Annotated in this window: 44 protein-coding genes; 7 read left to right on the forward strand and 37 right to left on the reverse strand. The window is 60.5% G+C overall.

Features of this window, described 5'->3' with window-relative positions; all coding sequences use genetic code 11:
- Positions 1 to 382 precede the first annotated feature (382 nt).
- Complete coding sequence (locus HMPREF1546_RS17705) at positions 383 to 958, reverse strand: dipicolinate synthase subunit B (protein WP_025544002.1); 576 nt, start codon at positions 956 to 958, stop codon at positions 383 to 385.
- Positions 955 to 1,794: a dipicolinate synthase subunit DpsA gene (locus HMPREF1546_RS17710; RefSeq protein WP_021751211.1), complete on the reverse strand. Its 840-nt coding sequence runs from the start codon at positions 1,792 to 1,794 to the stop codon at positions 955 to 957. Before HMPREF1546_RS17710 ends, HMPREF1546_RS17705 begins: the two co-directional genes overlap by 4 nt.
- Before the next feature lie 113 nt (positions 1,795 to 1,907).
- Between HMPREF1546_RS17710 and HMPREF1546_RS17715 the strand changes: the two genes are divergently transcribed.
- Positions 1,908 to 2,591 (forward strand): YjjG family noncanonical pyrimidine nucleotidase, encoded by a 684-nt coding sequence (locus tag HMPREF1546_RS17715; protein WP_021751212.1) that lies wholly within the window; start codon positions 1,908 to 1,910, stop codon positions 2,589 to 2,591.
- A 176-nt stretch (positions 2,592 to 2,767) separates the two neighbouring features.
- On the opposite strand, the gene HMPREF1546_RS17720 is transcribed toward HMPREF1546_RS17715, so the two are convergent.
- From HMPREF1546_RS17720 to HMPREF1546_RS17750, 7 genes are all read right to left on the reverse strand, one after another.
- A complete protein-coding gene (locus tag HMPREF1546_RS17720) occupies positions 2,768 to 3,772 on the reverse strand; it encodes an NAD(P)H-dependent glycerol-3-phosphate dehydrogenase (protein WP_021751213.1) in 1,005 nt (334 codons plus the stop codon).
- A 112-nt stretch (positions 3,773 to 3,884) separates the two neighbouring features.
- A complete protein-coding gene (gene plsY, locus HMPREF1546_RS17725; RefSeq protein WP_021751214.1) occupies positions 3,885 to 4,589 on the reverse strand; it encodes a glycerol-3-phosphate 1-O-acyltransferase PlsY in 705 nt (234 codons plus the stop codon).
- Between the two features lie 4 nt (positions 4,590 to 4,593).
- Complete coding sequence (gene der / locus HMPREF1546_RS17730; RefSeq protein ID WP_021751215.1) at positions 4,594 to 5,919, reverse strand: ribosome biogenesis GTPase Der; 1,326 nt, start codon at positions 5,917 to 5,919, stop codon at positions 4,594 to 4,596.
- A 156-nt stretch (positions 5,920 to 6,075) separates the two neighbouring features.
- A complete protein-coding gene (gene rpmF / locus HMPREF1546_RS17735) occupies positions 6,076 to 6,270 on the reverse strand; it encodes a 50S ribosomal protein L32 (RefSeq protein WP_025543998.1) in 195 nt (64 codons plus the stop codon).
- 51 nt (positions 6,271 to 6,321) lie between these two features.
- Entirely contained in the window at positions 6,322 to 6,828 is a 507-nt protein-coding gene (locus HMPREF1546_RS17740) for a DUF177 domain-containing protein (protein WP_021751217.1), read from the reverse strand.
- Positions 6,829 to 6,947: 119 nt separating this feature from the next.
- Positions 6,948 to 7,418, reverse strand: coding sequence for a hypothetical protein (locus HMPREF1546_RS17745; protein ID WP_021751218.1), 471 nt, complete (start codon positions 7,416 to 7,418; stop codon positions 6,948 to 6,950).
- Complete coding sequence (locus HMPREF1546_RS17750; RefSeq protein ID WP_021751219.1) at positions 7,415 to 7,753, reverse strand: hypothetical protein; 339 nt, start codon at positions 7,751 to 7,753, stop codon at positions 7,415 to 7,417. The genes HMPREF1546_RS17745 and HMPREF1546_RS17750 overlap by 4 nt, the downstream gene beginning before the upstream one ends.
- Positions 7,754 to 7,859: 106 nt before the next feature.
- On the opposite strand from HMPREF1546_RS17750, the gene HMPREF1546_RS17755 reads away from it, so the two are divergent.
- The 6 genes from HMPREF1546_RS17755 to HMPREF1546_RS17780 all read left to right on the forward strand — a co-directional run bounded on the left by HMPREF1546_RS17755 (position 7,860) and on the right by HMPREF1546_RS17780 (position 13,623).
- A complete protein-coding gene (locus HMPREF1546_RS17755) occupies positions 7,860 to 8,831 on the forward strand; it encodes an RluA family pseudouridine synthase (protein WP_021751220.1) in 972 nt (323 codons plus the stop codon).
- A 164-nt stretch (positions 8,832 to 8,995) separates the two neighbouring features.
- The gene (locus HMPREF1546_RS17760; RefSeq protein WP_021751221.1) at positions 8,996 to 10,180 is read left to right on the forward strand and encodes an ABC transporter ATP-binding protein; all 1,185 of its coding nucleotides are present in this window, start codon (positions 8,996 to 8,998) and stop codon (positions 10,178 to 10,180) included.
- Positions 10,170 to 11,051 (forward strand): ABC transporter permease, encoded by an 882-nt coding sequence (locus HMPREF1546_RS17765; protein ID WP_021751222.1) that lies wholly within the window; start codon positions 10,170 to 10,172, stop codon positions 11,049 to 11,051. Before HMPREF1546_RS17760 ends, HMPREF1546_RS17765 begins: the two co-directional genes overlap by 11 nt.
- Positions 11,048 to 11,914 (forward strand): ABC transporter permease, encoded by an 867-nt coding sequence (locus HMPREF1546_RS17770; protein ID WP_021751223.1) that lies wholly within the window; start codon positions 11,048 to 11,050, stop codon positions 11,912 to 11,914. The genes HMPREF1546_RS17765 and HMPREF1546_RS17770 overlap by 4 nt, the downstream gene beginning before the upstream one ends.
- Before the next feature lie 74 nt (positions 11,915 to 11,988).
- A complete protein-coding gene (locus tag HMPREF1546_RS17775; RefSeq protein ID WP_021751224.1) occupies positions 11,989 to 13,107 on the forward strand; it encodes a PotD/PotF family extracellular solute-binding protein in 1,119 nt (372 codons plus the stop codon).
- Between the two features lie 117 nt (positions 13,108 to 13,224).
- On the forward strand, positions 13,225 to 13,623 hold the full coding sequence (locus tag HMPREF1546_RS17780) for a thioesterase family protein (protein ID WP_021751225.1): 399 nt from the start codon (positions 13,225 to 13,227) through the stop codon (positions 13,621 to 13,623).
- A 95-nt stretch (positions 13,624 to 13,718) separates the two neighbouring features.
- Here the strand turns inward: HMPREF1546_RS17780 and HMPREF1546_RS17785 are convergent, their stop codons facing one another.
- From HMPREF1546_RS17785 to rplS, 28 genes are all read right to left on the reverse strand, one after another.
- Positions 13,719 to 17,729, reverse strand: a complete 4,011-nt coding sequence (locus HMPREF1546_RS17785) for a PolC-type DNA polymerase III (protein ID WP_021751226.1) — start codon at positions 17,727 to 17,729, stop codon at positions 13,719 to 13,721.
- A 146-nt stretch (positions 17,730 to 17,875) separates the two neighbouring features.
- On the reverse strand, positions 17,876 to 18,916 hold the full coding sequence (gene ispG, locus HMPREF1546_RS17790; RefSeq protein WP_021751227.1) for a flavodoxin-dependent (E)-4-hydroxy-3-methylbut-2-enyl-diphosphate synthase: 1,041 nt from the start codon (positions 18,914 to 18,916) through the stop codon (positions 17,876 to 17,878).
- Positions 18,913 to 19,431 carry a GNAT family N-acetyltransferase gene (locus HMPREF1546_RS17795; RefSeq protein WP_021751228.1) on the reverse strand — a complete coding sequence of 173 codons (519 nt, stop codon included), beginning with the start codon at positions 19,429 to 19,431 and terminating at the stop codon, positions 18,913 to 18,915. Before HMPREF1546_RS17795 ends, ispG begins: the two co-directional genes overlap by 4 nt.
- Positions 19,432 to 19,440: 9 nt before the next feature.
- Complete coding sequence (locus HMPREF1546_RS17800; RefSeq protein WP_021751229.1) at positions 19,441 to 20,511, reverse strand: RIP metalloprotease; 1,071 nt, start codon at positions 20,509 to 20,511, stop codon at positions 19,441 to 19,443.
- Positions 20,512 to 20,538: 27 nt separating this feature from the next.
- Positions 20,539 to 21,684 carry a 1-deoxy-D-xylulose-5-phosphate reductoisomerase gene (locus tag HMPREF1546_RS17805; protein ID WP_021751230.1) on the reverse strand — a complete coding sequence of 382 codons (1,146 nt, stop codon included), beginning with the start codon at positions 21,682 to 21,684 and terminating at the stop codon, positions 20,539 to 20,541.
- 57 nt (positions 21,685 to 21,741) lie between these two features.
- Positions 21,742 to 22,626, reverse strand: a complete 885-nt coding sequence (locus HMPREF1546_RS17810; RefSeq protein WP_021751231.1) for a phosphatidate cytidylyltransferase — start codon at positions 22,624 to 22,626, stop codon at positions 21,742 to 21,744.
- A 33-nt stretch (positions 22,627 to 22,659) separates the two neighbouring features.
- Entirely contained in the window at positions 22,660 to 23,406 is a 747-nt protein-coding gene (gene uppS, locus HMPREF1546_RS17815; RefSeq protein ID WP_036631289.1) for a polyprenyl diphosphate synthase, read from the reverse strand.
- Between the two features lie 415 nt (positions 23,407 to 23,821).
- On the reverse strand, positions 23,822 to 24,136 hold the full coding sequence (locus HMPREF1546_RS17820; RefSeq protein ID WP_021751234.1) for a hypothetical protein: 315 nt from the start codon (positions 24,134 to 24,136) through the stop codon (positions 23,822 to 23,824).
- Between the two features lie 43 nt (positions 24,137 to 24,179).
- Complete coding sequence (locus tag HMPREF1546_RS17825; RefSeq protein ID WP_021751235.1) at positions 24,180 to 24,467, reverse strand: 50S ribosomal protein L37; 288 nt, start codon at positions 24,465 to 24,467, stop codon at positions 24,180 to 24,182.
- A gap of 433 nt (positions 24,468 to 24,900) precedes the next feature.
- A complete protein-coding gene (gene frr, locus HMPREF1546_RS17830) occupies positions 24,901 to 25,458 on the reverse strand; it encodes a ribosome recycling factor (protein WP_021751237.1) in 558 nt (185 codons plus the stop codon).
- Positions 25,459 to 25,518: 60 nt separating this feature from the next.
- Positions 25,519 to 26,235 carry a UMP kinase gene (gene pyrH / locus HMPREF1546_RS17835; RefSeq protein WP_021751238.1) on the reverse strand — a complete coding sequence of 239 codons (717 nt, stop codon included), beginning with the start codon at positions 26,233 to 26,235 and terminating at the stop codon, positions 25,519 to 25,521.
- Between the two features lie 149 nt (positions 26,236 to 26,384).
- Entirely contained in the window at positions 26,385 to 26,981 is a 597-nt protein-coding gene (gene yihA, locus HMPREF1546_RS17840) for a ribosome biogenesis GTP-binding protein YihA/YsxC (RefSeq protein ID WP_021751239.1), read from the reverse strand.
- Positions 26,982 to 26,993: 12 nt separating this feature from the next.
- Positions 26,994 to 29,417, reverse strand: a complete 2,424-nt coding sequence (gene lon, locus HMPREF1546_RS17845; RefSeq protein ID WP_021751240.1) for an endopeptidase La — start codon at positions 29,415 to 29,417, stop codon at positions 26,994 to 26,996.
- A 70-nt stretch (positions 29,418 to 29,487) separates the two neighbouring features.
- Complete coding sequence (gene clpX / locus HMPREF1546_RS17850; RefSeq protein ID WP_021751241.1) at positions 29,488 to 30,810, reverse strand: ATP-dependent Clp protease ATP-binding subunit ClpX; 1,323 nt, start codon at positions 30,808 to 30,810, stop codon at positions 29,488 to 29,490.
- A gap of 29 nt (positions 30,811 to 30,839) precedes the next feature.
- Positions 30,840 to 31,424 (reverse strand): ATP-dependent Clp protease proteolytic subunit, encoded by a 585-nt coding sequence (locus HMPREF1546_RS17855; RefSeq protein WP_021751242.1) that lies wholly within the window; start codon positions 31,422 to 31,424, stop codon positions 30,840 to 30,842.
- 266 nt (positions 31,425 to 31,690) lie between these two features.
- Complete coding sequence (gene tig / locus HMPREF1546_RS17860; RefSeq protein WP_036631291.1) at positions 31,691 to 33,151, reverse strand: trigger factor; 1,461 nt, start codon at positions 33,149 to 33,151, stop codon at positions 31,691 to 31,693.
- A 90-nt stretch (positions 33,152 to 33,241) separates the two neighbouring features.
- Entirely contained in the window at positions 33,242 to 33,928 is a 687-nt protein-coding gene (locus tag HMPREF1546_RS17865; RefSeq protein ID WP_021751245.1) for a metallophosphoesterase, read from the reverse strand.
- A gap of 38 nt (positions 33,929 to 33,966) precedes the next feature.
- Positions 33,967 to 34,194, reverse strand: coding sequence for a hypothetical protein (locus HMPREF1546_RS17870; RefSeq protein WP_021751246.1), 228 nt, complete (start codon positions 34,192 to 34,194; stop codon positions 33,967 to 33,969).
- 32 nt (positions 34,195 to 34,226) lie between these two features.
- Positions 34,227 to 34,571: a hypothetical protein gene (locus tag HMPREF1546_RS17875; protein WP_021751247.1), complete on the reverse strand. Its 345-nt coding sequence runs from the start codon at positions 34,569 to 34,571 to the stop codon at positions 34,227 to 34,229.
- 104 nt (positions 34,572 to 34,675) lie between these two features.
- Positions 34,676 to 36,163 carry a threonine synthase gene (thrC, locus tag HMPREF1546_RS17880; protein WP_036631293.1) on the reverse strand — a complete coding sequence of 496 codons (1,488 nt, stop codon included), beginning with the start codon at positions 36,161 to 36,163 and terminating at the stop codon, positions 34,676 to 34,678.
- 25 nt (positions 36,164 to 36,188) lie between these two features.
- Entirely contained in the window at positions 36,189 to 36,548 is a 360-nt protein-coding gene (locus HMPREF1546_RS17885) for a YraN family protein (protein ID WP_021751249.1), read from the reverse strand.
- Positions 36,545 to 37,168 carry a ribonuclease HII gene (locus HMPREF1546_RS17890; RefSeq protein WP_083491062.1) on the reverse strand — a complete coding sequence of 208 codons (624 nt, stop codon included), beginning with the start codon at positions 37,166 to 37,168 and terminating at the stop codon, positions 36,545 to 36,547. The genes HMPREF1546_RS17885 and HMPREF1546_RS17890 overlap by 4 nt, the downstream gene beginning before the upstream one ends.
- A 7-nt stretch (positions 37,169 to 37,175) precedes the next feature.
- Complete coding sequence (locus tag HMPREF1546_RS17895) at positions 37,176 to 37,412, reverse strand: PF20097 family protein (protein ID WP_036631295.1); 237 nt, start codon at positions 37,410 to 37,412, stop codon at positions 37,176 to 37,178.
- Positions 37,413 to 37,474: 62 nt separating this feature from the next.
- A complete protein-coding gene (locus HMPREF1546_RS20025; RefSeq protein WP_036631296.1) occupies positions 37,475 to 37,711 on the reverse strand; it encodes a PF20097 family protein in 237 nt (78 codons plus the stop codon).
- A 13-nt stretch (positions 37,712 to 37,724) separates the two neighbouring features.
- A complete protein-coding gene (ylqF, locus tag HMPREF1546_RS17905; protein WP_021751253.1) occupies positions 37,725 to 38,621 on the reverse strand; it encodes a ribosome biogenesis GTPase YlqF in 897 nt (298 codons plus the stop codon).
- Positions 38,622 to 38,689: 68 nt separating this feature from the next.
- Entirely contained in the window at positions 38,690 to 39,307 is a 618-nt protein-coding gene (gene lepB / locus HMPREF1546_RS17910) for a signal peptidase I (protein WP_021751254.1), read from the reverse strand.
- 70 nt (positions 39,308 to 39,377) lie between these two features.
- Complete coding sequence (gene lepB, locus HMPREF1546_RS17915; protein WP_021751255.1) at positions 39,378 to 39,971, reverse strand: signal peptidase I; 594 nt, start codon at positions 39,969 to 39,971, stop codon at positions 39,378 to 39,380.
- 138 nt (positions 39,972 to 40,109) lie between these two features.
- On the reverse strand, positions 40,110 to 40,451 hold the full coding sequence (gene rplS / locus HMPREF1546_RS17920; RefSeq protein WP_021751256.1) for a 50S ribosomal protein L19: 342 nt from the start codon (positions 40,449 to 40,451) through the stop codon (positions 40,110 to 40,112).
- Positions 40,452 to 40,708: the final 257 nt, after the last annotated feature.

Genomic DNA, 40,708 nt, shown 5'->3' on the forward strand with positions numbered 1-40,708 from the left:
GTTTAATTTACAAGGTGCACGCCGTTCCCGGCGGTGAGATTTACTTTACCACAAAGTTCTTACTTTGTCAACACATTTTTTCAAGTTTTTTCTTGAAGCTCTGCGTTTTGGTGTTTCACTCTCACGCCCGACAGCTTAGTTAGAATACCAGAGCTTGCCAGAAAAGTCAACCCTCTTCTTCTGCTTTTGTTCATTTTTTTCTCTTGTTTTCCGGATTCACCTTCTTTTTCGTGCTTAATAAGTACTCAAACTGATGAGACTCCTTCTATCATAAGTTATACTTATTGTTAATATTGATTTAACACGCTTCTTTTGTCGATTTTATCCAGTTTAAATAAAGCTGCGAAAAAGAGACGCGGGTTTGATTCCCGCGTCTCTTCCCTCATCGCAGCAGCAGCGGCTGTATCTGTTCGCCTCGCAGAGCGGCTTCCACCGTCTCCGGGATTTTGGAGAAGTCCGCCACCAGGGAACTGGGTTTCGCCCGGGCGTTGTCCTGCCCGAAGGGAACGAAATAGTAGTTCTTCCGCACCAGCAGTTCCCCGATATTCCGGGCGCCAGCCGCCAGGCCGTCGTTGCTGGCCATGGCAATCACCACCGGCCTCCCGTTCCGCAGATGGGCCTTGGCCGCCATCGTAACCGCCGTATCCGTGATGCCCGCCGCCAGCTTGGCTATGGTATTCCCCGTAGCCGGGGCGATCACCAGAACATCCAGCAGCCCCTTGGGACCGATGGGCTCCACAGACGGGATGTCACAAAGCACCTCATGCCCTGTCAAATCCTCCAACCGCTCCATCAGGTCATCAGAGGTCCCGAAGCGGGTATCCGTGAAGGCGGAGATCTCCGACGCGATAGGGATGACTGTCTCATACAGCTGCACCAGCTTCTCCAGCTCCGCCAGCACCTTTTCATGGGTGCAGAAGGAGCCGCACATCGCAAATCCGACCCGTTCTTTTCTCACACAGGGTCACCTCGTTCTTTTAAAATGTAGTCGACTGCGTCCCGGATAGCCACCGCCGCTGCGGCAGGCACCATCCGCCCCGGCAGGGAGCGGGCCCATACGTGGGGCAGTCCCAGCTCCTCTGCAGCAGCTAGGTCGATGCCCTGGACGGAGGCCAGCTCCACACACAGGCAGCCCTTCGGCAGCTGCGCCAGCAACAGGTGGCCCAGGACGGGCGAGGGGACCGTGTTGAACACGGCGCCGAAGTCACACAGCGCACCATCGAGGCGTCCGGTCTCCAGCGCCTGCCAGCCATAGGCACGGATCCAAGCCAGGTCCGCCGGTTTTCTGGCAGTGACCGTAACATGGGCGCCCAGCCCATGAAGCCGATAGGCCAGCAGCTTTCCGATCCGCCCGAAGCCCAGCACCAAACACTCCATCCCCAGGAGCGTCCGGTCCAGATGCTCCATAGCGATCTGGAGGGCCGACTCCGCCGTGGCCGCCGCGTTGGCAACGGTCAGCTCTTCCCGCTGGAAGTAGTCCACCAGCGTCAGCCCCCAGTTCTCAGCCTCTATCTGCTGGGCGGGACGAACCTGCCCTGCCAGCAACAGCTGGCCGGGACTGAAACGGCGGAACAGCGCACTGGTGGGCAGATCCTCCGTCTCACTGTTTAGTATCCCGTCCTCCCGGCAGAGCGGCAGCGGAAGGATCACCACGTCCGCCGCCGCTGCCTGCGCAGGCAGATCCGGGCATCCGGCCACTCCGCTGGTCCAGACCGTGCGCCCTTCCTCCGCCAGCAGCCGTGCAAGCTCTGCCTGCCGCCGATCTCCGCCGATCACGCCAAAGGTCTTGTTCATCCGGCATTCCCCCTCAAGCCATGGTATGCACGGCGGGGGCGGCGGTGATTGCCTTTCCTGTTTGGATGTGATACGATACATGTGGTCAAACTCTCCCGAAAGGAGTCCTCACCATGAAATTTTCCTATCTGCTCTTTGACGCGGATGACACCCTGTTCGACTTTCCAAAAGCCGCGGCCCGTGCCTTTTCCGCCATGTGCCGGAGCAACGGCGTTCCGGATACGCTGGATACCCGCGCCCTCTACCACCGGATCAACCAGGAGCTGTGGGCAGCCTTTGACCGGGGAGAGGTCTCCAAGGACTATGTGACGTTGGAGCGTTTTGTGCGCTTTTTTCAGGCGTTGAAGCTGCCGCGGGACCCAGACAAGTGCAACCGGGATTACCTCACTGCCCTGGGTGCCGGGGTCTATCCCCTGCCTCACGCGGAGGCGGTCTGCCGGGAACTGGTCCGCCGGGGGCACAAGCTGTACATCGTCACCAACGCTGTGGCCTCCGTCCAGCGCAGCCGCCTGCAGGGCAGTGTGTTCGCAGCTCTCATCACGGACGCCTTTATTTCCGAGGACGCCGGAGCCTCCAAGCCGGACCCGGCTTATTATGCCTATGTCCGCTCCCGCATACCCGGCCTGACGCCGGAGAACGGTCTCGTGATCGGAGACTCCCTCTCCACAGACATCCAGGGCGCCAACAATGCCGGACTTCCCTGCTGCTGGTACAATCCTGCTGGAAAGGCCCGGCCAGAGGACCTGCGGATCGACTATGAGATCCGGGACCTGCGGGAGCTGCTGGATATTGTCTGAGAGTACGCTTTCCTGTTTGAATCTGAAAAATCCCGGTGAGTGCCCTCCAAGATGCCTCACCGGGATTATTTCATCTTCAAAACTGAGAGTCGCGATCAGAAACAATAAGAGACCGGATCCCTCCGGTCTCTTACCCTTTCTCTCTGCGCAGGAACGCGCATGGCCGGGTGCCCCCCTCACAGCCACGCCGTCTCCAGCAGTTCATCCTTCTTGGCCCGGGTCATCAGCTCCGCTACCACGCCCCGGATCTGCTTGCCCTGATAGAGGACTTCGTAGGCACAGCGGCTGATGGGCATTTCCACGCCTACCCGCTCACTGAGCTGGTGAATGCTCTCCGCGGCGAAGTATCCCTCCACCACGGCGCCTACTTCCTCCATGGCCTCCCGGGGCGTTTTGCCTTGGCCAATGAGGATGCCCGCCCGGCGATTCCGGGAGTGCATGGAGGTGCAGGTCACGATCAGATCCCCCATACCGGCCAAGCCGCCGAAGGTCTGCCGGGAGCCCCCCAGCTTCTCCCCCAAGCGGGTAATCTCCGCCATAGCCCGGGTCATCAGCAGGGCTTTGGTATTGTCCTGATAGCCCAGACCGTCGCACACACCGCAGCTGAGGGCAATGACGTTCTTCAGCGCCGCCGCCAGCTCCACGCCCACGACGTCGCCGCTGGTGTACACCCGGAAGTAGTCGTTCATGAAGGCGTCCTGCACAAAACGCGCCGCATCCACATCCAAGCAGGCGGCCACGCAGCCGGTGGGCAGGCGGATCCCCACCTCCTCTGCATGGGAAGGGCCAGAAAGAACTGCTACTTTACAGATATTCCCCGTCTCCTCCTGGATCACTTGGCTGAGACGCAGATTTGTGTCCCGCTCAATCCCCTTGGAAACGGACACCACCACAGTCTTCTCCGTGAGATACGGGGCCATTTTTTTGGCTGTCTCCCGCACGGCGAAGGAGGGCGGTGCGCTGACCACCAGGTCGGCGCCCCTCAAGCAGCCCAAATCCCCGGTGATGTGGAGGGATTCCGGCAGATGGACGCCCTGCAAAAGCGGGTTCTCCCGGGTCCGGGCCATCTCCGCCGCCTTGGCGGGGCTGTGGGACCAGAGATAGGTCTCGTGTCCGTTGTCGCACAGGATCTGGCTGAGGGCCGTGCCCCAGCCGCCGGAGCCCAATACAACTGTTTTCATCTGTATTCCTCCCCCTCAAATTAGGAATCCGGAGTTAGAAATCGAGCTGTTCCACCTATGGCGGAACAATTCCATTTTGTCCGGCTCTGCCGGACCGCACCATGCCGCATTCCTAATTTTTTTTGCGGTGTACGCTGAATTTATTCTCGTTGCCATGGATAAGGCGGACGATGTTGCTCCGGTGCTTCCACAAAATCAAGGCTCCCAGGAGAAACGCCAGGAGCACGATGACCGGATCCGGATAGAAATACCAAGTGGCAAAAGGGAAGCTGGCCCCAGCCCAGACAGATCCCAGAGATACATACTTCGTCAGCAGGAATAAGAGTAGAAATCCCACCCAGACCACCAGGCCGATCCGCCAGTCGATCATCCAGACGATGGTGCCGCCGGAGAGGATGCCCTTGCCGCCCTTGAAGTGGAACATGCAGGGAAACATGTGACCCAGCAGACAGAACAGGGCAGCCCAGTATTCGCCGAAAAGTGCCCACATACTGCTGATCCGTTCATTGGCCGCGTAACCGTTGGCCCCGGCGACCGTACCCAGGAGCCAGCCGCCCAGCAGCACCGCCACAACGGCCTTCAGCACATCACACAGGATCACCACAAAGGTCAGCGGCCCGCCGAACGTGCGGTAGAAGTTGGTCAGGCCCGCGTTGCCGCTGCCGTGATTACGCACGTCGTCCCGCAGGATATACTTGGAGACGATGACCGCGCCGTTGAAACAGCCGCAAAAGTAGGCGATCACCGCCACCATAAGGATGCCGAGGGGGTCTGGCCCTGTGACGGCATTGGGATCCAGATAGAAGGAATCCAGCATCGTCTTACCCCTCCTTCTCGCCCCGCTGGCGGATGGAGAGGGTGATAGGCGTGCCCTCCAGGCCAAAGGTGTTCCGCAGGCAGTTCTCCAGATACCGCTGGTAGGAGAAGTGGAACAGGCGGCTGTCGTTGCAGAACACCACAAAGTGGGGTGGCCGGATGCCCACCTGGGTCATGTAGTAGATCTTCAACCGGCGGCCCTTGTCGGAGGGGGGCTGAACCCGTGTCTGGGCATCCGCCAGGACGCTGTTCAGCATACCGGTGGTGATCCGGGTGCTGGCCTGGTTGGAGACATAGTCGATCAGCTCGAACAGCCGGTCCACCCGCTGGCCGGTCTTGGCTGAGATGAACAGGATGGGGGCGTAGGTCATGAAGGCCAGGCCGTTGCGGACCTCTTCCCGCATCTTGTCCATGGTCTTGCCGTCCTTTTCGATCAGATCCCACTTGTTGACCACGATGATGCTGGCCTTCCCGGCTTCGTGGGCCAAGCCCGCCACCTTGGTGTCCTGCTCGGTGACGCCTTCGGTGGCGTCGATCAGGATCAGGCACACGTCGCTGCGCTCAATGGCCAGGGTGGCCCGGAGAACGGAGTACTTCTCGATGTCCTCCTCCACCTTGGACTTGCGGCGGATGCCGGCGGTGTCAATGAAGACGAACCTGCCCTGATCGTTTTCAAAGTAGGAGTCGATGGCGTCTCGGGTAGTGCCGGCTACGTTGGAGACGATGACCCGCTCCTCCCCCAGGATCTTGTTCACCAGGGAGGACTTGCCGGCGTTGGGCTTGCCGATAACAGCCACCTTGATGGCGTCGTCCTCCTCCTCTTCTTCCTCCTCTGGGGGGAAGTACTGGAGACAGGCGTCCAGCAGGTCGCCGGTGCCGTGGCCATGGACAGCCGAGACAGCGATGGGATCCCCCAGTCCCAGGTTGTAGAACTCATAAAAGTCCGGGTCCGGGACACCGGTGGAGTCCATTTTGTTCACTGCCAGCACGATGGGCTTGCCGCTGCGCAACAGCATGTTGGCCACCTCCTGGTCAGAGGCGGTGAGGCCCGTGCGGACATCCGTCAGAAAGATGATGACAGTGGCGTTCTCGATGGCGATCTGGGCCTGATCCCGCATGAAGGACAGGATCTGGTCGTCGGTCCGGGGCTCGATACCGCCGGTGTCGATAAGGGTGAAGGACCGGCCGTTCCAGTCCGTCTCCCCATAGATGCGGTCCCGGGTGACGCCCGGGGTGTCCTCCACAATGGAGAGGCGCTTTCCAATGAGTTTGTTGAACAGCATGGACTTGCCCACATTGGGCCGGCCCACGATGGCGACGATGGGTTTCACCGGCGCTCACTTCCCTTCTTTATCAAGCAGACATACATGGTCATATTATACCCAGTGACCGGCGAAATGGCAAGACGTCCTCCGATTTTTACACAGTATGGACGCAGAAAAAGGAGGGAAGATGTTGCTCTTCCCTCCCGATCCACAGGGCACGTCTTATTTCGCCACCACGGACTTGACAACCTTGACCTCGCGGCCGTTGTAAGTACCGCACTCCTGGCACATTCTGTGAGGCAGGTGCAGCGCACCGCATTTCGGGCATTTGACGAGGCCGGGAGCCGCCAGCTTCCAGTGGGAGCTGCGGCGCTTGTCGCGTCTAGCTTTGGATACTTTTCCCTTAGGTACTGCCATTGTGACACCTCCTTGATCTTTCAAAGGCAACGGAGTCGCCCCCGGCCTTATTCATTCGTTCTCTCTGTTCTCTAAAAGCTTTGCCAGGACCGCCAGACGGGGATCCGTCTCCTTCCCACAGGAGCAGGGGCCGAGGTTCAGGTCGGCACCGCACCGGGGGCACAGTCCTTTGCAATCTTCCGAACACAATGTCTTGGTGTCCATTCCAAGGATGAACGCCGTGCGGGCCAGATCGCCCACATCCACTTCCCCATCCTCCAGCAGGACGATCTCGTCGTTGTCCTCGTTCTGGAGCTCTTCCGCCAATAGGCAGCGAAAGGGAACGGTCTTGTCCTGAAGAAACGCCTTGCCGCACCGGTCGCAGACCGCGTCCAGCGTGGTCCGGGCCGTCAGCTCCAGCTCCAGGAGATCCGCGGTGTTGCTCACCGCGCCCTCCACCTCCACAGGGCGGCTGATGGGATGCCGTCCGGCAAATTCCACGTCGGACAAGTCCAGAGAAAACTGGAACGTCAGGCGCTTGCCAGGGGCATGCAGTATGGGTCTTACATCAAAACGCATAAGCTACCTCGTAATGACACGAATAGTATTATAAGGGATGTGTGCCCGGTTGTCAAACAATTTTTTCATGTTTTTGCCGTTTCCGGGCAAATTTTTTCGTTTCCGGGCAGGCGCTCTGTTCAGCTCTCCTCTTCCCGACGCTTCTGCCAGCCGGTGATGTCGATGCCCAGGATCACATTGCGGAAGCCCTCCTGCAGCCGGGCATAGGTGGTGATGTTGTAGATGTCCTTGGGCCGGCGGGTGTTCCAGCCGTCCCGCAGCCGCTCCGCCAGCTCTTGGCACAGGGGCTCCTCCAGTCCCAGCAGCATGGGGGAAAGATACGTCACCAGCATCTGCTTTTCCCGGGCCTGGACCATGGTCCGGTTCCAGGGGCGCTGGCGTTTCCACCCTGCCTCCAGCAGGTCCAGCAGCTGCTCCGCCAGTACCCGGCGGCCGTCAGGGTCCTCCGCCGTCTCCCGGACGGCCTCCATGTACAGTGGTCCGAATCGCTCCGTGTAGGTCCGGAAGGCGCTGGTGTACTCCCGGCGGGTGAACCGCTCGTTGTAATAGCGCGCCTCCTGCACGGCGGCGCAGAGCTCTTCCAGCTTCATTCCTCGTCCCGTCCCTTCTGGTCCGCTTCGGGTCCGACCTGTTCTGCAGGTGTCGCCGGACGCTTCTGCTCCGGCAGGGCGTCGTCCTGGCTCCAGCTATCCGGGTCGTCCTTGTGAGCCTTGGCGTACTGGTACGCCTTCCACTCCCGCCAAAGCACCATCGCCCCTGCCACGGCGAACACTGCGCCCGCCGCCGCGTTCAGGGCCACGGTTTCGGCGGTCCCGTCCCAGATGCCCTTCATCAGCTGGTAGGTCAGATACAGCAGGTAGCCCCCTGCCAAGACCCGGAAATAGTTCACCCAGCCCCGCTGTTTGTTTCCGTCATGCTGCGCCATACGTCCAGTTTCTCCTAACCGATTCAAAAAATTCTCTCTCCGCTTTACAAGCGCCCGGCAAACAGGTATGATGGTAGCATCAAATACTTGCCCACCGGAGGATGCCATGCGGGAACTCACCATTGGAAAAAACGACGCCGGACAGCGGCTGGACCGCTTTGTGGCCAAAAGCCTGCCCCTGCTGCCCCCCACCCTGCTGCAGAAATACATCCGCCTCAAGCGGATCAAAGTCAACGGCAGGGGTGCCAAGCGGAACACACGGCTGGAGTCCGGCGATATTTTACAATTATATATCAACGACGAGTTCTTTGACAAGCCCTCTGAGGAAAACATCTTTCTCACCGTGTTCCGTCCCCAGCTGGACATCGTGTACGAAGACGAGAATCTGCTGCTGGTGAACAAGCGGCCGGGTCTGGTGGTCCACGCCGATGAGACGGAGAAGGTCAACACCCTCATCAACCACATTCAGGCCTACCTGTACCAGAAAAAAGAGTGGAATCCCAAATGGGAGAACGCCTTTGCGCCCGCCCTGTGCAACCGGATCGACCGGAACACCGGCGGCATTGTCATTGCCGCCAAGAACGCGGAGACCCTGCGGATCATAAATGAGAAGATCAAAAACCATGAGGTGGAGAAGTCTTATCTCTGCATCACCGTAGGCCGCCCCAAGCCAGTGGAGGGGAAGATTGCGGGCTTTCTTTTAAAAGATGAGGCGAAAAAGCAGGTGGCTTTCTACCGCCGTCCCATTCCCGGCGGAAAGACTGCCGTGACCCTGTACCGGACTCTGGAGACCCGGGGCCCGCTGTCTTTGGTAGAGTGTCGGCTGCTCACCGGCCGGACCCACCAGATCCGGGTGTCCATGGCGGAGATCGGCTGTCCCCTGCTGGGGGACGGCAAGTACGGCCGGGGGGATGTGAACCGCCGCTACGGCGAGACCCGACAGGCCCTGTATTCCTACCAGCTGGCCTTCCCTTTCCCCACGGACGCCGGGGCGCTGAATTACCTGCGGGGCAGGGTCTTCACCGTGGCGGATGTGCCCTTCCGGGACAAGTATTTTCCCGCGCCGGAAACTCCTTAAAAAATTCCCGTAAAACCCCGGCGAAATCTTTGATTTTGCTTGACTTTTCGCCACACATCGGATATAGTTTGTTATTGCTGAATTTCGACGAGAAAGGTTCCCCCTCAACAGAGAAAAGAGGCGTTTCATTGTAATCAAAATTATTATGAAATGGGGGAGGATACATGTCCAAAGAGTTGATTCGTCTGCGGAACATCCGTATGGCGTTTGACGACGAAGTGGTTCTCAACGATTTAAACCTCTATATCAACGACAAAGAATTCCTCACACTGCTTGGACCCAGCGGCTGCGGCAAGACCACAACGCTGCGTATTATTGGCGGCTTCACGACCCCTGTGTCGGGAGACGTCCTGTTCGACGGTGTGAGGATTAATGACGTTCCGCCCTATCGGCGGCAGATCAACACGGTGTTCCAGAAATACGCCCTGTTTCCCCACATGAATGTGTTTGAGAACGTGGCCTTCGGCCTGCGGATGCAGAAGCGGCCGGACCCGAAGGATCCCTCCGGCAAGCGCCGGGTAAAGATCCCGGAGACGGAGATCCGTCAGCGTGTGCTGGAAATGCTGGAGGTTGTCAGCCTGAAGGGCTTTGAAAACCGCAAGCCGGACGCCCTGTCCGGCGGCCAGCAGCAGCGGGTGGCCATCGCCCGGGCCCTGGTAAACCGGCCCAAGGTGCTGCTGCTGGACGAGCCCCTGGGCGCTCTGGATCTAAAGCTCCGCAAGGACATGCAGCTGGAGCTGAAGAAAATCCAGCAGCAGGTGGGCATCACCTTCATCTACGTCACCCACGACCAGGAGGAGGCCCTGACCATGTCCGACACCATCGTAGTGATGGACAAAGGCTGCATCCAGCAGATCGGCACGCCGGAGGATATCTATAACGAGCCCAAGAACGCCTTTGTGGCGGACTTCATCGGTGAGTCCAACATCATTGACGGCGTCATGGTCCGGGACAAGCTGGTGAAGATGTACGGCCGGGAGTTTCCCTGCCTGGACGGCGGCTTTGCTGAGAACGAGCCGGTGGACGTGGTCATCCGGCCCGAGGACATCGACATCGTCCCCATGGAGCAGGGACAACTGGTGGGGACTGTCACCTCTGTCACCTTCAAGGGGATGCAGTACGACATCATCGTGGATTTCCGGGGCTTCAAATGGCTTATCCAAACCACAGACCATTCCCCCATGGGCGCCCGGATCGGCATCAAGATCGATCCCGACGGCATCCACATTATGAAAAAGAGTCAGTATTCCGGGATGTTCGGCGATTACTCCTCCTTCTCGGAAGAATATGAGGAGATGAGCGACGCCAACTGGGAGGCGGATGAGGAGGAGAGCGAGGATGAAAAATAAGCTCTCATTGTTCGCCGTTCCCTATGTGGGATGGATGTCCATCTTCGTGGTGGCGCCCATCATCATTATGGTGGTCTATGCCTTCAGCACCGCCGCCGGGGACTTCACGCTGGAGAACTTCGCCCGCATGGGTACCTATACAGCGGTGTTCACCCGCTCGTTTAAGCTGGCCATCATCGCCACACTGATCGCTCTGCTGATCGGATACCCGGTATCCTATATGCTCTCCAAGGAGGGGCCGCAGGTGCAGCGCATCGCTATGGTGCTCATCATGCTGCCCATGTGGATGAATTTTCTGCTGCGGACCTATTCCTGGATGTCCATTCTGGAGAACAACGGACTTTTGAACCAGCTGTTTCAGCAGATCGGCCTGATCGACCTTTACAACCAGGTCGCCATGCACTTTGCATCTGATCCCGCCGCGTATGTCCCCATCGATCACTTCCAGATGATCGGTACCCAGGGCGCCGTAGTGCTGGGTATGGTGTACAACTACCTGCCCTTCATGATCCTGCCCATCTACTCCGTGCTGGTAAAGCTGGACCATTCCCTCATTGAAGCGGCCCGGGACCTGGGCGCCAGCAGCGTGCAGGTGTTCCGCAAGGTCATCCTGCCCCTGTCTTTGCCGGGGGTGCTCTCCGGCATCACCATGGTGTTCGTGCCCTCCGTGTCCACCTTCGCCATCTCTCGTCTGCTGGGCGGCGGCACCCAGATGATGCTGGGCGACCTGATCGAACAGCAGTTCCTGGGCGGGGCCTATAATCCCCAACTCGGGGCGGCTATCGCGCTTGTGATGATGGCCATTGTGGTGGTGTGTATGCTGGTGATGAACCGTTTCGGCGACGGTGAGGAACAGGCGGTGATGCTGTGAAACGGAAGCATCTGCTGGGAAACCGCATCTTCATGGCGTTGGTATTCGTATTCCTGTATGCGCCGATTTTCATTCTCATCATCTTCTCCTTCAATGCCGGCAACAGCAGCGCGGTGTGGAAGGGCTTCTCCCTGCACTGGTATGCGGAGCTGTTCCAGAACCGCCTCATTATGCAGAGTGTCTATACCACGCTGCTGGTATCCGTGCTTTCCACGCTGATTGCCACTGTGGCGGGCACCTTTGCAGCCATTGGCCTGGCCAGTATGCGGCGGCGGTGGCGCACGCCCCTGATGACGGTGAACAACATTCCCGTCATGAATGCGGAGATCGTCACCGGCGTCTCCATGTGTCTGTTGTTCGTGGCCTTTTTCGGCCTGTGGAAGGCCTTTGCCGTCTGGTTCAACCAGGCGCAGGATACCTTCTGGATGGAGGAGAACATCTATCTTGGCTTCGGTACACTGCTGCTGGCCCATGTGACCTTCAACATCCCCCACGTTATCCTGACAGTGATGCCCAAGCTGCGCCAGATGGACAAAAACCTAGTGGACGCGGCCCAAGACCTGGGCTGCACCTGGATGCAGGCCTTCTGGAAGGTCATTATCCCGGAGATCAAGCCCGGCATCATCTCCGGCGCACTGATCGCCTTCACCATGAGCATCGACGATTTCATCATCAGTTACTTCACCGCCGGTTCCGGCGTGTCCACTTTGGCCATGACCATCTATTCCATGACGAAAAAGCGGGTCAGCCCGGAGATCAATGCCATTTCCACGCTGCTCTTCGGCGCTGTGCTGCTGCTGCTCATCATCATCAATGTCCGGGAATCCCGGCAGGAGCGCCTGCGGGAGCGAGCCCGCGCATGACTATCGGTCCCACGGCCTGCGGGTCTTGAGATACGCATTCAAATCAACACTGGAGGAATGATCAATTGAAAAAAATGGTAGCCTTGACTCTCGCCTTACTGATGGCGGCGAGCCTGTTCCTGTCCGGATGCTCCGTGCGCAAGGACACCTCTGACTCGGAAAATTCCGGCAGCAGTAACGGCAGCGGCAGCGGGGACCGTGTGGTCAACGTGTGCAGCTGGGGTGAATATATCGACGAGTCCCTGATCGACCAATTTGAAGAAGAGACCGGCATCAAAGTCAACTATCAGACCGCAGAGAGCAACGAGGTCCTCTATTCCCAGCTGAGCATGGGCGGCGTGGACTATGATGTCATCGTCCCCTCCGACTACATGATCTCCCAGCTGATCGAAGAGGATATGCTGGCCGAGCTCAATTATGATAACATCCCCAATTTTGAGAAGATCGACGACCGCTTCAAGAATCTGTCCTACGATCCGGAGAACAAGTACACCGTGCCCTACACCTGGGGCACTCTGGGCATCATCTACAACACCGCCAAGGTGCAGGAGCCCATTACCAGCTGGAGCGCCATGTTCGATCCCCAGTACGCCGGGAACGTGCTGCTTATCAACAACTCCCGGGATGCTCTGGGCATCGCCCTGTTGTACCTGGGGTACTCTGTGAATACCACTGACGAAGCGGAGATTCAGGAGGCTTACCAGCTCATCGCCGACGCCGTAAAGAACGGGGTGTATCAGGGAAAGGTCATGGACGAGGTGTTTCAGAAGATGGAGGGCGGCAACGCCGCCATTGCCACCTACTATGCCGGTGACTATCTGAGCATGCTGGAAAACAACGAAGATCTCGCCTATGTAGTGCCCGAGGAGGGCAGCAACTGGTTCGTGGACGCCATGTGCGTTCTCAAAACCTCCCAGCACAAGGAGGAGGCGGAGGCCTGGATCAACTTTATGGCCTCCACTGAGGCAAACCTGCGGAATATGGACTATATCTGGTACGCCTCTCCCAACGCTGAGGCGCTGGAGACCTATCCTGCCTACTATGAGGAGACCTACGGAGAGCCCCTGGATCCCGCTCTCTATGAGATCATGGCCCCCTCCCAGGAGGTGCTGGACCGGTGTGAGGCCTACTTGGTCCTCCCTGCTGAGACGCGCACCCTCTATAACGACCTCTGGACGCAACTCGGTATCTGAGCTGTAAAATGCGGCACCGGAACACCACCCGGTGCCGCTTCTTTTTCCCTTGCGCATTCCACTGCTTTCCTGTACACTGGAAAGGCGGAAGATATTTTACCAAGGAGGAATCCTCTCATGATTTTGATTGGAACAAAATGCCGCCTGGAGCAAACTGTTACGGACGCCCTTACCGCCGCTAACGTGGGTTCCGGTGCCCTGCCGGTGTTCGGCACGCCCTATATGTCCGCCCTGATGGAAAATGCCGCCATGACCTGTCTGCAGAGCTTTCTGGAGGAGGGCCAGGGCAGTGTGGGTACCCATCTGGACATCTCCCACGACGCTCCCACCCCCATCGGCATGAAGGTGTGGGCGGAGGCAGAGATCACCGCCGTTTCGGAAAACGGCAAAATGGTGGACTTCGCTGTGAAAGCCTGGGATGAGAGCAGCCCCATCGGCAGCGGCACCCACACCCGGGCCATCGTCAAGAACGAAAAATTTCTGGCAAAATGCAATGCCAAGCTGGAGAAGAAGTAATTCTTTCCACATGGACAAAACAAGGGAGGACCCGGAATGGGTCCTCCCTTTTCTTCTGCTATCGCGGTGCCGTGGGGAAATCGCTCCCACGGGGATCAAAACAGCGTCATCTGGCTGGTCTCCGCCATCCCGGCGAAGGCTCCCAGCGCCTTCAGCTGCTCAATATGGGTCTTGGACAGCTTGTTGCAGCACATGGCGAACTCCTCAACGGAGACGAACTCCTTCCCATTCCGTTTCTCCACCGTGTCGATGGCCGCCGCCTCTCCCAGGCCGTGGACCGTTGTGAAGGGCGGCAGCAGACCGTTCTCCGTCACTTTGAACTTGGTGGCATCGGACTCATAAATGTTGATGGTGTCGAAGTGGAAGCCCCGCAGGTAGAACTCATAGCACACCTCCAGGGTGGTCAGCAGGTTCTGCTCCACCGCCGTGGCGTCCTTGTTGTTCTCGATCTCCCGGATCTTCCGCTTCACCGCATCCTTTCCGGCACAGCAGTACTCCGCATCAAAGGCCTTGGCCCGGACGGAGAAAAAGGTTGCATAGAATGCCAGGGGCTCATGGACCTTGAACCAGGCGATGCGGAAGGCCATCATCACGTAGGCCACCGCGTGGGCCTTGGGGAACAGGTAGCCGATCTTGGCCAGGGAGTCGATGTACCACTCCGGCACGTCGTGGTCCCGCATGGCCTCCACCCAGCCCTCGTCAAAGCCGCCCTTCTTCACCTTGCCCTTGCGGACCTTCTCCATGATCTTGAAGCTCATCTTGGGGTCCAGGCCCTTGGAGATCAGGTACAGCATGATATCGTCCCGGCAGCCCACCGTCTCCAGAACGGAGGCGGTGCCGCTGACGATCAGCTCCCGGGCGTTGCCCAGCCACACGTCTGTCCCGTGGGAGAAGCCGGAGAGCCGTACCAACGTGTTGAAGTCCTTGGGCTGGGTGTCCACCAGCATCTGCCGGGTGAATCGGGTGTTGAACTCCGGGATCGCCACGGCGCCAGTGGGGCCCAGAATCTCGTCGTTCTCGTATCCCAGCACTTTGCTGGAGGTGAAGATGGACATGGTGTCCGGGTCATCCAGGGGAATCTGGCGGGCGTTGACGCCGGTCAGATCCTCCATCATGCGGACCATGGTGGGATCATCGTGTCCCAGCATATCCAGCTTCAGGAGGTTTGCCTCCATAGAGTGGTATTCAAAATGAGTGGTGATGGTGTCGGAGTCGTCGGCGTCCGCCGGGTGCTGGACCGGGCAGAAGTCCTCCATGTCCATATCGTCGGGAACGACCACCAGGCCGCCGGGGTGCTGACCGGTGGTCCGGCGGGTGCCCACGCAGCCCAGGGTCAGGCGATTCTCCTCTGCCCGGCCCACAGTCATGCCGTTCTCCTCCAGGTATTTTTTCACGAAGCCGTAAGCGGTCTTCTCCGCCAGTGTACCGATGGTACCGGCCCGGAACACCTGGGTCTCTCCGAACATCTCGATGGCGTGGCGGTGGGCCCTGGCCTGATACTCACCGGAGAAGTTCAGGTCGATATCCGGCACCTTGCCGCCGCCGAAGCCCAGGAAGGTTTCAAAGGGGATGTCGAAGCCGTCTTTGATGTATTCTGTGCCGCACACCGGACAGATCTTGTCCGGCATGTCCGCGCCGCAGCCGTAGGAGCCGTCCTGAATGAACTCCGCATGCTTGCAATTCGGGCAGCGGTAGTGGGGCGGAAGGCTGTTCACCTCTGTGATCCCGGACATATAGGCCACCAGGGACGAGCCTACGGAGCCCCGGGAGCCCACCAGGTAGCCGTTTTCCAGGGACCGCTGCACCAGCTTCTGGGCGGACATGTACACCACGTCGTACTTACCCAGAATTCCGCCCAGCTCCACGTTCAGCCGGTCCACAATCAGCTTGGGCGGGTCCTCGCCGTACAGCTCATGGACCTTGTTCCACACCAGGGAATTCAGCTCCTCCTCGGAGTTCTCCAGCCGGGGCGGGAACAGCTCCTCCGGCAGCAAGGGGAAAGTCTCCACCTGGTCGGCGATGGCCTGGGTATTGGTCACCACCACCTCATAGGCCTTCTCCTTCCCCAGGTAAGCGAACTCCTCCAGCATCTCATCGGTGGTCTTGAAGTAGATGGGCAGCGGGGCGTTGGCGTCCGGGAACTTCTTGGAGGCCAGCAGGATGTGGCGGTACACCTCGTCCTCCGGCTCCCGGAAGTGGACGTCGCCGGTGGCGCAGACAGGCTTGCCCAGCTCCTCTCCCAGCCGGACGATGGTGCGGTTAAACTCCCGCAGCTCCTCCTCTGACTGGACGTCGCCGTTTCGCAACATGAAGGCGTTGTTGCACAGGGGCTGGATCTCCAGATAGTCGTAGAAAGAGGCGATGCGTTTCAGCTCTTCCCAGTCCTTGTGGTCCGCCACGGCCCGGAACAGCTCGCCCGCCTCACAGGCGGAACCCACAATGATGCCCTCCCGGTGCTCCAGCAGCAGACTCTTGGGGATGGTGGGCACCCGCTTGAAATACTTCAGATTGGAGGCGGAGATCATCTGGTACAGGTTTTTCAGCCCCACCTTGTTCCGGGCGATCAGAATGATGTGCTTGGGGAAGCGGTTGGTCTTGCTGCCCAGGGGCCGCAGCTTCTCCATCTCGCGGTTTACCGCCTGGAGGGTGTGGATGCCCCGCTCGTGGAGCATCTTCCAGAAGGGGATCAGCATATAGCCCACGGTGGCGGCGTCGTCGCTGGCCCGGTGGTGGTTGAAGTTGGGCAGCTCCAGCCGGTCCGCCACGATGTCCAGCTTGTACTTACCCAGATCCGGCAGCAGGTTCTGTGCCAGAATCAGGGAGTCCACATAGGTGGGCTGGAAGTCCAGCCCCACCTTCCGGCAGCCTGCCCGGATGAAGCCGATGTCAAACTCTGCGTTGTGGGCCGCCAGGGGGCGGCCGTCCACGAACTTCAAAAATTCCGCCAGGGCCTCCTTCAGTTGAGGGGCGTCCTTCAGCATATCATCGGTGATTCCCGTAAGGCCGATGATCTCCGGCGTCAGCCGCCGGTTGGGGTTGACGAAGGTCTGGAACCGATCCGTAATCTCACCGTTTTTCAGCACCACGGCGCCGATCTCCGTAATGGCCTCCCGGTCCACCTTGAGGCCCGTGGTCTCGATGTCGAAGCACACGAACTCCCCGTCCAGGGAGCAGTCCTGAGGGCCGTGGACCACCACCCGGTCATCGATGTTGTTGACAAAGTAGCCCTCCACGCCATAGAGGATCTTGATCTTGTCCCCAGCGGCGTGCCAAGCGTCCGGGAAGGACTGGGCCACGCCGTGGTCCGTGATGGCGATGGCGGGATGTCCCCACCGGATGGCCTGTTGGACCACCTCTTTCGTGTCCGTCAGGGCATCCATATTGCTCATCTTCGTGTGGAGGTGCAGCTCCACACGCTTCTCCGGGGCGGTATCCTGCCGCTCAGTGTGCTCCGCCAGCTGGATGTGGTAGGGGTTCAGCTGGATGTCCTTCCCGTCCCAGGTGGGCTCCATCTTGCCCTGGACGCACAGCCACATGCCGGGCTTGATGGCGCTCTCCAGTCCCTGAGCCTCCTTCTCCGTCAGGTTCTTCTGAACGGTGACGGAGTTGGTATAGTCCGTCATGTCGAAGCTCAGCCGCCACATACCGGGCCGCCGGGTCTCCCGGCACTCGAAGGCGAACACCTTCCCCGCCACGGTGGCATTCCCCATCTTCAGGTCCAGGATCTTCATGGGCACCGGCTGGATGCGAATGGGCTTGCCCATCAGGACCTTGCCTGCGGCCTGCTTCTCGCCCTTACTGCCGGAGGGGGCCGCCGGGACCGAAGCAGCCGGGCGGCTCCCTGCGGCTGCGGCCTGGGAAGAAGGAGCCTTGCAGGTGACTTCCGTCGTCACCTGTCGGAAGCCGTATACGCCCATCAGCAGATGCTTCAGCTCCTCCAGCTCCGCATCTCCCAGCTCCGCCCTGGTGGTGAGGCGCAGCGCCAGCGACATGCCGGCCTGGTCGATGCAAGCGCCGTTCACCACTGCGCCGGCCAAACGAAGCCGCAGCTCTCCGGAGAGCTGCAGCTCAGTAAACATTTCAAAAAAGGGTATATCTCTTGACATAGACGCCACCTTGTTAAACAGGAATCAAATGCTGAGAAATCAGAAATTAGGAATGAGGAATTCCGGCGTCCGGCAACGCCGGACGTATGAGCATCGTCCCACCGGAGGCGGAACACAACAATTCCGAATTCCTAACTTCTCATTCCTCATGGGAGTTTTTCAATTTCCTCCATCAGCTTGTCCACCAGCTGCTCCTGCGGTACTTTGTAAAGGATTTCTCCTTTGCGGAAAATCAGTCCCTCACCCTTGCCGCCAGCGATGCCGATATCTGCCGCCGCTGCCTCGCCGGGGCCGTTGACGGCACAGCCCATCACCGCTACGGTGATATTCTTCGTGCAGTTCATGAGGCGCCGCTCCACCTCTTCCGCCATGGGGATCAGGTCGATGCGGGTGCGACCACAGGTGGGGCAGGCGATCAGATTCACGCCCTCCTTACGGAGTCCGGTGGCCTTCAGAATCTTCTTGGCAGCGAAAATCTCCTCGATCGGGTCGGCGGTCAGCGTCACCCGGATGGTATCTCCGATCCCCAGGCACAGCAGGCCCCCAATTCCCATGGCGGATTTCACAAGCCCCATGGAAGGGGTGCCCGCCTCTGTCACGCCCAGATGCAAAGGGTAGTCTGTCCGCTCGCTGAGCAGCCGGTAGGCCGCCATGGTCAGGGGCACATCGGAACACTTGACGGAGATGCAGATGTCATCAAAATCGAACTTGTTCAAAAGGGCCACGTGGCCCATGGCGCTCTCCACCAATGCCTCTGCCGTGACGCCGCCGTATTTGGCCCGCAGGTCCTTTTCCAGAGATCCGCCGTTGACCCCAATGCGGATGGGGATGGATTTTTGGCGGCAGATGTCCGCCACCGCCTTCACCTTCTCCTCCCCGCCAATGTTGCCGGGATTGATGCGGATGGCGTCGATGCCCCGCTCTGCGCACGCCAAGGCATACTTGTAGTTGAAGTGGATATCCGCGATCAGGGGGATGGAAATCTGTTCCTTGATCCGGTCCACCGCCTCTGCCGCGGCCTGATCCGGAATGGCAATGCGGATGATCTCGCATCCGGCGGCCTCCAGCGCGTGGATCTGCTCCACAGTGGCGCGGACATCGTCGGTCTTGGTATTGCACATGGATTGAATAGACACTGGGGCGCCGCCGCCCACGGCCACATCCCCCACCATCAAACGCTTTGTCATGGCGCTTCCTCCCTCACCAGGGCGTAAATGCAGGAATCCAGCATCTCCCCGTTTTTGTACACGCTCCGCCGCAGAGTGCCCTCCAGGGCGAACCCCGCCTTCTCCAGCACCCGGCGGGAGGCCGCATTCCTGGCAAATGCCTCAGCGTGGATGCGGACGATGTCCCAGGCTGCAAAGCCCTCCCGGCACATGGTTTCCACAGCGGCGGTCATGATCCCGCGGCCCCAGAAGGGCTCTCCCAGCCAGTAGCCCAGCTCTGCGCTCCTCCGGTATACATCGCTGCCCAGGAACAGGCCGATGCTGCCCGCAGCTTCGCCGTCCACCTCAATGGCCCGGCACATCTGACCCCGGCCCTCCTGCCGGATGCAGCTCTCCACAAACGTGGCCGCATCCTGTGGGGCATAGGGGCAGGGAAACACGTCCCGCAGGTTGGCGGCGATCTTTGCATTGTCCGCGTACCGGGCGATGGAGGCAGCATCTGCCTCCCGCCAGGGCCGCAGGGTAAAGTCCGTCATGACTCGCTCCTATCCGAACAGTTTGAACACATCATTGAATGTCACCACCAGCATGAAGCCCATCAGGGCCACAAAGCCCACGGTGTTCACCGCCATCTCATACTTCTCCGGGATCTTCTTTCGGAACAGCTTCATGGCGATCTCATCAATGATGAGGAAGAAGATCTTGCCGCCGTCCAGAGCCGGGATGGGCAGCATGTTCATCACTGCCAGGTTCACCGCCAGCATGGCGCCGAAGTAGAGGATGTTCTCCACCGCGGCGGCAATGGTCTCCGACGCGGTGCCCACCTGGGTGATAGTGGAGACGATGCCCACCGGGCCGCTGAGATCGTCCATGCCCGCCTGACCGGTCACCAGCATCTGCAGGCTCAGCCGCACGATCCGCACAAAGTCGATGGTGTTCAGCCAGCTGGTCTTCAGGATCGTCCAGAGATTGGCCTCCTCAATCTGGTCTCTTGCGATATAGACGCCGTAGCCCTGATAGGTCTCCCCCTCCGTGCCGGTGTAGGTGCCCCATGTGACGTCGTTCAGCTCCACCTTCTCGCCGTCCCGCAGGACCACCAAATCCATGGGCTGGCCCTGGTGCAGGCTCATCAGCAGGGACACGTCGCTGTACAGGTACACCCGCTCCCCATTGACGGAATAAAAAATATCTCCGGCCTGGATAGTCTGGCCGTTCCGCTCCTCAAACTCCGGCGCGGTCCCGGCGGCCGCCGGGATCAGAAATCCCTGGGCACCGCTATACACCGCCAGAATGATGAGGAACCCCGCCAGGAAATTCATAAAGGAGCCGGCGGCAAAAATCACCACCTTTTTCCAGAAGCCCTGACGGCCCAGAGACCGCTCGTCGCCAGAGTCCTCATCCTCCCCCTCCATAGCGCAGAAGCCGCCGATGGGCAGCAACCGGAGGGAATACTGGGTCTCCTCCGTCTCCTTGTGCCAGATCAGAGGCCCCATGCCGATGGAAAACTCGTTGACCCGCACGCCGCAGAGCTTGGCGGCCAGGAAGTGGCCCAGCTCGTGGACGGCGATCAGTACGCCGAAAATCAGAATGGCCGCCAGGATATACACAATGGTCATGCAAAAACTCCCGTCAAAAAACTTGCTTCAGGCCCGGTCCAGCACCGCCTGCCGCGCCGCCTGATCCGCCGCCAGAATGTCCTCCAGCGCCGGTTCCTGCTCCGCCGGCACAGCTGCCCGGGCCTCCGCCACCAGGCGGGGAATGTCGTGGAAGCCGATCCTGCCCGCCAGGAACAGGCCCACCGCCTCCTCATTGGCGCCGTTCAAAACAGCGCAGGCGGTGCCGCCCTGAGCCGCCGCCGCCTCTGCCAGCTGCAGACATGGAAATGCATCCCGGTCCGGCTGGGCGAAGGTCAGGGGCGGGCAGGACAGCAGGTCCAGCGGCTCCGCCGGACTTTCCACCCGTTCGGGGTATGTCATGGCATATCGAATGGGCAGGCGCATATCCGGTGTGCCCAGCTGGGCCAGGACCGCCCCGTCCCGGTACTCCACCAGGGAGTGGACGATGCTCTGCCGGTGGATCACCACCGACACCTGGTCCAGCGGCAGACGGTAGAGGCGCATGGCCTCGATGACCTCCAGCCCCTTGTTCATCAGCGTGGCGCAGTCTACGGTGATCTTGGGTCCCATGGTCCAGTTGGGGTGGCGGAGGGCATCCGCTTTGGTCATTTTGCCCACTTCTTCATAGGTCATGCCGTAAAAAGGCCCGCCGGAACAGGTCAGGATCAGCCGCCGGATCTCCCGGCGGTCGGCGCAGCCCTGAAGGCACTGGAAGATGGCCGAGTGCTCCGAGTCCACAGGCACGATCTCGGCGCCGTGCGTATCCGCCGCATCCATCACCAGCTGTCCGGCGCAGACCAACGTCTCCTTGTTGGCCAGGGCTATGCGCTTTCTCTCCCGGATGGCGGCCAGGGTGGGACGCAGTCCCACCATACCCACCACGGCGGTGACGACCGTATCCGCCTCCGGGCAGACAGCGGCCTCCAGCAGGGCCTCCGGGCCTCCCAAAACCTTGGTGTCCATGTCGGCCAGGCGTACCGCCAGGTCACGGGCCGCCGCCTCATCGGTGAGGACCGCCAGCCGGGGCCGGAATTTTCGGACCTGCGCCTCCAGCCGCTCCACATCCATGTGGGCGGTAAGGGCGGCCACACGCAGTCCCAGCTGCTCCGCCACGTCCAATGTCTGGCGGCCGATAGAGCCGGTGGCACCTAAAATTGAAATCGTCTTGCTCATAGCATTATCCTATTCTAAACAGCTGAAAACAATCCTAAATCTTCCCAAATCACCCGTTCAGAGCAGCTGTAAGGCCAGCCACACGAAGGGCGCCACGAAGGTAACAGAGTCAAACCGGTCCAGGATGCCGCCATGGCCCGGCAGCAGGTTGCCATAATCCTTGACGCCGAACTCCCGCTTGATGACGGAGAAACTCAGGTCGCCGATCTGGCTGATGGTGCTGCCGATAATACCCAGTGCAAAGACTGCCCCCCAGGAGATCTGCGAACCAGCTGCCATCTCGATTGGCGGATAAACAGTCAGGGTGTGTGCCATGCTGTCCGCGACTAGCTTAAAAACCGTCATGCCGATGACACCACCCAGCAGGCCGCCTATGGCTCCCTCCACAGTCTTTTTGGGGCTGACCTTGGGGGCCAGCTTGTGCTTGCCGCACAGCATTCCGGCAAAGAGCGCGAAGGTGTCGCTGCCAAAGGAGATGGCCAAGGGCAGAAACACCTGCAGCATCCCGATGGCGGGCATCATCCGAAGCCGCAGCAGACAGGAGAACATCAAGGGGAACGCCAGCCCGGCGAAGATAGCGCAGGTGACAGCGGCAAAGGGGATGCCCTGCTCCTCGTCATACCGGTGGATAGCCAGGGCAAAGATCGCAAAGATGAACACCGCGCCCAACAGGGCAGCGAAGGGTAGCACCGGCAGGGCAGTCAGCTCCGTGTTCTCAATGGACATTTCCCCGTACACGCACACCGGCACCGCCGCCGCGGCGATCACTGTCAGGGGGGTCAGGGGCTTGCCCCTCTCTCCCGCCGCCGCGCGCATCAGCTCCCAGGCGCCGATGGCGCACATGGCCGCCAGCAATAGCATGGTGGCCCAGGACGGGGCCCAGCCCAGGATCAGTATCAGGAGCGGCAGGCCCACTACGGCCACCATCACACGCTTGAACATAGGATCAGCCCTTTTCTCAATTTCTGTAAAGGTTTATTTCTTTATGCCGCCGAACCGGCGGTCTCTCTGTTGGTAGGCTGCAATGGCCCGGTCCAGCTCCGCTTCGTCGAAGTCCGGCCACAGGGTATCCGTGTAATAGAACTCCGAATAGGCACACTGCCACAGCAGGAAGTTGCTCAACCGCTGCTCTCCGCTGGGCCGGATGATGAGCTCCGGGTCCGGGATCCCCGCAGAGTCCAGATAGCTGGAGAACAGGGCATCATCCAACTCCTCCGGCCGCTTCTTCCCGGCGGCGCAGTCGGTGGCAAAACGCCGGGCTGCTCGCAGAATCTCGTCGCGCCCGCCGTAATTCAGGCACACGTTGGCCTGGAAGTCATCCTTGGACAGGTGCTCTGTGATCTCGTCCGTCTCCCGGGCCAGGGCCCGCAGATCCGGGGCGATAGGGGTCATGTCCCCAAAGAAGTGGAGCCGGATGTGGTCCTTCTCCATGGTGTCCACTGCCTCCAGCAGATACCGCTTCAGCAGGGCCATGATGGCAGAGACCTCCATCTCTGACCGCTTCCAGTTTTCCGTGGAAAAGGCGTACACCGTCAGGTACTTTACGCCGATGTTCTTGCAGTAGGTAGCGATGCGGCGGAACGTCTCCGCTCCTGCCTTGTGGCCAGCGGTGCGGGGCAGGCCCCGCTTCGTGGCCCAGCGGCCGTTGCCGTCCATGATGATCGCAATGTGGCGGGGCGGGACCAAGGGCTGGTCCACCGCACCGTTGATACTCTCTGGCATGATAAATTCTCTCATTTCAAAATGGATTGTTGGGGGGATCTGTCCCATTGGACGGGAAATGCAGCCATGATGATGGCTGGCCCATTCTCTCCCCCATTGTCGTCATCGCAAAGTCCGCTAAACGCAGTTTCCGCCTGCGGCAAAACTGCGCCCCTCCTCTCCCCACTGTGCAAAATACAGCGGAGCCGGTGTGAGACGGTGCCTGTGTATTTACGGGAGACCGATGAAAATCGGGGGTGCAAAACCGCATTTGACCAGCTGCTCTTTCCGCCCGTTCCGCTTTACCCGCAAGCGGTACGCCGCGTCTGTAAGGCGGCAGAACCGCCAAAAACTGCGCAGCTGCTGCGCACTGGCCGAGCGTTGTGGCAAGAAACACAGGTATTTACTGGATAGCCAGAACCGCACACCGGGATGATTAATGTCTTGGTACAGCCAAGCGGGAGAGCATCACTGCCACGCAGAGGGCGCTGACAGCCCAGCAGAGGCCGAAAAGGCCTATATTCGCAGAGTTGGAAATGGAGGCAATACCCAGAGAGAGCCCCAGCCAGTTGGCAAACAGACTGCGAATCAAGAAGAAAAATCCCAGCAGCATGGCAACCACGTGCCCGGCAAACAGCCCCCGGAGATCCTTCCGATGCCGCAGACTCCGCCAGCCCAGGAAAAACTCTATCGCGCTGACCGCGATCACACCTCCGATGAACAGGGGAATCACTTCTGCTTCAAACGACATTTGTACCTCCTCCTTTTTGTATCGGGAGAAATGTGTCGGCTGCTTAGTTCCCCTTTTCCCACCAGCGGTCGAACTTCCAAGGAAAGTGGAAGCCGCAGGCGCTGCAGTATTGGGTCTCCTCCATAGAAAACCAGGGCAGGATGAAGCGCCCACAGTTGGGACAGCGGAGATGGCGCAGTTCAATCCCCCTAAAGGCGGTCGCCGCAGCAACTCCCATGGCCAGGAATACCAACCCCAGTCCGCCCCGGATCCCGCCCGCCAGACACAAAAGCAAAACCGCTGCAAACAGTGTTCCCCTGGCTGCCGAATACCATTTCTGTTCCAGTTTCATAGTCCCCTCTCCTTCAGTCAATAACCCCCAGATTCCACTTCCGCAGCTGCCGGTCCAACAGCAGTGAACAGAGGAGGACGCCAATACGACGACCACCCCGATGAGATCTGCACCATCCGCCACAGGACGGCAGTCGGGGAATCGCAGAAAGCCATGGTGTGCCCAAAAGCAGCCCAAATCGGCGCTTGCACTGATACACCGGCGCCTGTCAGCGCGGAGAGCCGCTGCACCGGAACGGTTCTGAAGCGTTTTTTCTCTTTTACCGGCCCCCCGTGGAAGCGGCTCCGGCGGGAGCAGAATCCCCCCGGCCGCCGGGCGGCGGCCCCGAGTGACCGCAGGTCACCTCACAGGCCCTGAAAGGGTGACAGCACCTTACAAAATGTGCAATGCCCCCGGCGGGCAGCCGTGCTCCCGCCGGAGGCCCCGGCGGCTTTTACACCGCCATCAGTTCCTTTTCCTTTTTGGCCAGCAGCGCATCCAGCTCCTTGCAGCTGTCGTCCGTCAGCTTCTGGAGATCCTTCTCCGCCTGCTTCAGATCGTCCTCCGTGATCTCGGAGGCTTTCTCCTTCTTCTTGAACGCCTCCATGGCGTCCCGGCGGATGTTGCGGATGGCCACCTTGCCGTTCTCCGCGTACTTGTGAATCTGCTTCACCAGTTCCTTGCGGCGCTCCTCCGTCAGCTGGGGGAAACTCAGCCGGATGCTGGCGCCGTCGTTCTGGGGGTTGATACCCAGATCGGAGTTCTGGATGGCCTTTTCAATGCTCTTCACCGCCGTCTTGTCCCAGGGGGAAATCAGCAGTGTCCGGGCGTCGGGGGAAGAGATGGCCGCAATCTGCTGGATGGGGGTGGGGCTGCCGTAGTAGTCCACCATGATCCGGTCCAGCACGGAGGCATTGGCCCGGCCCGCCCGCACGGAGGCAAAGTCCGCGGCCACGGAGTCGATGCTCTTCTTCATCTTGCCCTCATAAATCTTGTAATCTTCCTTCAGCATAAATAGGTCCTTCCTTTCACAGTTGAGTGTATGGGGAGGCGCTGTCGCGCATGCGTGCTCTCATTCCTTGACGATGGTGCCCACGTTCTCACCGCACAGGGCCCGGATGATGTTCCGCGGGTCCTTCAGGGCAAACAGCAGCACCGGAATGTGGTTGTCCATGGACAGGGACGTGGCGGTGGAGTCCATCACCGCCAGGTGCTGGGCCAGCACATCGTCATAAGTGATGACGTCGTACTTCACCGCAGTGGGGTCCTTTACCGGGTCGGCCGTGTAGACGCCGTCCACGTTCTTGGCCAGCAAAATCACGTCGGCGTCGATCTCCGCCGCCCGCAGCACCGCCGCAGTGTCCGTGGAGAAGTAGGGATTGCCGGTGCCTGCGCCGAAGATCACCACCCGGCCCTTCTCCAGGTGCCGAATGGCCCGGGAACGGATGTAGGGCTCCGCCACAGCCCGCATCTCAATGGCAGTCTGCACCCGGACGGGAATCCCCTTCTGCTCACACACGTCCGCCACAGCCAGGCAGTTCATCACCGTGGCCAGCATTCCCATGTGGTCGGCCCGGGTGCGCTCCATGGCGCCGCCGCTGTTTTTCGCACCGCGCCAGAAGTTGCCGCCGCCCACCACCAGACCTACCTGGACGCCCATGTCCAGACACTCCTTGATGACATCGCAGACCTGACCAATCACCTCAAAATCCAGGCCGGTATGCTTGTCACCGGCCAGGGCCTCGCCGCTGATCTTCAGCAGGACCCGTTTATACACAGGCTTCGCCATGATGAAAACCTCCGTCTGTTCTGCTCACAAAATATCATTGATATTTTAGCGTATTTTTCCGCTTTTGCATAGGGGGTAGACAAAGTTTTTCCAAAAAAGCAGGTCCTGCGGACAGGAAGAAGAGAGGACCGTGGTCCTCTCTTTCCGCATTATCCCCCGCAGGTCTGGACCAGCAGGCGGATCAGGTCCTCTTTCCCCATTCCCTTCTCCGCGGAAAAGGGGAGCAGAATATCCGCCTCCGTCAGCTCCAGCGTCTCCCGGACCAGTTGAAGGGCCGGCTCCACCTGGCTCTTTTTCAGCTTATCCAGCTTGTTGGCCACCACGATCTCCGGACAGCCCGTCTGGCGGAACCAGTCGTGCATCACAAGATCGTTGGCCGTGGGCTTGTGGCGGATGTCCACGATCAGCACGCCGGTGGTGATCCGGTCCGCCTCCTCCTGGAAGTAGCTCTCCATCAGCTTCGCCCACCGCTCCTTCTCCGCCTGGGAGACCCTGGCATAGCCGTACCCCGGCAGATCCACCAGATAGGCCCGGCGGTCAATGAGGAAGTAGTTCACCTGAGTGGTCTTGCCGGGGGAGGCGCCCACATAGGCAAGGTTCTTCCGTCCCACCAGCCGGTTGATGACAGAACTCTTTCCCACATTGGACCGGCCTGCAAATGCGAACTGGGGCAGACCGTCCCGAATGAAATCCTCCCGCCGTCCGGCAGAGCGGACAAACTCCGCCTTGGCAAAATTCAAAGCCATACAAACACTCCTTTACTGCCGCACGGCGGCGTCACGGCCGCTCTCACGCCCCGCCGGGGCAAAGGCCGCCACATGGTCCGCCACCTCTTCCCGGATGGGATCCCGCTCTGGGCACAGAGCGGCGGCGAACACCTGGTCCACCGTTTCCACCGGCACGAACCGCAGGGCAGCCCGGACGGTCTGGTCGATCTCCTCCAGATCCCGGACGTTGTCCTTGGGAATCAGCACCGTGGTGATGCCGCTGCGGAGGGCGGCCATGGTCTTCTCCTTCAATCCGCCGATGGGCAGCACCCGGCCCCGCAGCGTGACTTCGCCGGTCATGGCAATGCCCGCCTTGATCTTCCGGTCCGTCAGGGCCGAGAGCATGGCAGTGGTGACGGCGATGCCGGCGGAGGGGCCGTCCTTGGGCACTGCGCCCTCTGGGAAGTGGACGTGGATGTCCTTCGTCTTGTAAAAGTCCGCTGGAATCCCCAGCACCGCCGCCCGGCTCCGCAGGCAGCTGAGAGCCGCTTGAGCAGACTCCTTCATCACGTCTCCCAGGTTGCCGGTGAGCTCCAGCTTGCCGGAGCCGTCCATGACGTTGACCTCCACCTCCAGGATCTCGCCGCCCGCCTCAGTCCAGGCCAGGCCGTTCACCACGCCGATCTCCTCCCGGTCCGTGTGGAGATCAGGGGGATAGGGCTGGCAGTCCAGGAACTTGGGGAGCTCCTCCTCTGTCACGGTAATCCGCTTGACAGTGCCCTCCAGCAGGCGCATATCCGCCTTCCGGCAGATGGCAGCCAGCCGCCGCTCCAGCAGGCGCACACCGGATTCCCGGGTGTAGTCCCGGATGACGGCCCGGTACACGTCGTCGCTGATGCGGACAGCGCTCTTCTTCAGTCCGTGCTCTGCCAGCTGCTTGGGGAACAAGTGGCGCTTGGCGATCTGCAGCTTCTCCTCATCCGTGTAGCTGGAGAGCTGGATCACCTCCATCCGGTCCAGCAGGGGCCGGGGAATGGTGTCTGTGGTGTTGGCGGTGGTGATGAACATGATCTTGGACAGGTCCACCGGGATCTCCAGGAAATGGTCCCGGAAGGTGCTGTTCTGCTCGCCGTCCAACACCTCCAACAGTGCGGAGGCCGGGTCGCCCCGGTAGTCGTTGCCCAACTTGTCGATCTCGTCCAGCAGCAGAAGGGGATTCATAGACCCGCTGCGGCTGATGGCCTCGATGATCCGGCCGGGCATGGAGCCTATGTAGGTCTTCCGATGTCCCCGGATGTCCGCCTCGTCCCGAACGCCGCCCAGGCTCAGGCGGGCCAGCTTCCGGTTCAGCGCCTTGGCCACGCTGATGGCAATGGAGGTCTTGCCTACGCCGGGCGGGCCCACCAGGCAGAGGATCTGCCCCTTGGCGTCCGGATTCATCTGCCGGACAGCGATGGTCTCCAGAATCCGCTCCTTCACCTTTTCCAGGCCGAAGTGGTCCTTTTCCAGCACCCTGCGGGCGGCGTCCACACTGACCCGCTCCTTTGTGGTGGTGTTCCACGGCATCTCCAGACACACGTCCAGATAGTTGCGGATCACCGCACCATCGGCGGAGCCGAAGGGCTGCTTGGCCAGCTTGTTCACTTCCTTCAGCAGGTGCTGCTCCGTCTCCTCCGGCAGCTCCAGGGCCAGGATCTCCTGGCGGTAGGATTCAATCTCGTCCTCGTCGCCGTCATCGGTCTCCCCCAGCTCGTTCTGGAGGACCCGGATCTGGGTGCGGAGGATCTGGTCCCGCTGGGTGCGGACCAGCTGGTCCCGGACCTTGCTCTCCATTTCGTGCTCAAAGCCCAGCACGTTGTTCTCCCGCACCAGGAAACCGTTGAGCTTCCGCAGCCGGGCGAAGGGGGAGAATTCCTCCAGGATCTCCTGCTTGTCGGTGTAGCGCAGGGCGATGTTCTGGGCAATATAGTCCGCCAGGAAGCCGGGGTCCCGGCTGTCCATCACCGTGGCCACCACCTCCTCCGGCACACCGCTGGCCTGCTCGGCATACTCGCCGAACAGGGCGTAGGTCTGGCGGAGCAGGGCCTCCGTCCGGGGGCTCTTCCGCATGGCCTCAGAGGACGGCTCCTCCGGGATGGCCTCCACATTGGCCTGGAGGAAGGGCTCCGTCTGCCACAGGCGGCGCAGGTGGGCCCGCTGCCGCCCCTCCACCATCACCCGGACAGAGGACTGGCCCAGCCGCAGGATCTGCGTGATGTGGGAGACCGTGCCAATGGTGTACAGGTCCTTTTCCTCCGGCGCGTTCACCCCGATCTCCCGCTGGGTCACCAGGAAGATGTCCTGATCGGCCTCCATGGCCCGCTCCAGGGCCGCGATGGAGATCGGCCGCTCCACGTCAAAGGTCAGTGTCATGTGTGGAAACACCGTCAGGCCCCGGAGGGCCAGAACGGGCAGATTCCAAGTGGTCAGTTCCATGTGCTTGTTCCTTTCTGAGGGGATGGTAAAACAGGAGAGAGGGGCGCGGCAGCGTCCCTCCCTCTCTTCATTAAGACGCCGACGCGGGGGTCGAGGAGCCGGAAGCCGGCCTGCCCTCTCCCTTGCCGGTGTTCAATTTCACAGAATAGTTGATCTTCTTGGGGTCGTGGGTCAGCTCGGGACCGCTCCTGCCCTCCACACAGTCCTTTGTGATGACTGCTTTCACCACAGTGGGGTCGGAGGGGATGTCGTACATCATGGAAGTCAGGATACCCTCCATGACGGCCCGCAGGCCCCGGGCGCCGATGTTCCGCTCGATGGCCTTGTCGGCGATGGCCTCCAGGGCCTCCGGCTGGAACTCCAGCTCCACCTCGTCGTACTCCATCAGCTTCTTGTACTGCTTCACCAGGGCGTTCTTGGGCTCCGTCAGGATGCGGACCAGATCCTCCCGCTTCAACGCATTCAAAGACGCGATCACCGGCAGGCGGCCCACCAACTCCGGGATGATGCCGAATTTCAGCAGGTCGTGGGGCTGGACCTCGTGCAGGATCTTGCTGATGTCCTTGTCCTTCTTTCCCTGGACGTTGGCGCCGAAGCCGATGGACTTCTGGTCCAGCCGCCGCTCGATGATCTTCTCCAGCCCGTCGAAGGCACCGCCGCAGATGAAGAGAATATTCTTCGTGTTCACCTGGATGAACTCCTGGTGGGGATGCTTCCGGCCTCCCTGGGGCGGCACGTTGGCAACGGTCCCCTCCACGATCTTCAGCAGAGCCTGTTGGACACCCTCGCCGGATACGTCCCGGGTGATGGAGGTGTTCTCGCTCTTCCGGGCGATCTTGTCGATCTCATCCACATAGATGATGCCGTGCTCCGCCCGCTCCACGTCGAAGTCCGCGGCCTGGAGCAGTCGCAGCAGGATGTTCTCCACATCGTCGCCCACATAGCCGGCCTCCGTCAAGGTGGTGGCGTCCGCAATGGCGAAGGGCACCTTCAGAATCCGGGCCAGTGTCTGGGCGAACAGCGTCTTGCCGGAACCGGTGGGCCCCAGCAGCAGGATGTTGCTCTTCTGCAGCTCCACATCCTCGTCCCCGCCGAAGTAGATCCGTTTGTAGTGGTTGTACACCGCCACGGACAGGGCCACCTTGGCCTCGTCCTGGCCGATGACGTACTGGTCCAGCACGTCCTTGATCTCGCGGGGCGTGGGCAGCTGATCAGGCAGGTCCTCCAGTGCGCTGGAAGAGGTGTCCTCAAACCCATCGTTCAAAATGCTCATGCACAGCTGGACGCACTCATCACAGATGCGCACACCGGGTCCCTGGATCATCCGGTGGACCTGGCTCTCATGCTTGCCGCAGAAGGAGCACCGCAGGCCCTTCTTGCTCTCGTCACTCATGGTATTACCTCAGTTTTGGAATTTGGTGCTTATTTCTTGCTGGTGATGATCTTGTCGATGAGGCCGAAGTCCAAAGCCTCCTGGGCTGTCATCCAGTGGTCCCGCTCCGAGGCCGCCTTGATCTCCTCTGCCGTCTTGCCGGTGTTGTTCGCCAGGATCTCATTCAAGTTCTTCTTGATCCGCAGGAAGTGCTCCACGTCGATCTCCATGTCTGTCACCTTGCCCTTGGTACCGGCGGAGGGCTGATGGATCATGATCTCCGCGTTGGGCAGAGCAATGCGCTTGCCCTTGGCGCCGGAGGACAGCAGAAACGCGCCCATGCTGGCGGCCATGCCGATGCAGATGGTGGATACGTCGCACTTCACGTACTGCATGGTGTCGTAGATGGCCATGCCGTCAGTGACGGAGCCGCCGGGGCTGTTGATATACAGCTGGATGTCCTTGTCGGGGTCTTGGGCCTCCAGATACAGCAGCTGGGCAACCACAAGGCTGGCGGTGGTGGCGTTGACCTCTTCCCCCAGAAAGACGATCCGGTCGTTCAGCAGACGGGAGAAGATATCATAGGACCGTTCGCCGCGATTGGTCTGCTCGACTACATAAGGGACTAAGCTCATTGGTAAAACCTCCTTGATTTCCGCACCGGGGACCGGCACAGATGACAGATCTGTTCCTCCCAAACCCGATGCGTCTTCCCCGCCCCGGTGGGGCAGGTAAGGCAAAAGCGCCCGGCCCACCTGCGGGCCGCCGCGCCTCTGCCAACGCACACGCCTATCTTAATATAGACGCCATGCGGGAATCTGTCAAATCGATGTAGAGCGCCTTCCGCCGGCGGAAAAACACACCGCTCCGCCGGGGCCGTCAATTCCTAGTATACCCGGAATTATTTGGATTCAGCAGGCGTCTCCTCTTCTTTTTTTGCCGCAGCCTTCTTGGCAGGCTTCTTCTCCTCGCCGTCCTCGTCCGCCTTCTTGCGGGTGGTCTTCTTGGCAGGCTTTTCCTCAGTGGCCTCCTCACCCTCGGCGTCCTCTGCCTTCTTGGCAGTCTTCTTGGCGGGCTTCTTCTCCGCCTTCACGGCGGTGGCGCTGTCCACCACCACGGCGATGGCCTTCTGGCTCTTCAGCTGGTCCTTTACCTGCTCAGCCTGGAGATACTTCTTCACGGTCTCCAGATCCATGCCGTACTGGTCGGCCATCCGCTGGAACTCGGCCTCCACCTCTTCATCGGTGGCGTCGATGTTCTCCTCCTTGATGATGGCGGCCATGGCCAGATCCATGCGGACCTGCTTGAGAGCGGGCTCCTTGGCGTCGGCCAGCAGCTGGGCCTCATCCATGCCGGTGGCCTTCATGTACTGGTCGTACTGGAGACCCTGCTGGGCCAGCTGCATCTTGAAGTTGTCCAGGAACTGGCGGGACTGGGCCTCCACCATGGCGTCGGGCACATCGGCGGTGATGTTCTCAGCCACCTGCTCCATCAGGGCGTCCTCAAAGGCGCGCTTCACGGTCTCCTCCCGCTCGGCGGTGATCTTCTTCTTCAGATCAGCCTTCAGGTCCTTCAGAGTGTCGAACTCGCTGACGTCCTTGGCGAACTCATCGTCCAGGGCGGGGATCTCCTTCTCCTTCACCTCATGGACCTTCACCTTGAACACCACTGCCTTGCCGGCCAGGTCCTTGTGATAGTCCTCCGGGAAGGTGATGTCCAGGTCCTTCTCATCGCCGGCCTTCACGCCGACAAGCTGCTCCTCAAAGCCGGGCACAAAGGTGTGGGAACCCAGCTCCAGGCTGAAATTCTCGCCCTTGCCGCCCTCAAAAGGCTTGCCCTCCAGGAAGCCCTCGAAGTCGATGACAACCGTGTCGCCCTCCTTGGCCTCCCGGTCCACGCTCACCAGACGGGTGTTGCGGTCGGTCAGAGCCTTCAGGCGCTCGTCCACATCCGCAGCGGAGACCTTGACCTCCTCCTTGGGGGCGGACAGTCCCTTGTACTGGCCCAGGGTCACTTCGGGATACACAGGGGCGGTGGCCTTGAAGGTGAAGCCGTCGCGGGTCACCTGGCCCTCGATCTCCACAGAGGGATAGCCCACCACCTGGAGCTCCTGCTCCTTCACGGCAGCCTCATAGGCCTCGGGGAACGCGATATTGATTGCCTCTTCGAAAAACACCTCTGCGCCGTACATCCCCTCGATGATCTTCCGGGGGGCCTTGCCAGGGCGGAAGCCCGGCACGTTGATCTTCTTGCGCATCTTCTGATATGCCTTTTCGATGGCAGCTTCAAACTCCGGTGCACCGACCTCGATGGTCAGAACGACCTGGCTCTTTTCGATCTTTTCGCAGCTTTTCACACTCATCTTGTTTATTCCTCCGTTCATCGCCGGTCATAAGCCGGTGCGAAATGGTATTTTACCATACAAAACCTGAAAATGCTATACTTTTTTCCGTTATTCACAAATTTTTTTTGGAACAAATCCCAGATAGTCGGCGGAGATCAGGGAGAAGTCCGTCCCATTCCGCCCGCCCTCCAGCCGCCGTTTGATGGCGTAGCCGTGGAGGTGGCCGTAGCAGCACCGCTTCACGGGGTAGGCCGAGAGCAGCCGCAGGATCTCCGGGCACTCGTAGCCCTGATACAGCGGCGGATAGTGAAGGAAGCAGAAGATGGACCGTCCCTCCGCCGCCTTCAGGGAAGTCTCCAGTCTTCCCACCTCCCGGTTGAGGACCTTGGCGTTGTGGGGCTTCTGGTCCTCCTCAAAGAACCATCCCCGGGTCCCGCACAGGGCGTAGTCTCCATACAGGGTGCAGTTGTTATGGAGAAAGTCCAGGGTGGTAAGGCCCTTCTCCGTGAAGAAGTTCTTCATTTTGGACACCGTGGACCACCAGTAGTCGTGGTTCCCCTTCACCAGATACTTTTTGCAGGGGAACTGGTCCAGAAAGCGGAAGTCCGCCTCCGCCTCATTCAGGTCGATGCCCCAGGAGGTGTCCCCCGCCAGGACCAGCACATCGCCGGCGGTCAGCCGGCTCAAAGCATCGCCGATGCGCTCCGTGTAATTCTCCCAGGCGGGGCCGAACACCTCCATAGGCTTGTCCGCTGTCAGGGAGAGGTGCAGGTCCCCGATGGCGTAGAGGGCCATGCGGCACCCCTCCTTTCTCTGTGTCCCGTGAGGCGGAGTCAGCCGTCCTCTTCGGCGGCTCCAACTCCCCGGAACTCTGTTGATCTATCTTGATCTGTGTCCATCTCGATTTTCACGCTGCTGACCTTTCCCCAAACGCGTCCGCCCACCTTCCGGACGCCTGTCTTGGTCAGCAGAATGCCGGGCAGCTTGCTGCCCTCCGGGAGCCAGAGGGACCCTTTGTAGCCTTCGCCCCGGATCCGCCCGGCGCCAATTCGCCGCCGCAATAGGGACAGCGCCGCTCCTGTGCTATGGTGCTCTACTCCCCTTTGCGTTTTTCGGTTGGGTCCTCCGGGTCATCAAAGACAATTTCCCTGCCGCACCTGTCACAGAAGTGCTTTTCCCCCTTCCGCCACCATGGCATGGCATACCCACGGCCGCAGTATGGGCAGCGGAGGTTTCGGACCCACTGGATGCCTCCGTTGACCAGCAGCACGATTCCTGTGATCCGCAGGGTGTTTTTGATCCAATAGGCCGTGTCCATCACCCGGTACCGGTCTCCCAGGGTCCGGTAGGGAATCAGCTCGTTGACAGCCAGGAAGAAAATTCCCAAAGCAAAGAACAGCAGCACCAATCGGGCAAATGCCCGGCTCAAAGGCTTCACGCAATAGCCTCCCTGCCCTCTTTCAGGTTTCCAAAATCCAAAGGCAACAGATTTACAGTCTGCCGCATTAAGCCGTTTCCCGCGTTGCTTTGTTGCAGCGCGATTTACTTCAAAAAGTCCAGCACCACGCTGTCCATGCCGGGCTTCTCACAGGTGAGGTCGAACCGCCGGGCCTTGCCCTTCAGGGCCGCCAGGCGCCGGGGAATCGCCGTGCCGGTAGTTTCATGCAGCTGGTCCAGCAGCTCCACGCCGTCGCCCGCCGGGGTCTCCCCGATGGCCCGCAGCACGTGGTCGCAGAACTTGTAGGGGGAGGCGGTGGAGACGAACACCGTCACCGTCTTGTCGCCGGTGGCCTTGCGGTACTGTTCCATGACGCTGGCGGCCACGGCGGTGTGGGTATCGATCAGATACCCGTTCTCCTTGTAATACTTGGCGATGGCAGCGGAGGTGCCCGCCTCGCCGCAAAAGCCGCCCCAGAACTGGTCCGCCAGAGCCGCCTTGATGGCGTCGGACACTTCGTACTTGCCGGTCTTGGCGAGGGCATCCATGTAGCCCTTCACCTCCGCATCGTTTTCGCCGGAGAGGTCGAACAGTAGCCGCTCCAGGTTGCTGGACACCAGAATGTCCATAGAGGGACTCATGGTGGTATGGAACGGACGGTTCTTGTCGTACACGCCGGTGCGGAGGAAGTCCGTCAGCACATCGTTGCAGTTGGAGGCGCAGATCAGCTTCCCAACCGGCAGTCCCATGCGCTTTGCGTAGTAGGCCGCCAGGATGTCGCCGAAGTTGCCGGTGGGCACACAGAAGTTCACCTTGTCGCCCATGCTGAGCTTCCCGTCCCGGACCAGGTCGCAGTAGGCGGAGATATAGTAGACCACCTGGGGCAGGATGCGGCCCCAGTTGATGGAGTTGGCGGAGGACAGGAAGTAACCCCGGTCCGCCAGGGTGGCCCGGATGGCCTCATCGGAGAAAATGCGCTTTACACCGGCCTGGGCGTCGTCGAAGTTGCCCTCCACGGCGCAGACGCCCACATTGGCGCCGTCCTGAGTGACCATCTGGGTCTCCTGGACCTTGGACACGCCGTCCTTGGGGTAGAATACTAGGATCTTCGTCTGCGGCACGTCGGCAAAGCCCTCCATCGCAGCCTTGCCGGTGTCGCCGGAAGTAGCCACCAGGATGCATACCGTCTTGGACTCTCCGGTCTTGCGGAGGGCGGCGGAGAGCAGCTGGGGCAGCATCTGCAGGGCCATGTCCTTGAAGGCGCTGGTGGGGCCGTGCCACAGCTCCAGGCAGTGGGTGGTCTCGTCCACCGTGCGGACAGGGGCCACGACGTCGCAGTCGAACTTCTCAGGGCCGTAGGCGTTCTCCGCAAATCCGGACAGCTCCTCATAGGTGTAGTCGGTCAGGTACAGGCCCATGACCTTGGCAGCCCGCTCCTGGTACCGGACATTCACCAGGCTCTCCAAAAAAGCCCGGTCGATCTGCGGGATCTCGCAGGGGGTCAGCAGGCCGCCGTCCCGGCTCAGGCCCATCTTGATGGCCTCCGCTGCGTCCATGCGGACGGCGGCGTCCCGTGTGCTGTAATACTTCATGTCGCTCTCTCCTTCTGACTGTTTTTCAAAACGCATTTTCCAAATATTCCAGCCGGAGGGGGCGGTGAACCCCATCCGTATAAACCTCCGCCACATCGAACCGGGCGGGAGCGTCCAGGTCGTGCTGACTGAGATAGCAGGCCGCTGCGGCCCGGAGCCGTTCCTGCTTCCGCCGGTCCACCGCCTCCCGCGGCAGGCCCGCGAAGCTGCCGCTGCGCAGCTTTACTTCCACAAAGCAGATGGTGCCGTCTCTGTCCCGGGCCACCAGATCCAGCTCTCCGTACCGGCAGCGCCATTGGCTTGCCAGCAACTGGCAGCCCCTCTTCCGCAGGTACTGTGCCGCTGCGGCCTCGCCCCGGTCCCCCAGGGCCTTGGTGGTATTCATGTGCGCCGGGCCTCCCACTTCTTCAGAAAAGTCCGCCGGTGGGCAGGGCAGGGGCCGTACCGATCCAGCATTTCATAGTGGAGCTTCGTCCCATAGCCCTTGTGTTTGGCAAACTGGTACTGGGGATACTCCCGGTCCAGCACGCCGGTCACATACCGGTCCCGGCTGACCTTGGCCAGGATGGAGGCCGCCGCAATGGAGGCACTCTTCCCGTCCCCGCCTACCAGGCACATGTGGGGCGCCGTGATGGAGACGCTGCTGCCATGGTCCCGGTTGCCGTCAATGAGGCACAGGTCCGGCCGAATGGATAACCCCTCAATGGCCCGGTTCATAGCCAGCATCCGGGCGTTGAGGATATCCAAACTGTCGATCTCCTCCGCCGTCACAAAGGCGATGCTGTACGCCTCTGCCGTGGCGGTGATCTGGTCGAACAGGACATCCCGCTTCTTCGCCGTCAGCTTTTTGGAGTCGTTGAGGCCAGGAAAACCGATCTCCCGGGGCAGAATGACGGCAGCGGCGTACACCGGCCCCGCCAGGGGCCCGGCTCCTGCCTCGTCCACTCCGCAGAGGGCCGTGAGACCACTATTCCATTGTTCACGCTCATAGGTCCAGAGGTCCATTTCCATCCTACCAATACTCCATGACGATCTTCTTGCAGGTGCGACAGACCCAGGCGGGAAGCCATGTCCGGTTGTAGCGGAACGTCATCGGTCCGTCCAGCACAATGCCGCCATCTGCCTCGATGTTCCGCCTCGTATAAAACGTGCGGAGGTCTTTCTCTCCCGGCATGAAAAAAAGACCGATGCTGTTCTTGGTGATGACATGGCCCTTTTCCATCTCTTTTCCGCAGACAGGGCAGTTCATGGATATGCCTCCCTCCTCGCAGGGCAGGTTCCTTCGCTTTCCGCGATTCCCGCCAAGTGATGTCAATACTCCAGAAGGATCTTTTTGCAGGCGCGGCAGACATAGCCATGTACAGTTGCGCGGTCGCTCCCCCGTATATGATGCGGGCCATCCAAAACAATCCCGCCGTGCTGTTCCACACTGCGCTTCGTATCCCAGAATCCCACTTTTCCGCCGGGCGGCAGGAAGAAAAGGCCCCGCCCCAGCTCCGTATAAAGGCTCCCCCGCTCCATCTCTTTTCCGCAAGACGGGCAATTCATAGGCGCGCTTCCCTCATTCTGACGCTGCAGGCTGTTCCGTCTCCTCCGGCATTTCCAGTGTGAAGCGTCCCAGCTTGCCAGCTCTATACTCGTCCAACAGGATCTTGGCCATCCGCTCCGTGTCCACCTCGCCGCCGGAGATCAGAAAGCCCCGCTTTTTCCCGGCGGCCTCCAGCAGGCGGTAGCCCCAGGCCACGTCCTCCTCGCCGTCCTGACGCTCCGGCAGGGATGGGAGCTTGTAGCCGGTCCTCAGGGCCTCCGGGTAGTTGGTGCCCAGGTACGCCATCAGGTGGCAGCCCAGGGTCTCCATGTCCAGGATCTCGTCCTTCACCGCGCCGGTGTAGGCCAGGTTCAGCCCCACGCTCTGGTCCTCAAACTTGGGCCACAGAATGCCGGGGGTATCCAGCAGTTCCAGCCCGCGGTCGATGGGCACCCACTGCTTGGCCCGGGTGACACCGGGCCGGTCCTCGGTTTTGGCAGTCTTGCGGCCGGCGATCCTGTTGATAAAGGTGGACTTGCCCACGTTGGGCACGCCCAAAATCATCACCCGGACCACCCGGTTCTGCCCCTTTTCCGCATAGGCGCGCAGCTTGTCCGCAAGAAGCGTCTTGACAGCAGCGGCAAACTGCTTTGTCCCGGCGCCGCTCTTGGCGTCGGACTCCATCACCGCGTACCCCTTTGCCCGGAACCAGGCCGCCCACCGCTTCGTGGCGTCTGGGTCCGCCTGGTCCACCCGGTTCAGCACCACCAGCCGGGGTTTCCCCGCCGTCAGTTCGTCCACATCCGGGTTCCGGCTGGACACAGGGATTCGGGCGTCCACGATTTCGCACACTGCATCCACATGTTTGATCTGCTCGGCGATCATCCGCCGGGTTTTGGTCATGTGACCGGGATACCATTGAATATTCATAGTCCTACCTCACGCCGCCCCGGCGGGCGGCGCCCAATCAATTCTTCTCAGGAAGCTGTCCCCGTGGCTCAGTCGATCCCCGCAATGGGGCCGATGCGGCCGAAGTCCCGCTGCCCGGTGGCCTCGTCCGCGCCGGGAAACAGTAGGAACACCGCCTTGCCGATGACATACCGGGTGTCCACCGTGCCAAGGTCGCTGCTGCGGCTGTCGCTGGAGTGGTTTCGGTTGTCGCCCATGACGAAAATGGAGCCCTCCGGCACCGTCAGGGGAAATTCCGTCCCTTCCTCCACATAGGTGGGCTCGTTGATATAATCCTCCTCCAGCAGCTCCCCGTCCACATAGACGGCGCCGGAGACAAAGTCGATGTCCACCGTCTGGCCCTCCGTGGCGATCACCCGCTTCACGATGGGCTCCTCCAGAAAGGTGTCCTTCCGCAGCACCACGATGTCGCCGTACTCATAGTCGTTGTCCAGCATGGCGTTCAGCACCAGCAGCCGGTCTCCGTCCTGCAGGGTGGGCACCATGGAGTGCCCATCCACGCCGATGAGCCGGATGACGAAGGTAAACAGCAGCACCACCGCCAGCACGGAGCACACCAGCGCCTGGGCCCACTCATACAGGTCCCGGCCCTCCTCCTTTTCCGGAGACACCTCCTGCGTCTCCTGCTTCTTCTCTTTCTTCCACATGTCTGCAAAACCTCCGCGGGCGCTTTCGCCCCTGTTGATGGAAAGCCCCCCGCCGGAGGTCTCCTTGCTCTTATGTCAGCGGGCCGATCCTGCCGAAGTCCCGCTTGTCGGTGTCTGCCGTCACGCCTGGGAACAACAGGAACACCGCCCGGCCCAAAATCTGCCGGGTATCCACCGGCCCCAGCTCCGGATCCCGGCTGTCATCGCTGTCGTTGCGGTTGTCGCCCATAACAAAGACGCAGCCCTCCGGCACGGTGACAGGGAACTCCAGCCCCTCCTCCAGATAGGTGGGCTGGCGGATGTAGTCCTCCTCCAGCAGCTGCCCATCCACATAGACGGCACCGGCGGTAAAGTCGATGTCCACCGTCTGGCCCTCTGTGGCGATCACCCGCTTCACGATGGGCTCCCCGTCCTTGAAGCTCTCCTTCCGGATGATGACGATGTCCCCGGCCTCAAATCCACCGCACAGGTGGGCGTTCATCACCAGCAGGCAGTCCTGATGCTGGAGCGTCTCCCGCATGGAGGGGCCGGACACCAGCACCACCCGCGCCGCAAAGGTGAACAGCAGCACCGTTGCTGTCACGGCGCACACCAGCACCTGCACCCACTCGTACAGCCCGCGGAGGGAAAGCGCGTCCCTGTTGAGCCGTTTTCCTCCCCGCACGTGACCGCCTCCTCCAGCACCGCAGTTTTTCACAATAACGTATGCTAGTATATCAAAGAACCGTCAAAATCACAAGATGCCGGGGAAATTTTGTGTGACAAGAAAAAAGAGAGGCTTTCGCCTCTCTTTCGTCTTGGATCACAGCTTTTCCTTGACCTTGGCGCCCTTGCCCACGCGGCCGCGCAGATAGTACAGCTTGGCACGCCGCACAGCACCGTTGCGGACCACCTCGATCTTGTCGATGGAGGGAGAGTGCACGGGGAAGACCTTCTCCACACCGACACCGTAGGAGATGCGGCGCACGGTGATGGTCTCGGTGATGCCGCCGTGCTTCTTGGCGATGACGGTGCCTTCGAAGACCTGGATACGCTCACGGGAGCCTTCCTTGACCTTCACGTGCACCCGGACCGTGTCGCCCACCTTAACGGGGGTCACTTCCGCTTCCAGACGCTCTTTGTTCAGTTCCTTAATCAGATCCATGGATGTTCCTCCTAAATAATAGGTGTTCATGCCGCTTCTCTCAAAGGCACATCAACGCACTCCGGCGTGTGCACGGCAGAGGACCACCCTTTGTAGCCGTAATAGGATACCACGGCCAGGAGGAAAATGCAAGTATTTTTTACAAAAAATCCGCCTTTCTGCCGTGCAGTTCCCGAAGAGCCGCCGCCAGCAGGCCGAATGCAGCCGGCAGCAGCCACAGGCTCCCGCCGGTCCGCCCGATCAGCCACAGTACCAGG

The organism is Oscillibacter sp. KLE 1745 (genome assembly GCF_000469445.2).
GTDB classification, from domain to species: Bacteria; Bacillota; Clostridia; order Oscillospirales; family Oscillospiraceae; genus Oscillibacter; species Oscillibacter welbionis.

Bases quoted from the DNA above. Each gene is read 5' to 3' on its own strand.
- HMPREF1546_RS17710 (WP_021751211.1), bottom strand. From the start codon at position 1,794: ATGAACAAGACCTTTGGCGTGATCGGCGGAGATCGGCGGCAGGCAGAG.
- HMPREF1546_RS17715 (WP_021751212.1), top strand. From the start codon at position 1,908: ATGAAATTTTCCTATCTGCTCTTTGACGCGGATGACACCCTGTTCGAC.
- HMPREF1546_RS17720 (WP_021751213.1), bottom strand. From the start codon at position 3,772: ATGAAAACAGTTGTATTGGGCTCCGGCGGCTGGGGCACGGCCCTCAGC.
- plsY (WP_021751214.1), bottom strand. From the start codon at position 4,589: ATGCTGGATTCCTTCTATCTGGATCCCAATGCCGTCACAGGGCCAGAC.
- rpmF (WP_025543998.1), bottom strand. From the start codon at position 6,270: ATGGCAGTACCTAAGGGAAAAGTATCCAAAGCTAGACGCGACAAGCGC.
- HMPREF1546_RS17740 (WP_021751217.1), bottom strand. From the start codon at position 6,828: ATGCGTTTTGATGTAAGACCCATACTGCATGCCCCTGGCAAGCGCCTG.
- HMPREF1546_RS17745 (WP_021751218.1), bottom strand. From the start codon at position 7,418: ATGAAGCTGGAAGAGCTCTGCGCCGCCGTGCAGGAGGCGCGCTATTAC.
- HMPREF1546_RS17750 (WP_021751219.1), bottom strand. From the start codon at position 7,753: ATGGCGCAGCATGACGGAAACAAACAGCGGGGCTGGGTGAACTATTTC.
- HMPREF1546_RS17755 (WP_021751220.1), top strand. From the start codon at position 7,860: ATGCGGGAACTCACCATTGGAAAAAACGACGCCGGACAGCGGCTGGAC.
- HMPREF1546_RS17760 (WP_021751221.1), top strand. From the start codon at position 8,996: ATGTCCAAAGAGTTGATTCGTCTGCGGAACATCCGTATGGCGTTTGAC.
- HMPREF1546_RS17765 (WP_021751222.1), top strand. From the start codon at position 10,170: ATGAAAAATAAGCTCTCATTGTTCGCCGTTCCCTATGTGGGATGGATG.
- HMPREF1546_RS17775 (WP_021751224.1), top strand. From the start codon at position 11,989: ATGGTAGCCTTGACTCTCGCCTTACTGATGGCGGCGAGCCTGTTCCTG.
- HMPREF1546_RS17780 (WP_021751225.1), top strand. From the start codon at position 13,225: ATGATTTTGATTGGAACAAAATGCCGCCTGGAGCAAACTGTTACGGAC.
- HMPREF1546_RS17785 (WP_021751226.1), bottom strand. From the start codon at position 17,729: ATGTCAAGAGATATACCCTTTTTTGAAATGTTTACTGAGCTGCAGCTC.
- ispG (WP_021751227.1), bottom strand. From the start codon at position 18,916: ATGACAAAGCGTTTGATGGTGGGGGATGTGGCCGTGGGCGGCGGCGCC.
- HMPREF1546_RS17795 (WP_021751228.1), bottom strand. From the start codon at position 19,431: ATGACGGACTTTACCCTGCGGCCCTGGCGGGAGGCAGATGCTGCCTCC.
- HMPREF1546_RS17800 (WP_021751229.1), bottom strand. From the start codon at position 20,511: ATGACCATTGTGTATATCCTGGCGGCCATTCTGATTTTCGGCGTACTG.
- HMPREF1546_RS17805 (WP_021751230.1), bottom strand. From the start codon at position 21,684: ATGAGCAAGACGATTTCAATTTTAGGTGCCACCGGCTCTATCGGCCGC.
- HMPREF1546_RS17810 (WP_021751231.1), bottom strand. From the start codon at position 22,626: ATGTTCAAGCGTGTGATGGTGGCCGTAGTGGGCCTGCCGCTCCTGATA.
- uppS (WP_036631289.1), bottom strand. From the start codon at position 23,406: ATGCCAGAGAGTATCAACGGTGCGGTGGACCAGCCCTTGGTCCCGCCC.
- HMPREF1546_RS17820 (WP_021751234.1), bottom strand. From the start codon at position 24,136: ATGTCGTTTGAAGCAGAAGTGATTCCCCTGTTCATCGGAGGTGTGATC.
- HMPREF1546_RS17825 (WP_021751235.1), bottom strand. From the start codon at position 24,467: ATGAAACTGGAACAGAAATGGTATTCGGCAGCCAGGGGAACACTGTTT.
- frr (WP_021751237.1), bottom strand. From the start codon at position 25,458: ATGCTGAAGGAAGATTACAAGATTTATGAGGGCAAGATGAAGAAGAGC.
- pyrH (WP_021751238.1), bottom strand. From the start codon at position 26,235: ATGGCGAAGCCTGTGTATAAACGGGTCCTGCTGAAGATCAGCGGCGAG.
- yihA (WP_021751239.1), bottom strand. From the start codon at position 26,981: ATGGCTTTGAATTTTGCCAAGGCGGAGTTTGTCCGCTCTGCCGGACGG.
- lon (WP_021751240.1), bottom strand. From the start codon at position 29,417: ATGGAACTGACCACTTGGAATCTGCCCGTTCTGGCCCTCCGGGGCCTG.
- clpX (WP_021751241.1), bottom strand. From the start codon at position 30,810: ATGAGTGACGAGAGCAAGAAGGGCCTGCGGTGCTCCTTCTGCGGCAAG.
- HMPREF1546_RS17855 (WP_021751242.1), bottom strand. From the start codon at position 31,424: ATGAGCTTAGTCCCTTATGTAGTCGAGCAGACCAATCGCGGCGAACGG.
- tig (WP_036631291.1), bottom strand. From the start codon at position 33,151: ATGAGTGTGAAAAGCTGCGAAAAGATCGAAAAGAGCCAGGTCGTTCTG.
- HMPREF1546_RS17865 (WP_021751245.1), bottom strand. From the start codon at position 33,928: ATGGCCCTCTACGCCATCGGGGACCTGCACCTCTCCCTGACAGCGGAC.
- thrC (WP_036631293.1), bottom strand. From the start codon at position 36,163: ATGAAGTATTACAGCACACGGGACGCCGCCGTCCGCATGGACGCAGCG.
- HMPREF1546_RS17885 (WP_021751249.1), bottom strand. From the start codon at position 36,548: ATGAATACCACCAAGGCCCTGGGGGACCGGGGCGAGGCCGCAGCGGCA.
- HMPREF1546_RS17890 (WP_083491062.1), bottom strand. From the start codon at position 37,168: ATGGACCTCTGGACCTATGAGCGTGAACAATGGAATAGTGGTCTCACG.
- HMPREF1546_RS17895 (WP_036631295.1), bottom strand. From the start codon at position 37,412: ATGAACTGCCCTGTCTGCGGAAAAGAGATGGAAAAGGGCCATGTCATC.
- HMPREF1546_RS20025 (WP_036631296.1), bottom strand. From the start codon at position 37,711: ATGAATTGCCCGTCTTGCGGAAAAGAGATGGAGCGGGGGAGCCTTTAT.
- ylqF (WP_021751253.1), bottom strand. From the start codon at position 38,621: ATGAATATTCAATGGTATCCCGGTCACATGACCAAAACCCGGCGGATG.
- lepB (WP_021751254.1), bottom strand. From the start codon at position 39,307: ATGTGGAAGAAAGAGAAGAAGCAGGAGACGCAGGAGGTGTCTCCGGAA.
- rplS (WP_021751256.1), bottom strand. From the start codon at position 40,451: ATGGATCTGATTAAGGAACTGAACAAAGAGCGTCTGGAAGCGGAAGTG.